53 protein-coding genes (1 of these 53 only partly in view) are annotated in these 51,934 nt (G+C 62.8%); 28 read left to right on the forward strand and 25 right to left on the reverse strand.

The window, feature by feature from the left end; all coding sequences use genetic code 11:
• The 5 genes from WBK23_RS11410 to WBK23_RS11430 form a co-directional block, all read right to left on the reverse strand.
• Positions 1-1,329: the 5' portion of a hemolysin family protein gene (locus tag WBK23_RS11410; protein ID WP_424484078.1), read on the reverse strand. The gene continues 12 nt to the left of window position 1, outside the view; the window shows 1,329 of its 1,341 coding nt (coding positions 1-1,329); the start codon lies at positions 1,327-1,329; its stop codon lies off the left edge, out of view.
• Positions 1,330-1,409: 80 nt separating this feature from the next.
• Positions 1,410-2,717: a phosphate regulon sensor histidine kinase PhoR gene (gene phoR / locus WBK23_RS11415; RefSeq protein ID WP_424484079.1), complete on the reverse strand. Its 1,308-nt coding sequence runs from the start codon at positions 2,715-2,717 to the stop codon at positions 1,410-1,412.
• Positions 2,718-2,784: 67 nt separating this feature from the next.
• Positions 2,785-3,474, reverse strand: a complete 690-nt coding sequence (phoB, locus tag WBK23_RS11420; RefSeq protein WP_160013767.1) for a phosphate regulon transcriptional regulator PhoB — start codon at positions 3,472-3,474, stop codon at positions 2,785-2,787.
• 92 nt (positions 3,475-3,566) lie between these two features.
• Positions 3,567-4,463, reverse strand: a complete 897-nt coding sequence (ubiA, locus tag WBK23_RS11425; RefSeq protein WP_424484080.1) for a 4-hydroxybenzoate octaprenyltransferase — start codon at positions 4,461-4,463, stop codon at positions 3,567-3,569.
• A 103-nt stretch (positions 4,464-4,566) separates the two neighbouring features.
• Positions 4,567-5,121 (reverse strand): chorismate--pyruvate lyase family protein, encoded by a 555-nt coding sequence (locus tag WBK23_RS11430; protein WP_424484081.1) that lies wholly within the window; start codon positions 5,119-5,121, stop codon positions 4,567-4,569.
• Between the two features lie 215 nt (positions 5,122-5,336).
• Here WBK23_RS11430 and WBK23_RS11435 point away from each other — a divergent pair, with 215 nt between their 5' ends.
• The 6 genes from WBK23_RS11435 (at position 5,337) to WBK23_RS11460 (ending at position 8,930) form a co-directional block, all read left to right on the forward strand.
• Positions 5,337-5,504 (forward strand): rubredoxin, encoded by a 168-nt coding sequence (locus WBK23_RS11435; protein WP_422582407.1) that lies wholly within the window; start codon positions 5,337-5,339, stop codon positions 5,502-5,504.
• Positions 5,505-5,745: 241 nt separating this feature from the next.
• Positions 5,746-5,913, forward strand: coding sequence for a rubredoxin (locus tag WBK23_RS11440; RefSeq protein WP_424484082.1), 168 nt, complete (start codon positions 5,746-5,748; stop codon positions 5,911-5,913).
• A gap of 61 nt (positions 5,914-5,974) precedes the next feature.
• Complete coding sequence (locus tag WBK23_RS11445; protein WP_424484083.1) at positions 5,975-7,123, forward strand: NAD(P)/FAD-dependent oxidoreductase; 1,149 nt, start codon at positions 5,975-5,977, stop codon at positions 7,121-7,123.
• A gap of 186 nt (positions 7,124-7,309) precedes the next feature.
• Entirely contained in the window at positions 7,310-7,582 is a 273-nt protein-coding gene (locus WBK23_RS11450) for an HU family DNA-binding protein (protein ID WP_090250753.1), read from the forward strand.
• Between the two features lie 138 nt (positions 7,583-7,720).
• Complete coding sequence (locus WBK23_RS11455; protein ID WP_424484084.1) at positions 7,721-8,113, forward strand: helicase; 393 nt, start codon at positions 7,721-7,723, stop codon at positions 8,111-8,113.
• A gap of 79 nt (positions 8,114-8,192) precedes the next feature.
• Positions 8,193-8,930: a hypothetical protein gene (locus WBK23_RS11460; protein ID WP_424484085.1), complete on the forward strand. Its 738-nt coding sequence runs from the start codon at positions 8,193-8,195 to the stop codon at positions 8,928-8,930.
• 55 nt (positions 8,931-8,985) lie between these two features.
• On the opposite strand, the gene WBK23_RS11465 is transcribed toward WBK23_RS11460, so the two are convergent.
• The 3 genes from WBK23_RS11465 to WBK23_RS11475 all read right to left on the reverse strand — a co-directional run bounded on the left by WBK23_RS11465 (position 8,986) and on the right by WBK23_RS11475 (position 13,494).
• Entirely contained in the window at positions 8,986-10,392 is a 1,407-nt protein-coding gene (locus tag WBK23_RS11465) for an HDOD domain-containing protein (RefSeq protein ID WP_424484086.1), read from the reverse strand.
• 90 nt (positions 10,393-10,482) lie between these two features.
• Positions 10,483-12,558 (reverse strand): ATP-dependent DNA helicase RecG, encoded by a 2,076-nt coding sequence (gene recG, locus WBK23_RS11470; protein WP_424484087.1) that lies wholly within the window; start codon positions 12,556-12,558, stop codon positions 10,483-10,485.
• Between the two features lie 9 nt (positions 12,559-12,567).
• Positions 12,568-13,494, reverse strand: a complete 927-nt coding sequence (locus WBK23_RS11475; RefSeq protein ID WP_424484088.1) for a hydrogen peroxide-inducible genes activator — start codon at positions 13,492-13,494, stop codon at positions 12,568-12,570.
• A 263-nt stretch (positions 13,495-13,757) separates the two neighbouring features.
• Here WBK23_RS11475 and WBK23_RS11480 point away from each other — a divergent pair, with 263 nt between their 5' ends.
• The 13 genes from WBK23_RS11480 to nuoN all read left to right on the forward strand — a co-directional run bounded on the left by WBK23_RS11480 (position 13,758) and on the right by nuoN (position 28,710).
• Positions 13,758-14,171: an NADH-quinone oxidoreductase subunit A gene (locus tag WBK23_RS11480; protein WP_424484089.1), complete on the forward strand. Its 414-nt coding sequence runs from the start codon at positions 13,758-13,760 to the stop codon at positions 14,169-14,171.
• 10 nt (positions 14,172-14,181) lie between these two features.
• The gene (locus tag WBK23_RS11485; protein ID WP_424484090.1) at positions 14,182-14,859 is read left to right on the forward strand and encodes an NADH-quinone oxidoreductase subunit B; all 678 of its coding nucleotides are present in this window, start codon (positions 14,182-14,184) and stop codon (positions 14,857-14,859) included.
• A 57-nt stretch (positions 14,860-14,916) separates the two neighbouring features.
• A complete protein-coding gene (gene nuoC / locus WBK23_RS11490) occupies positions 14,917-16,698 on the forward strand; it encodes an NADH-quinone oxidoreductase subunit C/D (RefSeq protein WP_424484091.1) in 1,782 nt (593 codons plus the stop codon).
• A 1-nt stretch (position 16,699) separates the two neighbouring features.
• The gene (nuoE, locus tag WBK23_RS11495) at positions 16,700-17,212 is read left to right on the forward strand and encodes an NADH-quinone oxidoreductase subunit NuoE (RefSeq protein WP_424484092.1); all 513 of its coding nucleotides are present in this window, start codon (positions 16,700-16,702) and stop codon (positions 17,210-17,212) included.
• Positions 17,209-18,555, forward strand: a complete 1,347-nt coding sequence (nuoF, locus tag WBK23_RS11500; RefSeq protein WP_424484093.1) for an NADH-quinone oxidoreductase subunit NuoF — start codon at positions 17,209-17,211, stop codon at positions 18,553-18,555. Before nuoE ends, nuoF begins: the two co-directional genes overlap by 4 nt.
• A gap of 170 nt (positions 18,556-18,725) precedes the next feature.
• Positions 18,726-21,464, forward strand: a complete 2,739-nt coding sequence (gene nuoG / locus WBK23_RS11505) for an NADH-quinone oxidoreductase subunit NuoG (protein WP_424484094.1) — start codon at positions 18,726-18,728, stop codon at positions 21,462-21,464.
• Positions 21,464-22,456: an NADH-quinone oxidoreductase subunit NuoH gene (gene nuoH, locus WBK23_RS11510; protein WP_424484122.1), complete on the forward strand. Its 993-nt coding sequence runs from the start codon at positions 21,464-21,466 to the stop codon at positions 22,454-22,456. The genes nuoG and nuoH overlap by 1 nt, the downstream gene beginning before the upstream one ends.
• A gap of 12 nt (positions 22,457-22,468) precedes the next feature.
• Positions 22,469-23,017: an NADH-quinone oxidoreductase subunit NuoI gene (nuoI, locus tag WBK23_RS11515; RefSeq protein WP_424484095.1), complete on the forward strand. Its 549-nt coding sequence runs from the start codon at positions 22,469-22,471 to the stop codon at positions 23,015-23,017.
• 9 nt (positions 23,018-23,026) lie between these two features.
• On the forward strand, positions 23,027-23,536 hold the full coding sequence (gene nuoJ, locus WBK23_RS11520; protein WP_424484096.1) for an NADH-quinone oxidoreductase subunit J: 510 nt from the start codon (positions 23,027-23,029) through the stop codon (positions 23,534-23,536).
• The gene (gene nuoK, locus WBK23_RS11525; RefSeq protein ID WP_424484097.1) at positions 23,533-23,841 is read left to right on the forward strand and encodes an NADH-quinone oxidoreductase subunit NuoK; all 309 of its coding nucleotides are present in this window, start codon (positions 23,533-23,535) and stop codon (positions 23,839-23,841) included. The genes nuoJ and nuoK overlap by 4 nt, the downstream gene beginning before the upstream one ends.
• Positions 23,838-25,688: an NADH-quinone oxidoreductase subunit L gene (gene nuoL / locus WBK23_RS11530; protein ID WP_424484098.1), complete on the forward strand. Its 1,851-nt coding sequence runs from the start codon at positions 23,838-23,840 to the stop codon at positions 25,686-25,688. The genes nuoK and nuoL overlap by 4 nt, the downstream gene beginning before the upstream one ends.
• 15 nt (positions 25,689-25,703) lie before the next feature.
• On the forward strand, positions 25,704-27,233 hold the full coding sequence (gene nuoM / locus WBK23_RS11535) for an NADH-quinone oxidoreductase subunit M (protein ID WP_424484099.1): 1,530 nt from the start codon (positions 25,704-25,706) through the stop codon (positions 27,231-27,233).
• Between the two features lie 7 nt (positions 27,234-27,240).
• Positions 27,241-28,710 (forward strand): NADH-quinone oxidoreductase subunit NuoN, encoded by a 1,470-nt coding sequence (gene nuoN, locus WBK23_RS11540; RefSeq protein ID WP_424484100.1) that lies wholly within the window; start codon positions 27,241-27,243, stop codon positions 28,708-28,710.
• A gap of 318 nt (positions 28,711-29,028) precedes the next feature.
• Here nuoN and WBK23_RS11545 read toward each other — a convergent pair whose 3' ends face one another.
• The 3 genes from WBK23_RS11545 to exbB are packed head-to-tail and all read right to left on the reverse strand — an operon-like array spanning position 29,029 to position 31,290.
• A complete protein-coding gene (locus tag WBK23_RS11545; protein ID WP_424484101.1) occupies positions 29,029-29,757 on the reverse strand; it encodes a TonB family protein in 729 nt (242 codons plus the stop codon).
• Positions 29,754-30,179, reverse strand: coding sequence for a TonB system transport protein ExbD (gene exbD / locus WBK23_RS11550; RefSeq protein WP_424484102.1), 426 nt, complete (start codon positions 30,177-30,179; stop codon positions 29,754-29,756). Before exbD ends, WBK23_RS11545 begins: the two co-directional genes overlap by 4 nt.
• Positions 30,180-30,183: 4 nt before the next feature.
• On the reverse strand, positions 30,184-31,290 hold the full coding sequence (exbB, locus tag WBK23_RS11555) for a tonB-system energizer ExbB (RefSeq protein WP_424484103.1): 1,107 nt from the start codon (positions 31,288-31,290) through the stop codon (positions 30,184-30,186).
• Between the two features lie 158 nt (positions 31,291-31,448).
• Between exbB and WBK23_RS11560 the strand changes: the two genes are divergently transcribed.
• Positions 31,449-32,309, forward strand: coding sequence for an NAD-dependent epimerase/dehydratase family protein (locus WBK23_RS11560; protein ID WP_424484104.1), 861 nt, complete (start codon positions 31,449-31,451; stop codon positions 32,307-32,309).
• 15 nt (positions 32,310-32,324) lie between these two features.
• Here the strand turns inward: WBK23_RS11560 and WBK23_RS11565 are convergent, their stop codons facing one another.
• The 6 genes from WBK23_RS11565 to WBK23_RS11590 all read right to left on the reverse strand — a co-directional run bounded on the left by WBK23_RS11565 (position 32,325) and on the right by WBK23_RS11590 (position 37,613).
• Positions 32,325-33,056, reverse strand: a complete 732-nt coding sequence (locus tag WBK23_RS11565) for a hypothetical protein (protein WP_424484105.1) — start codon at positions 33,054-33,056, stop codon at positions 32,325-32,327.
• Positions 33,057-33,105: 49 nt separating this feature from the next.
• Complete coding sequence (locus WBK23_RS11570) at positions 33,106-33,486, reverse strand: RidA family protein (RefSeq protein ID WP_090250570.1); 381 nt, start codon at positions 33,484-33,486, stop codon at positions 33,106-33,108.
• 57 nt (positions 33,487-33,543) lie between these two features.
• Positions 33,544-35,652 (reverse strand): bifunctional GTP diphosphokinase/guanosine-3',5'-bis pyrophosphate 3'-pyrophosphohydrolase, encoded by a 2,109-nt coding sequence (gene spoT / locus WBK23_RS11575; RefSeq protein WP_424484106.1) that lies wholly within the window; start codon positions 35,650-35,652, stop codon positions 33,544-33,546.
• A gap of 60 nt (positions 35,653-35,712) precedes the next feature.
• Positions 35,713-35,976, reverse strand: coding sequence for a DNA-directed RNA polymerase subunit omega (gene rpoZ, locus WBK23_RS11580; RefSeq protein WP_305621687.1), 264 nt, complete (start codon positions 35,974-35,976; stop codon positions 35,713-35,715).
• 114 nt (positions 35,977-36,090) lie between these two features.
• Positions 36,091-36,708 carry a guanylate kinase gene (gmk, locus tag WBK23_RS11585; RefSeq protein ID WP_424484107.1) on the reverse strand — a complete coding sequence of 206 codons (618 nt, stop codon included), beginning with the start codon at positions 36,706-36,708 and terminating at the stop codon, positions 36,091-36,093.
• Positions 36,709-36,749: 41 nt separating this feature from the next.
• On the reverse strand, positions 36,750-37,613 hold the full coding sequence (locus tag WBK23_RS11590; RefSeq protein WP_424484108.1) for a YicC/YloC family endoribonuclease: 864 nt from the start codon (positions 37,611-37,613) through the stop codon (positions 36,750-36,752).
• Positions 37,614-37,754: 141 nt separating this feature from the next.
• Here WBK23_RS11590 and rph point away from each other — a divergent pair, with 141 nt between their 5' ends.
• Both rph and WBK23_RS11600 read left to right on the forward strand, forming a co-directional pair.
• Positions 37,755-38,477: a ribonuclease PH gene (gene rph / locus WBK23_RS11595; protein WP_275960216.1), complete on the forward strand. Its 723-nt coding sequence runs from the start codon at positions 37,755-37,757 to the stop codon at positions 38,475-38,477.
• Between the two features lie 43 nt (positions 38,478-38,520).
• Positions 38,521-38,892 carry a DUF4870 domain-containing protein gene (locus tag WBK23_RS11600; protein ID WP_424484109.1) on the forward strand — a complete coding sequence of 124 codons (372 nt, stop codon included), beginning with the start codon at positions 38,521-38,523 and terminating at the stop codon, positions 38,890-38,892.
• 60 nt (positions 38,893-38,952) lie between these two features.
• Here the strand turns inward: WBK23_RS11600 and WBK23_RS11605 are convergent, their stop codons facing one another.
• A complete protein-coding gene (locus WBK23_RS11605; RefSeq protein WP_424484110.1) occupies positions 38,953-39,732 on the reverse strand; it encodes an exodeoxyribonuclease III in 780 nt (259 codons plus the stop codon).
• Positions 39,733-39,825: 93 nt separating this feature from the next.
• On the opposite strand from WBK23_RS11605, the gene pyrE reads away from it, so the two are divergent.
• Positions 39,826-40,467 (forward strand): orotate phosphoribosyltransferase, encoded by a 642-nt coding sequence (pyrE, locus tag WBK23_RS11610; protein WP_424484111.1) that lies wholly within the window; start codon positions 39,826-39,828, stop codon positions 40,465-40,467.
• A gap of 23 nt (positions 40,468-40,490) precedes the next feature.
• Complete coding sequence (locus tag WBK23_RS11615) at positions 40,491-41,084, forward strand: DUF4124 domain-containing protein (RefSeq protein ID WP_424484112.1); 594 nt, start codon at positions 40,491-40,493, stop codon at positions 41,082-41,084.
• 1 nt (position 41,085) lies between these two features.
• Here WBK23_RS11615 and WBK23_RS11620 read toward each other — a convergent pair whose 3' ends face one another.
• From WBK23_RS11620 to coaBC, 5 genes are all read right to left on the reverse strand, one after another.
• On the reverse strand, positions 41,086-41,532 hold the full coding sequence (locus WBK23_RS11620) for an acyl-CoA thioesterase (protein ID WP_424484113.1): 447 nt from the start codon (positions 41,530-41,532) through the stop codon (positions 41,086-41,088).
• Between the two features lie 272 nt (positions 41,533-41,804).
• Complete coding sequence (gene argB, locus WBK23_RS11625) at positions 41,805-42,710, reverse strand: acetylglutamate kinase (protein WP_424484114.1); 906 nt, start codon at positions 42,708-42,710, stop codon at positions 41,805-41,807.
• Positions 42,711-42,741: 31 nt separating this feature from the next.
• Positions 42,742-45,327: a phosphomannomutase/phosphoglucomutase gene (locus WBK23_RS11630; protein WP_424484115.1), complete on the reverse strand. Its 2,586-nt coding sequence runs from the start codon at positions 45,325-45,327 to the stop codon at positions 42,742-42,744.
• A 43-nt stretch (positions 45,328-45,370) separates the two neighbouring features.
• Positions 45,371-45,826: a dUTP diphosphatase gene (dut, locus tag WBK23_RS11635; RefSeq protein ID WP_397492156.1), complete on the reverse strand. Its 456-nt coding sequence runs from the start codon at positions 45,824-45,826 to the stop codon at positions 45,371-45,373.
• Between the two features lie 29 nt (positions 45,827-45,855).
• On the reverse strand, positions 45,856-47,064 hold the full coding sequence (gene coaBC, locus WBK23_RS11640; RefSeq protein ID WP_424484116.1) for a bifunctional phosphopantothenoylcysteine decarboxylase/phosphopantothenate--cysteine ligase CoaBC: 1,209 nt from the start codon (positions 47,062-47,064) through the stop codon (positions 45,856-45,858).
• Between the two features lie 285 nt (positions 47,065-47,349).
• On the opposite strand from coaBC, the gene radC reads away from it, so the two are divergent.
• Complete coding sequence (radC, locus tag WBK23_RS11645; protein ID WP_424484117.1) at positions 47,350-48,024, forward strand: RadC family protein; 675 nt, start codon at positions 47,350-47,352, stop codon at positions 48,022-48,024.
• A gap of 60 nt (positions 48,025-48,084) precedes the next feature.
• Here radC and WBK23_RS11650 read toward each other — a convergent pair whose 3' ends face one another.
• The gene (locus WBK23_RS11650) at positions 48,085-49,674 is read right to left on the reverse strand and encodes an ABC transporter substrate-binding protein (RefSeq protein WP_424484118.1); all 1,590 of its coding nucleotides are present in this window, start codon (positions 49,672-49,674) and stop codon (positions 48,085-48,087) included.
• A gap of 360 nt (positions 49,675-50,034) precedes the next feature.
• Between WBK23_RS11650 and rpmB the strand changes: the two genes are divergently transcribed.
• Together rpmB and rpmG are read left to right on the forward strand one after the other, a co-directional pair.
• Positions 50,035-50,271 (forward strand): 50S ribosomal protein L28, encoded by a 237-nt coding sequence (rpmB, locus tag WBK23_RS11655; protein WP_090240685.1) that lies wholly within the window; start codon positions 50,035-50,037, stop codon positions 50,269-50,271.
• 10 nt (positions 50,272-50,281) lie between these two features.
• Positions 50,282-50,437 (forward strand): 50S ribosomal protein L33, encoded by a 156-nt coding sequence (gene rpmG, locus WBK23_RS11660; RefSeq protein ID WP_007894709.1) that lies wholly within the window; start codon positions 50,282-50,284, stop codon positions 50,435-50,437.
• A 206-nt stretch (positions 50,438-50,643) separates the two neighbouring features.
• Here the strand turns inward: rpmG and WBK23_RS11665 are convergent, their stop codons facing one another.
• Positions 50,644-51,009: a cupin domain-containing protein gene (locus tag WBK23_RS11665; RefSeq protein ID WP_424484119.1), complete on the reverse strand. Its 366-nt coding sequence runs from the start codon at positions 51,007-51,009 to the stop codon at positions 50,644-50,646.
• 251 nt (positions 51,010-51,260) lie between these two features.
• On the opposite strand from WBK23_RS11665, the gene WBK23_RS11670 reads away from it, so the two are divergent.
• On the forward strand, positions 51,261-51,934 hold a 674-nt coding region (locus WBK23_RS11670), incomplete at its 3' end, for an aldehyde dehydrogenase family protein (RefSeq protein WP_424484120.1).

A 51,934-nucleotide genomic window follows, 5' to 3' on the forward strand; every position in this document is an offset into this window, starting at 1 on the left:
AAGCACCTTGGCCAGGACGATCTTCGGGCCTTTCATCTTCTTGACGATGATGCGCAGGCCGTCGACTTCCAGTGCTTCTTCTTCCTCGGGCATGCGCTTGAGGGTTTCGTAGATCAGCCCGGCGAGGGTTTCCGCCTCGACATGATCGAGGTCGACGCCGAGCAGGCGCTCGACCTTGAACAGCGGCGTGTCGCCACGCACCAGCAGCTTGCCTGGCTGGTAGGCGAGGATGCCGCGCTCGGCCTTGCGGTGTTCGTCCTGGATATCGCCGACCAGCGCTTCCAGCACGTCTTCCATGGTCAGGTAGCCGATCACCTTGCCGTCGGCTTCTTCGACCAGGGCGAAGTGCGAGCCGCCCTGGCGGAACTGCTCCAGCAGGTTGGACAGCGGCATATGCCGGCCGACCCGTTCGATCGGGTGCATCAGCTCGGCCAGCTTGAGCGCCGAAGGCAGCATCTCCAGCAGTGACAGGTGCAGCAACAGATCCTTGATATGCAGCACGCCGACAAATTCGCCGCTGTTTTCGTCGTAGATCGGGTAACGGCTGTATTTGTGCCGGCGGAACGTGGCGAACACTTCATCCAGGCTGGCGCTCAGCGGCAGATAGACCAGATCCTCGCGGGAGTTGGCCCAGTCGACCACCTCCAGTTCACCCAGCTCCACGGCTGAGGCCAGTACGCGCATGTCCTGGTCACTGGGGTCGCTGGCACGGCTGGAGTGGAGGATCAGCTTGAGCTCGTCGCGGCTGTAATGATGGTCGTGATGCGGCCCTGGCTCGCCCTGGCCGGCGATGCGCAGGATGGCATTGGCGCTGGCGTTGAGCAGGAAGATCGCCGGGTACATGGCCCAGTAGAACAGGTACAGCGGCGCGGCCGTCCACAGCGACAGCAGCTCGGGCTTGCGGATCGCCCAGGACTTGGGGGCCAGCTCGCCGACCACGATATGCAGGTAGGAAATGATAAAGAAGGCGATGAAGAAGGCGATGCCATGCACCAGCTTCGGCGAGTCGACGCCGATGGCTCCGAGCAGCGGGGTGAGCAGATGGGCGAAGGCCGGTTCGCCGACCCAGCCGAGGCCGAGGGAGGCCAGGGTGATGCCCAGCTGGCAGGCGGAGAGGTAAGCATCCAGCTGGTTGTGCACGGTGCGCAGGATATGCCCGCGCCAGCCGTTCTGCTCGGCCAGGGCTTCGACCTTGGTCGAGCGCAGCTTGACCATGGCGAACTCGGCGGCCACGAAAAAGCCGTTGAGCAGGACTAGAAAGAGGGCGAATAGAACGAGGCCGAAATCGGCGAAATAGGTCGTAGCGGTGTAACTCGTGGAGGGGTCCATACAGGGTTCGGGTAGTGAATAAGCGCTAAAGGGTGGCGGCCGCTGGCGGATTTTGCAAGTACAGGGCCGCTTAGAGCCGCTTATTGGCCGCGGCGTACAACCTGCTGGTTGGGGAAGTGGCAGGTAAAGGTGCTGCCCTTGCCCAGGCTGCTGACGATGTCCAGGCGTGCGCGGTGGCGCAGCAGCACATGCTTGACGATGGCCAGGCCGAGACCGGTGCCGCCGGTGTTGCTGGCGCGGCTGGAGTCGACCCGATAGAAGCGTTCCGTCAGGCGTGGCAGGTGTTTAGCCTCAATGCCCAGGCCACTGTCCTGCACGCTCAGGTGTGCACCCTGTTCGTCGCTCCACCAGCGGATCTGGATTTCGCCTTCGTCCGGGGTGTATTTCACGGCGTTGAACACCAGGTTGGAGAAGGCGCTGCGCAGTTCCGTCTCGCTGCCCTTGAGCTTGAGGTGGGGGTCGGCTTGCAGGCTGATGCGATGGTGGCGCTCGCCAGACAGCGCCTGGGCGTCATTCTTGATGCTCAGCAGGAGCAGGTCGACCGCCACTGGTTGGTTGTCCGAGGGGTAGTCGGTGGCTTCCAGCTTGGCCAGCAACAGCAGGTCATTCAGCAGGTTCTGCATGCGCCCGCCTTGCTGCTGCATCTGTTGCAGCGCCCGCAGCCAGCGCGGGTTCACTTCGTCGACGTTGTCCAGCAGGGTTTCCAGGTAGCCGGCAATCACCGTCAGTGGGGTGCGCAGCTCGTGGGAGACGTTGGCGACGAAGTCCTTGCGCATCTGTTCCAGCTGGAACAGCCGGGTGATGTCGCGCACCAGCATCAGGTGCTCGCGGTTGCCGTACTGGGTGATATGGAACTGCAGGCGCAGGCGGTCGCTGACCGGCGAGGGCAGCTCCAGCGGCTCGTTGTAGTTGTGGCCTTCGAAGTACTCGATAAAGCGCGGGTCGCGCACCAGGTTGGTGATCTGCTGGCCGCTGTCCTGCGGGGTTTTCAGGCCCAGGAGTTTTTCCGCGGCGAGGTTCCACCACTCCAGATTGCCGTCGCGGTCGAGCATGATCACCGCGTCTTTCAGGGCGGCGGTGGACTCTTGCACGCGGTCGATCACCGCCTGCAGGCGGCCGCGGACTTTCTGGTCGCGGCGCTGCAGGTGATAGATGCTGTCGAACACCTCGCCCCACAGGCCGTAGCCATCCGGCGGCGCGTCATCACCCTGGCGGGTGCGCAGCCATTTGTGCAGGCGCAGCAGTTGTTGCAGATGCCAGCCGAGGTAGCCGGCCAGGCCGAGGACCAGGACCCAGGCATATTCGCCGGTGATCAGCCCGAGCAGCAGGCAGGCACCGACCAGCAGCAACAAGCGACGTATCAGGGGGCCGCGCCAGTCTTGATTCAATTCGAACTCATCCGCCAATCAATCCTTATGCTGGCCGGAGACGGCCTGCTGGCCATCCTAAACCGTCTTAGCTCTTGGTGGAAAAACGATAGCCGGTGCCGCGCACGGTCTGCACCAGGTTTTCGTACACCTCACCGAGGGCTTTGCGCAGGCGGCGGATATGCACGTCGACGGTGCGCTCCTCGACATACACATTGCCGCCCCAGACCTGATCGAGCAGCTGGCCACGGGTGTAGGCGCGCTCCTGGTGAGTCATAAAGAACTGCAGCAGGCGGTATTCGGTCGGGCCCATTTCGGCCGGCTTGCCGTCGATGGTGACGCGGTGGCTGATCGGGTCGAGCAGCAGGCCGCCGACTTCGATCGGCCCTTCGCTGTCGGTCGGGCCGGCGCGGCGCAGCACGGCTTTCAGGCGGGCGACCAGTTCACGCGGGGAGAACGGCTTGGTGATGTAGTCGTCGGCACCGACTTCCAGGCCCTGGATCTTGTTGTCCTCTTCGCCCTTGGCGGTGAGCATGATGATCGGGATATCGCCGGTCAGCTCATCGCGCTTGAGGCGGCGCGCCAGTTCGATGCCGCTGGTGCCGGGGAGCATCCAGTCGAGCAGGATCAGGTCGGGTTTGCGGTCGACGATGATGGCGTGGGCCTGCTGGGTATTCTCCGCTTCCAGGCACTCGTAGCCGGCCATTTCCAGGGCTACGGCGATCATTTCACGGATCGGTGCTTCGTCATCGACGATCAGGATGTTCTTGCCAACCATGGTCAAGCCTCGGGGGTCATCTCGCTGTAATGGGCTGCATTAGATAACGGAATTATTGCAGCGATATGACAGGTGCGCGGCAAAGCTTCTTTCTAGCCGCGCAAGGCGTAGTCGAGCACCAGGCCGATAAAGATCGCCAAGCCGGCCCAATGGTTGTGCAGGAAGGCATTGAAACAGGCCATCGGCTTGCGGTTGCGCGTCTTGTGGTATTCCCAGGCGAAACAGCCAGCGGCTACCGCCAGGCCGAGGTGGAAGGACAGGCCCAGCTCGAAGCGCGCCGCCGCCAGCAGCAGGCACAGCAAGGCCAGGCCCTGCAGGATGATGATGATCAGGCGGTCGGCGTCGCCAAACAGGATGGCGGTGGATTTCACCCCAATTTTCAGATCGTCCTCGCGGTCTGCCATGGCGTAGTAGGTGTCGTAGGCCACCGTCCACAGCAGGTTGGCGATATACAGCAGCCAGGCTTCCGGTGGCGGCATCTCTCCCGTCACCGCGCTGAAGGCCATCGGCATGCCCCAGGAGAACGCCGCGCCCAGCACCACCTGCGGATAGAAGGTGTAGCGCTTCATAAAGGGGTAGCAGGCGGCTAAGGCTAGGCCGCCGAACGATAGCCAGATGGTGCTGGCATTGGTAAACAGCACCAGTACGAAGCTGGCCGCCACCAGTACGGCGAACAGAATCAGCGCCTCGCGCGGTTTGATCTTGCCACTGGCCAGCGGACGGGCTTTGGTGCGGTTGACGTGGCCGTCGAAGTTACGATCGGCGTAGTCGTTGATCACACAGCCGGCGGCGCGCATCAGCAACACGCCGACCACGAAGATAAACAGGTTTTTCGCGCTCGGTACGCCCTCGGCCGCCACCCATAAGGCCCACAGCGTTGGCCACAGCAGCAGGTAGATGCCGATAGGCTTGTCCAGGCGCATCAGCTGGATAAAGTCCCAGGCGCGTGGGTGCAGGCGGTTGAGTGAGTGCAGCAGGCGGGTATACATCGAGCGCGTCTCCATGCGAGTTGCGGCTGATTATACGGGCGATGACGGGGTAGGGTGGATGGTGGTGCCGGGACGAGTGGGAAGCCCGGCACGGTTTTTCACTTTAAGGATTGTCGATGGCGGCCGCCGCCCAGAATTCGGGGAGGAATACCTCAGCCACCAACACGCCCAGCGCGCCACGGCTAAAGCACGAGCGGCGCGCCCACAGGCGCTCGCTATAAGCCTCCGGTGGTAGCCACTGGGCCGGGTAGCGACATACCTGCAACTCGCCGCGGTCGAAGGCGCGGTCGCTAAACAGCAACTCACCCAGCGAACGACTGCCGAGTTGATCCAGCGCCAGGCCGGAGCCTTCCAGCACGCTGCGCGCCGCTACGCTGCGGGCGAACACCCAGGGCTGGCCATGGCCGCGTAGGTACACCTCGCGCACCCAGCCCTGGCTGCCGTTGACCACGCCCAGTGCGCTGCATTCATCGCTGCGCAGGCGCTGCCAGCCTTCATGCAGCGGGGTGACGCTGAAGCCATCGGCCGACAGGGCGGTCAGCCGCCGCGTCAGCGAATCCCCATTAAACAGCCAGTCGCGCACCGCGGTAGTGGGCGCAGGGTGCAGTTGGCTGGCAGTCAGCCAGCGCGGCGGATGAGCGAGGGTGGCGTGGGGCACGAGCAGGTTTCACCGTAGGCAGAGGCGCGCGAGTCTAGCATGGCCCCTGCGCCCGGACAGGTGGCGCAAGGCGCGCCGAGTGGCCGCTGCGCTGGGCAGAACCCGACTTTGGTTGGCCGCTACGACCGGCTATTCATCGCCCGGCGGCTTGGCGCACCTGCGCATATACGGTAGTTTGCCCGGCGCAATAGCCGTGAGATCCACCTGAGGTAGTTATGAAGAAGTGGCAATGTGTGGTCTGTGGACTGATTTACGACGAGAGCCAAGGCTGGCCTGATGAGGGTATCGCCGCCGGTACACCGTGGCAGGACGTCCCGGAAGACTGGCTGTGCCCCGACTGCGGCGTGGGCAAGCTGGATTTCGAAATGATCGAAATCGGCTAAGAACCTGCTCAGATCTGCTGCGCGTCGGCGATACGGCGTTAGAAATGGCCTCGGGCTGCTCATTTACAACCCGTAAACTCCGCGCCCTCGGCCATTTCTGCCTTGTCTCGCTCTAGCTCGCGAGATCTGAAGCAAGTTCTAAGTCCAGGCTGCTCTAGGCGGCGACCTAAGGGTCGCCGTTTTGTTTAGCGAGTGCGCATACTAAAGACCTCGAACGAACTGGATAAGCAGCGAGGTGGCTATGCGCAAGTGGCAGTGTGTGGTGTGTGGCTTTATCTATGACGAGGCCCTTGGCCTGCCCGAAGAGGGCATCGCCCCCGGTACGGCCTGGGAAGACATTCCCGCCGATTGGCTATGCCCAGATTGCGGCGTCGGCAAGCTGGATTTCGAGATGATCGCAATCGCCTGAACGCCTATCCCCCGAATAATTGACCCGGCCGCGCCAGCGCGCCCCGTGTGAGGAATGCAGCATGAGTGCTCCCGTAGTGATCGTCGGTACCGGCCTGGCCGGCTACAACCTGGCCCGCGAGTTTCGCAAGCTGGACAGCGAAACCCCGCTGCTGCTGATCACCGCCGATGACGGGCGCTCTTATTCCAAGCCGATGTTGTCCACCGGCTTCGCCAAGAACAAGGACGCCGACGGCCTGAGCATGGCCGAGCCGGGCACCATGGCCGAGCAACTCAAGGCGGAAATCCGCACCCATACCCGCATCAGCGGTATCGATCCCGGCCATAACCAGCTGTGGATCGGTGAAGAGGCCGTGCCCTATCGCGACCTGGTGCTGGCCTGGGGCGCGGAGGTGATTCGCGTGCCGGTGGAAGGCGATGCCGACGATGCGATCTTCTCGATCAATGATCTGGAAGACTACGCGCGCTTTCGCAGCGCCGCCGCCGGCAAACAGCGCGTCCTGCTACTGGGCGCTGGGCTGATCGGCTGTGAGTTCGCCAATGACCTGAGCCTGGGCGGATATCAGGTCGAACTGGTCGCTCCCTGCGAGCAGGTGATGCCAGGGCTGCTGCATCCGGCTGCTGCTGCCGCCGTACAAGCGGGGCTGGAAGGTCTCGGCGCGCGTTTTCACCTCGGTCCGGTGCTGGCCAGCCTGAATCACAAAGGCGATGCGTTGGAAGCCCACTTGTCCGACGGCGCACTGATCGAGTGCGATCTGGTGCTCTCGGCCGTGGGCCTGCGTCCGCGTACCGAGCTGGCCGCCGCCGCCGGTCTGGCGGTCAATCGCGGGGTGGTGGTCGACCGCCAGCTGCGCACCTCTCACGCCAATATCTACGCCCTGGGCGATTGCGCCGAGGTCGACGGCATCAACCTGCTCTACGTCATGCCGCTGATGACCAGTGCCCGCGCCCTGGCGCAAACCCTGGCCGGCAGCCCGACGGCGGTGAACTACGGCCCTATGCCGGTGACGGTGAAAACCCCAGTCTGCCCGCTGGTGGTATCGCCACCACCGCGCGGCCTGCAAGGCGAGTGGAGCGTGGAAGGCGGCGGTGGCGATATCAAGGCGCTGTGTCATGACAGCCGCGGCGCGTTACTGGGTTATGCGCTGACCGGTACGGCCGTGCAGGAAAAATTGGCCTTGAATAAGCTCTTGCCTGCGCTTTTGGCCTGAATGGCGCTTGTTCTGTCGGATATGCCACAAAATTGCCTGGTTTAACTGTCGGACAAGACTGGCGCAGGGCCCGATGGCATGCCATTCTCCCTCAGTCTGCCGCAGCCTAGAGCTGTTGCGGCGCCTTGGTATCTGCTCGCGCAGAGCAGCCCGGACACAACAACAAAAAACCGTAAAGAGGCATTTATGCGTAAACCGGAACTCGCCGCCGCTATCGCCGATAAGGCAGATCTGACTAAAGATCAGGCAAACCGTGTACTTAACGCGGTACTCGAAGAAATCACCAACGCACTGAACCGCAAGGACAGCGTCACCCTGGTGGGCTTCGGTACTTTCGTGCAACGCCACCGCGGTGCTCGCACCGGTAAAAACCCGCAAACCGGTGAGCCGGTAAAGATCAAGGCCAGCAACACCGTCGCCTTCAAGCCGGGCAAGTCCCTGAAAGACGCGGTTAACTGAGTCCCCAGCCCGGGGCCTTCGGCTCCGGGTTGCTCCCCTCCGGCTGGCGTGTTCGCGCCCTTCTTTCAGCCGGATGTAGTCCCCGCCGCAAACCGCTACAATGCGCCGCCTTTTCCTTCCCTTTGCGAGGCCTCGCGCATGAAATTCCGTTTTCTTCTGTGGATGCTGGGCCGCCTGATGACCAAGGCCAGCCGTGAAAACCCGGCGTTCCAGCAACAGCTGGTGGACCGCGACATGGTTTTCCAGCTGCACACCCTGGACGGCAAAGTCGCCCGTCACTTCATCGTTAAAGACCAGCGCATCACCAGCAAGCGCGGCCCGGCCAGCGAGCCGGCATTTGCCCTCGGCTTCAAGGATGCGGCTTATGGCTTCGCCACCATGAATGCGAAGAACAAGCAGCTGGCGTTTATGCAGGGCATTCAGAACAAGGACATCCAGATCCAGGGCAACCCGGCGCTGGTGATCTGGTTTCAGGGCCTGACCAAATACCTGATGCCAAAGAAGAAATCCGCAGTGAAAAAAGCGGCCTGAGCCTCACCGCCGCGCGCCAGCACTGGCCGGCGCGCAAGGCTTTCGCTAGGCTGGAGATAGCCACTGTGAGAGCTTGCCCATGCGTCTGCTGCTGATTGCCCTGCTGTTTTCCTCCTCCCTTGCTCAGGCTGCGCCGCCGAAAGCCGAAGCCTTTGCGCCGGTCTTCGAGTTGGCCGGCATTCGTTTGCTCTGCGAGCAGAGCGCGCCACTGGTGCAGCGCGGGTTGAATGACCAGCAGCAGGCCAAGCTGGCCAAGGTGTTTGCTGCCGAGGCCTTGTGCCTGGATCTGGCCAAACAACTGGCCGGCCGGCTGGATCAAGCGCAGTTGCAGCAAGCCCTGAACCTACTGGAGAGCCCGCTGGCGAAGGGCTTTACCGCCGCCGAGCGAGCGGTTGGCGAAAGTGGTGCCGAGGGGTTGGCGGCCTATCGCAAGCAACTGACGGAGCGCCCGCCGCGTGAGGAGCGTTTGCAGCTGGTGCGGCGTCTGGATGCGGCGGCGCACACCACGGCGCTGGCGACCCTGCTGCGCTATGAGGTCGGCAAGACCCAGGCGTTTCTGGCGTTGCAGGGGCGCGGCGAAAGCATCGACGAGAAAGCCCTGAACAGTCAGACCAAGGCCCAGGAAGATGCGCTGCGGGCCTCCAGTGCCGAGGCGGTGGAGTCCTTTATGCTTTACGCCTACCGGCAGATGCCCAGTGAAAAGCTGGCCGAATACGCCGCCCTGTATGAGCAGCCAGCCGTTGCCCAGTTGCTCGATGGCAGCGTGCAGGTACTGCCAGAGCTGTTTGCCGCGCGGCGTGCGCAGCTGAAGAAGTAGTCACCCGACTGCAACGAAAAAGGGGCCCGAAGGCCCCTTTGTACGTTCTGCCGTTTTAGTGCGCAGGGTGGAATTGCGCCGCCAGTTCGCGCAGCGCGACTTCGGCGGCCAGCACTTTGCTCACGGCCTCTTCGGCCTTGTCACGGCTGATGCCGAGGTTGTCGAACAGGCTTTGCGGGATCTCGCTCTGCGGACCGGCCCCGATGCCGCGGTTGCGCAGCAGGCTGACTGACAGGCACACCAGGTTCGGGTAGGTGGCGTGAGGGCCGCTGTAGTCGGGGTCGTGCTGGAAGCGCAGGGCGCTGGCCAATTCTTCCGGCATATCCCAGTAGCGCATCAGCCAGGCACCAATCTGCTCGCGGCTGATGCCGAGCAAGTGTTGCTCGATATAGCTGTGCGACAGGTGCGGGTTGACCTCCAGATGCCGGCAGATCAACGAGAAGTGCGGCGGAAACACATGCGCCAGCACCAGGTAGCCGAAGTTGTGCAGCAGCCCGGCCAGGTAGGTCAGGCCGGCTTCTGGGCGCTGGGCGCGGGGGATAGCGCGGGTCAGGCCTTCGATCACTGCGGCGCTGTAGATCGCCTGCTGCCAGTACGGCGTGGCGTGTTGCGGGTGGTCCTTGGGCAGGCTCAGGGTCTTGCCCAGGGCCAGGCCGAGAGCCAGGTTGATCACCAGGTCGAAGCCCAGCACACGGACGATGGCGTCTTCCACCGAGCGGATCTTGCCCGGCGCGGCGTAGTAGGGCGAGGCGGCCCAGCTGACCACCTGGGCGGCCAGCGCCGGATCGGTCTCGACCACGCCGGTGATGTCATCGACGGTGGCGTCCGGGTCGACGCGCAGCTTGATGATCTTCTGCGCGGTTTCCGGCAGCGGCGGAATCTCGATGGTCTCTTCCAGGCGCTGCTGGATGCGCCGGGCGGTGAAGGCCTGCACGGCCTGGGTGATTTCGGCGCGGTCATCGTCCGGGCGATCGAGGTTCAGGCGGATATTGCTCAGCGGCTCGCCGAAACGCGCGGCGCTGGCCTTGCTCAGCAGGGTCTTGAAGGCCTCGGTGCTCAGCTCCAGCAGCACGCCGCGTTGACCGGACTCTATATACAGGCTGGGCACCTGCAGCAGGCGCTCGTCGTACAGGCACGGCGAACTGGTCAGCGGCGGCAGGCCGGGCAGCACTTTCAGGTTGTGTTTGCCGAGCATGCGCTCCAGGCGTTCCGGTTTGACCGCGACCAGCTGGCGGCCGGTCAATTCGGTCAGGCGGTTGAGGTCGAGCAGCTGGCTCTGTGGGTAGAGCACCAGCAGCGCGCCCACGGCGTCATCCAGCAGTACCGCTTGCAGGCGTTGTGCGGCCGGCAGGCCGGGTTGATCACGGCAGACCTGGTAGGCCAGGCCGAGCTTTTCCAGCAACTGCAGAATCACCGCTGGCGGGCGCGGAGCGGTGTCGGTGGCAAGGGCAAGTTCGGTCATGGCGATATCCGGCTGAGGCAGCAATTTCACGAGTATAAACAGCGGGCTGGCGGATCGGCGGCGCAGGCGACGGGTGCCCTGTGCGCTGGATCACACTTGACCGTATTGTTGGCCATGGCGTAGCCAGCGTTCAAGTAGCGGGCTGACATGCTGCGGCCAGTGTTCCAGCAGCGCCTGCGCGGCGTCGCGTACTGCCGGCAGCAGGTCGGCGTCGCGCATCAGGTCGGCGACCTTGAATTGCAGCAAGCCGGTCTGGCGGGTACCGAGCATTTCTCCCGGCCCTCTGAGTTCAAGATCTTTTTCGGCGATAACGAAACCATCGCAGGTCTCGCGCATGATGGCCAGGCGCTCGCGGCCCAGTTGCGACAAGGGTGGGTGGTAGAGCAGCACACAGTGGCTGGCGGCACTGCCACGCCCGACCCTCCCGCGCAGCTGGTGCAGTTGCGCCAAGCCCAGGCGCTCGGGGTTTTCGATAATCATCAGGCTGGCGTTGGGCACGTCGACGCCGACCTCGATCACGGTGGTGGCGACCAGCAGCTGCAATTGGCCCTGCTTGAACTGGTCCATCACCGCGGCTTTTTCCGCTGGCTTCATGCGCCCGTGGATCAAGCCGACATTCAGCCCGCCGAGCGCCGCCGATAAATCCGCGAAGGTGGTTTCGGCGGCCTGGCAGGTCAGCTCCTCGGACTCCTCGATCAGGGTGCAGACCCAATAGGCCTGGCGGCCTTCATTACAGGCCAAGCGCACCCGTTCGACCACTTCCAGGCGGCGGTTGTCGGCGATCACCAGGGTATTGACCGGGGTTCGGCCGGGCGGCAGTTCGTCGAGGATCGAGGTGTCGAGGTCGGCGTAGGCGCTCATCGCTAGGGTTCGTGGGATTGGCGTGGCGGTCATGATCAGCTGGTGCGGGCACATGCGCCCGCCGATGCCTTTCTGGCGCAGGGCCAGGCGTTGCTGTACGCCGAAGCGGTGCTGCTCATCGATGATCACCAGGGCCAGGTTGGCGAAGCGCACTTCATCCTGAAACAGCGCGTGGGTGCCAACCACCATGGGCGCGCCCGCAGCGATCTGCTCCAGAGCGCTGGCGCGGGCCTTGCCCTTGAGCTTGCCGGCCAGCCAGGCGACTTCCAGGCCCAGCGGTGCCAGCCACTTGCTGAAGTTGATGAAATGCTGCTCGGCAAGAATCTCGGTGGGTGCCATCAGCGCCACCTGATAACCGGCTTCCAGCGCCTGCAATGCGGCAAAGGCGGCGACCACTGTCTTGCCTGCACCGACATCGCCTTGCACCAGGCGCAGCATCGGCTCGCTCTGGCTGAGGTCGTAGGCGATTTCCGCGCCGACCCGCTGTTGCGCGCCGGTGGGGGTAAAGCCCAGATTGGCCAGGTATTGCTGCGGCAGGCTTTTCGCCAGGGGCAACGCTGGAGCCTGCTGCGCGCGCACGCTTTCGCGCAGACGCTGTAGCGACAGTTGATGGGTCAGCAGTTCCTCGAAAGCCAGGCGGTGCTGGGCCCAGTGGCGGCCTTCGGCAAGTTCTTCCAGATCGGCATCCGGCGGTGGCCGATGCAAATAGCGAATCGCCTGGTCGAGCGGGCTGAGCTGGTAATCGTCGGCCAGCTCGCGCGGCAGCCAATCCGGCAGGCTGTGTGGGCCGAGGCGGGCCAGGGCCTGCTCGCTGAGCTGGCGCAGGCGCTGTTGGGTCAGGCCTTCGGTGGTCGGGTAGATCGGCGTCAGGGTCTGTTCCACGGCAATCGGCTCGCTGCCGGACAGTGCGCGGTATTCCGGGTGATAGATCTCCAGGCCTGAGGAGCCGGGCCGCACTTCACCGTAGCAGCGCACCTGAGTGCCGCGCTTGAGGCCTTCCTTCTGCGCCTGGCTGAAGTGGTAGAAGCGCAAGGAGAGGGTGCCGCTACCGTCCTGCAGGCGTACCAGCAGGCTACGACGGCGACCCATGACCACATCCGCGCCGGCGACTATGCCTTCCACCACCGCATCCTGGCCGGGGCGCAGTGCGCCAATCGGCACGATGCGGGTGCGGTCTTGATAACGCAGCGGCAGGTGGAACAGCACGTCCTGCAGGGTTTCCAGGCCAACCTTGGCGAGCTTTTCGGCCAAGGCCGCACCCACGCCTTTCAGCGCGGTAACGGATACCGCGGCCAGCTCGGTCATCGTCGGGCCTTAGGCGCTTGGCGCTTGCGGGCGAGCCACCGAGCACAGGCGGATCGAGTCGGTCAGCACTTCGATGGCATTCGGCCGTGGGAAGCTGGCGCGCCAGGCGATGGCCACGGTGCGGAAGGGGGCTGGCGGGCTGAGCGGACGCACTTCGATCACGCCGGGGGCGTAGTGGTGACTGTCCACTGCGGAGAACGGCAGGATCGATACGCCGAGGCCGGAGGCGACCATATGGCGGATGGTTTCCAGCGAGCTGGACTCCACCGTGGTGTGCTTGGCGCTGTCTTCACCGCCCTTACGCAGCGTCGGGCAGGCTTCCAGCACCTGGTCGCGGAAGCAGTGGCCTTCGCCGAGCAGCAGCAGGCTCTTGTCGTTGAGCAGCTTGGTGTCGATGGTTTCCATCGCGGCCCAGGGGTGGCCGGCGGGCAGCAGGGCGTAGAAGGGTTCGTCGTACAGCGGCTTGGTCAGCACATCGGCTTCGTGGAACGGCAGGGCGATGATGATCGCGTCCAGTTCGCCGTTGCGCAGCTTGTCGCGTAGCACGTGGGTGAAGTTTTCTTCGATATACAGCGGCATCTGCGGCGCGACGCGGTGCAGTTGCGGAATCAGGTGAGGAAACAGGTAAGGCCCGACGGTATAGATAGCACCGATTTTCAGCGGGGCGGCCATCTGATTCTTGCCGGCCTGGGCCAGCTCGCGAATGCCCTGGGCCTGTTCCAGCACCTTCTGCGCCTGGGTGACGATGCCCTCGCCGACCGGGGTCAGGCGTACCGCGCTTTTGCTGCGTTCGAAGATCAGTACACCGAGTTCATCTTCGAGCTTCTTCACCCCAACCGACAGCGTAGGCTGGCTGACATGGCAACGCTCGGCTGCGCGCCCGAAATGCTGCTCCTGTGCGAGGGTGACGATGTAGCGCAGTTCAGTCAGGGTCATAGTCTTAATCCATTGAGATGCAGCCAAGCATAGCGGCTGTATTGAATGGAACCAACTGCTGATCCCGCGCGACTGGCCGGTCGGATAACGGCGAGTCTGTGCCCGAAATCGGGCATCTTGCGCTGGGCGTTGAAAAAAATTTACCAAGTTCGGCCGTGCGCGAATAGAATTGCGCCCATACTTTGTGCGGCGACCTGACGCAGGTGCGCTCTTCACAACAAAAAAATTAAAGAAGCCGTTCCTTTTACCCAAGGAGAACCGGCATGCCTGATGCGGTAACGACCATGTCCCATAACTGGGCTTTTGCCATATTCTTGCTCGGAGTTTTCGGGCTCATTGCGTTCATGCTCGGCCTGTCCAGTCTGCTGGGTAGCAAGGCCTGGGGACGCAGCAAGAACGAACCCTTCGAATCCGGCATGCTGCCCGTCGGCAGTGCCCGTCTGCGCCTCTCGGCAAAGTTCTATCTGGTCGCGATGCTCTTCGTGATCTTCGACGTTGAAGCCCTCTTTCTCTTCGCTTGGGCGGTATCGGTGCGCGAAAGCGGCTGGGCCGGGCTGATCGAAGCTACAGTCTTTATAGCAATTCTGTTGGCAGGTCTTGTCTACCTTTGGCGTATCGGTGCGCTCGATTGGGCACCCGAAGGCCGTCGTAATCGGCAGGCGAAGCTAAAACAATGAGGCTTTGGCGATGCAATACAAACTTACTCGGGTCGATCCGGATGCGCCTAATGAGCAGTATCCGATTGGCGAGCGGGAGACTGTCTCCGACCCGCTGCTAAGCGATGAGGTCCACAAGAACATCTACATGGGCAAGCTCTCGGATGTTCTTAACGGTGCGGTGAACTGGGGGCGCAAGAACTCCCTGTGGCCGTACAACTTCGGCCTGTCCTGCTGCTACGTGGAAATGACCACTGCCTTCACCGCACCGCACGATATCGCGCGCTTCGGTGCGGAAGTCATTCGTGCGTCTCCGCGTCAGGCCGACTTCATGGTTATCGCCGGCACCTGCTTTATCAAGATGGCACCGGTCATCCAGCGCCTCTACGAGCAGATGCTGGAGCCCAAGTGGGTGATCTCCATGGGTGCCTGCGCCAACTCCGGCGGCATGTACGACATCTACTCGGTGGTGCAGGGCGTCGACAAGTTCCTCCCGGTCGACGTCTACATCCCCGGCTGCCCGCCCCGTCCCGAAGCATTTCTGCAAGGCTTGATGCTGTTGCAGGAATCCATCGGCCAGGAGCGCCGGCCGTTGTCCTGGGTCGTCGGCGATCAAGGGGTTTACCGTGCCGACATGCCTTCGCAGAAAGAACAGCGCCGCGAACAGCGCATCGCTGTGACCAACCTGCGCAGCCCCGACGAAGTGTGAGCCTGGGCTCCTGTCGAGCCCGCCTACTGACGCCGTTGACCGATAGCGACCGAGACCATGACTGCAGACAGCATTCTGTCCATACCGCCGTACAAGGCTGACGACCAAGATGTGGTCGTCGAACTGAATTCCCGTTTTGGTGCCGAGACCTTTACCGTCCAGAGCACCCGTACCGGCATGCCGGTGCTGTGGGTTTCCCGCGACCGCCTGATCAATGTTCTGACCTTCCTGCGCAACCTGCCGCGCCCCTACGTCATGCTGTATGACCTGCATGGCGTCGACGAGCGCCTGCGCACCCAGCGCCGTGGCCTGCCGGGTGCCGACTTCACGGTGTTCTACCACCTGATGTCGCTGGAACGTAACAGCGACATCATGATCAAGGTGCCGCTCGCCGAGCACGACCTCAATGTGCCCAGCGTCACCAGTATCTGGCCCAACGCCAACTGGTACGAGCGTGAAGTCTGGGACATGTACGGCATCCATTTCAGCGGCCACCCGCACCTGACCCGGATCATGATGCCGCCGACCTGGGAAGGTCACCCGCTGCGCAAGGATTACCCGGCGCGCGCCACCGAATTCGATCCGTACAGCCTGACCCTGGCCAAGCAGCAGCTTGAGGAAGAGGCAGCACGCTTCAAGCCGGAAGACTGGGGCATGAAGCGTGGCAGCGAGCACGAGGACTATATGTTCCTCAACCTCGGCCCTAACCACCCGTCTGCCCACGGTGCGTTCCGTATCATCCTGCAGCTCGATGGCGAAGAGATCGTCGACTGTGTGCCGGAAGTCGGCTACCACCACCGTGGTGCCGAGAAGATGGCCGAGCGCCAGTCCTGGCACAGCTTTATCCCCTACACCGACCGCATCGACTACCTCGGTGGGGTGATGAACAACCTGCCGTACGTGCTCGCCGTGGAGAAGCTGGCCGGGATCAAGGTGCCGCAGAAGGTCGACGTGATTCGCATCATGATGGCCGAGTTCTTCCGTATCACCAGCCACCTGCTGTTCCTCGGTACCTATATCCAGGACGTCGGGGCCATGACCCCGGTGTTCTTCACCTTTACCGACCGCCAGCGCGCTTACAAGGTGATCGAAGCCATCACCGGTTTCCGCCTGCACCCGGCCTGGTACCGCATCGGTGGCGTTGCTCACGACCTGCCGCGCGGCTGGGAGGGATTGGTCAAAGAGTTCGTCGACTGGCTGCCTAAGCGCCTCGACGAGTACACCAAGGCCGCGCTGAAAAACAGCATCCTGATCGGCCGTACCAAGGGCGTGGCGCAGTACAACACCAAGGAAGCCCTCGAGTGGGGCGTTACCGGTGCCGGCCTGCGTTCCACCGGCCTCGACTTCGACCTGCGCAAGGCGCGGCCGTATTCGGGCTATGAGAACTTCGAGTTCGAAGTGCCGCTGGCCGTTAACGGCGATGCCTATGATCGCTGCATGGTGCGTGTCGAGGAGATGCGCCAGAGCATCAAGATCATCGACCAGTGCATGCGCAACATGCCGGCCGGCGCGTACAAGGCGGATCACCCGCTGACCACGCCGCCGCCGAAAGAGCGCACGCTGCAGCACATCGAGACCCTGATCACCCACTTCCTGCAAGTCTCGTGGGGCCCGGTGATGCCGGCCAACGAAAGCTTCCAGATGATCGAGGCGACCAAGGGCATCAACAGCTACTACCTGACGAGCGACGGCAGCACCATGAGCTACCGTACCCGGATTCGCACGCCGAGCTTCCCGCACCTGCAACAGATCCCTTCGGTGATCCGCGGCAGCATGGTGGCGGACCTGATTGCGTACCTGGGCAGTATCGACTTCGTTATGGCCGACGTGGACCGCTGACATGAGCCTGACAATCAATAGCAACACGCTTATTCAATCTGATCGTTTCACTCTCAGCGAAACCGAGCGCTCGGCCATCGAGCACGAGATGCATCACTACGAAGACCCGCGCGCGGCGTCCATCGAAGCGTTGAAGATCGTGCAGAAAGCCCGTGGCTGGGTGCCGGACGGCGCCGCCGATGCGATTGGCGAGATCCTCGGTATTCCGGCCAGCGATGTCGAAGGCGTGGCGACCTTCTATAGTCAGATTTTCCGTCAGCCGGTGGGTCGCCACATCATCCGTGTCTGCGACAGCATGACCTGCTTTATCGGCGGCCATGAAAACGTACTGGGCAGCATCAAAACTGAGCTGGGCATCGACCCAGGTCAGACTACTGCTGATGGCCGCTTTACCCTGCTGCCCGTGTGCTGCTTGGGTAACTGCGACAAAGCCCCAGCGGTCATGATTGATGACGACACTTTTGGCAATATCCAGCCTGATGGCGTCGCCAAACTACTGGAGCCTTACGTATGACGCTTACGTCCATCGGACCGGCCAACACTATTGCCCGCAGCGAGGAAACCCATCCGCTGACCTGGCGTTTGCGTGACGACGCGCAGCCGGTCTGGCTCGAGGAATACCAGGCGAAGAATGGCTACGCCGCGGCGCGCAAGGCTCTGGGCGAGATGGCCCAGGCCGATATCGTGCAGACGGTCAAAGACTCCGGCCTCAAGGGGCGCGGTGGTGCGGGCTTCCCCACTGGCGTGAAGTGGGGCCTGATGCCGGCCGACGAATCCATGAACATCCGCTACCTGCTGTGCAACGCGGATGAGATGGAACCCAACACCTGGAAAGACCGCATGCTCATGGAGCAGCTGCCACACCTGTTGGTGGAAGGCATGCTGATCTCCGCGCGCGCGCTCAAGGCTTATCGCGGCTATATCTTCCTGCGCGGCGAATACGTCGACGCGGCCACCAACCTCAATCGCGCCATCGAGGAAGCCAAGGCTGCCGGCCTGCTGGGCAAGAACATCCTCGGCAGCGGTTTCGACTTCGAGCTGTTCGTCCACACCGGCGCCGGCCGCTACATCTGCGGTGAAGAAACCGCGCTGATCAACTCCCTCGAAGGTCGCCGCGCCAACCCGCGCTCCAAGCCGCCGTTCCCCGCCGCCGTTGGCGTGTGGGGCAAGCCGACGTGCGTAAACAACGTCGAAACCCTGTGTAACGTGCCGGCAATCGTTGCCAACGGCGTCGACTGGTACAAGACCCTGGCGCGGCCGGGCAGCGAAGACATGGGCACCAAGCTGATGGGTTTCTCCGGCAAGGTGAAGAATCCTGGCCTGTGGGAACTGCCTTTTGGCTTGCCCGCCCGCGAGCTGTTCGAGGACTACGCCGGCGGCATGCGCGACGGCTATAAATTGAAGTGCTGGCAGCCTGGTGGGGCCGGTACCGGCTTTCTGTTGCCCGAGCACCTGGATGCGCTGATGTATGCCGGTGGTATCGGCAAGGTCGGTACTCGTATGGGTACTGGCCTGGCCTTGGCTGTGGACGACAGCGTCAATATGGTTTCGCTGCTGCGCAATATGGAAGAGTTCTTCGCCCGTGAGTCGTGTGGCTGGTGTACGCCGTGCCGTGACGGCCTGCCGTGGAGCGTGAAAATTCTCCGTGCTCTGGAGCGTGGCCAAGGCACTCAGCAGGACATTGATACCCTGCTTGGCCTGGTCAACTTCCTCGGTCCTGGCAAGACCTTCTGCGCCCATGCACCGGGTGCGGTCGAGCCGTTGGGCAGTGCGATCAAGTATTTCCGTGGCGAGTTCGAGGCCGGCGTTGCCAGCCAGGGCGCGCCGCTAACGACGGGGCAATTCGCTCCCGCGTAAAAAATGGCCGGGAGCCATTTTAAACGTCGCGTAGCGACGGCCCGAAGGGTGGCCGCCATGGATGGCAGGCCATAAAAATTTGCGTTACGGCGGCCACTGACCTGGCCCCGCGACACCGCGTGATTCCATTAGCCAAGCCTGCTTCGGCGGGCAAAGAAGAAACCTGAACCATGGCCACTATCCACGTAGACGGCAAAGATTTTGAAGTCGATGGGGCGGACAACCTGCTACAGGCCTGTCTGTCCCTAGGACTCGACATCCCTTACTTCTGCTGGCACCCGGCGCTCGGTAGCGTCGGGGCTTGCCGCCAGTGCGCAGTCAAGCAGTACAGCGACGAGAACGACACCCGTGGTCGCATCGTCATGTCGTGCATGACCCCTGCCACTGATAACACCTGGATCTCCATCGACGATGAAGAATCCAAGGCGTTCCGCGCCAGCGTCGTCGAGTGGCTGATGACCAACCACCCGCACGACTGTCCGGTGTGCGAGGAAGGCGGTCACTGCCACCTGCAAGACATGACGGTGATGACCGGCCACAACGAGCGCCGCTACCGCTTCACCAAGCGCACCCACCAGAACCAGCAGCTCGGCCCGTTTATCTCCCATGAGATGAACCGTTGCATCGCCTGCTACCGCTGCGTGCGCTACTACAAGGACTACGCCGGCGGCACCGACCTGGGTGTTTACGGCGCGCATGACAACGTCTACTTCGGCCGCGTCGAAGACGGCGTGCTGGAGAGCGAGTTCTCCGGCAACCTGGTCGAGGTCTGCCCGACCGGCGTGTTCACCGACAAGACCCACTCCGAGCGCTACAACCGCAAGTGGGACATGCAGTTTGCCCCGAGCATCTGCCATGGCTGCTCCAGCGGCTGCAACACCAGCCCGGGCGAGCGCTATGGCGAGATCCGCCGCATCGAGAACCGCTTCAACGGCGATGTGAACCAGTATTTCCTCTGTGACCGCGGCCGCTTTGGCTACGGCTACGTCAACCGCGACGACCGTCCGCGCCAACCGCTGCTCCTCAATAAAGACGGCGGTGGCGAGAAGCTCGGCCTGGATGCCGCGCTGGACAAGGCTGCCGAACTGCTCAAGGGCAAGCGCGTAATCGGCATCGGTTCGCCGCGCGCTAGCCTGGAAGGCAACTTCGCCCTGCGCGAACTGGTTGGTGCCAGCAACTACTACAGCGGCATCGCCGCTGCCGAGCTGGACAACCTGCGCCTGATCCGCGACATCCTGCAGAACGGCCCGCTGCCGGTGCCGACCCTGCGCGAGGTGGAAAGCCACGACGCGGTGTTCATCCTCGGTGAAGACCTGACCCAGACCGCCGCGCGCCTGGCCCTGGCCCTGCGCCAGACGGTCAAGGGCAAGGCCACTGAAATTGCCGCCTCGATGAAGATCCAGGATTGGCACATGGCGGCCGTGCAGAACGTCGCTCAGGACGAACTGCACCCGCTGTTTATCGCCAGCGTCGCCGCTACTCGCCTCGACGATATCGCCGAAGCCTGTGTGCACGCCGCACCGGCTGACCTGGCGCGTATCGGTTTCGCCGTGGCCCACGCCATCGACCCGAGCGCTCCGGCCGTCACCGGCCTGGACGACGAAGCCGCCGAGCTGGTGCAGCTGATCGCTGAGGCTCTGCTTAACGCCAAGCGTCCGCTGATCGTCTCCGGTGCCTCGTTGGGCAGCAAGGAGCTGATCGAAGCCGCGGCCAACATCGCCAGCGCGCTGAAGAATCGCGAGAAGAACGCCTCCATCAGCCTGGTGGTGCCGGAAGCCAACAGCATGGGCCTGGCCCTATTCCTGGGTGAAGAGATCGGCGGGAAGTCGCTGGACGCCGCGCTGGACGCCCTGACTGCCGGCCAGGCCGACGCCGTGATCGTGCTGGAAAACGACCTGTACCGTCGCGCCGATGCCGCCAAGGTCGATGCCGCCCTGGCCGCCGCCAAGCTGGTGATCGTTGCCGACCATCAACAAACCGCGACCAGCGCCAAGGCCCACCTGCTGCTGCCGGCAGCCAGCTTCGCCGAAGGCGACGGTACTCTGGTCAGCCTGGAAGGCCGCGCCCAGCGCTTCTTCCAGGTGTACGAGCCGAGCTACTACGACAGCAATATCCTGGTGCGTGAAGGCTGGCGCTGGCTGCACGCGTTGCACAGCACCCTGCAGGGCAAGGCCGTCGACTGGAGCCAGCTTGATCAAGTGACGGCCGCCTGCGCCGCCAGCAGCAGTGTCTTGGCCGGCATCACCGGGGCCGCCCCGAGCGCCTCGTTCCGCATCAAGGGCATGAAGCTGGCGCGCGAACCGCTGCGCTACAGCGGCCGTACCTCCATGCGCGCCAATATCAGCGTGCATGAGCCGCGTCAGCCGCAGGATCAGGACTCGGCCTTCGCCTTCTCCATGGAAGGTTATTCGGGCAGCAAGGAAGACCGTCAGCAGATTCCATTCGCCTGGTCGCCAGGCTGGAACTCGCCGCAGGCCTGGAACAAGTTCCAGGACGAAGTCGGTGGCCATCTGCGCGCCGGTGATCCGGGCGTGCGCCTGATCGAAGCCAAAGGCGTCAGCCTGCCGTGGTTCAGCGTGGCCGCCGCGTTCAACCCGGCGCAAGGCACCCTGCAGGCCGTACCACTGCACCATTTGTTCGGCAGTGAGGAGACTTCTGCCCGTGCCGCGCCGCTGCAGGAACGCATCCCGCAGCCGTACGTGGCGCTGGCCAAGGCCGAAGCCGATCGCTTGGGCGTGAATGACGGCGCGCTGCTCAGCCTGACCGTGGGCGGCCAGACCCTGCGTCTGCCGTTGCAGGTGCATGAAGAGTTCGCCATCGGCATGGTCGGTCTGCCGGTTGGTCTGCCAGGCATCCCGGTATTGATCGCCGGTGCCGTGGTCAGCAACGTGCAGGAGGCCGCGCAATGATGAGCTGGTTCACTCCGGAAGTGATGGACGTGATCATCGCGGTGTTCAAGGCCATCGTCATCCTGCTCGCCGTGGTGATCTGCGGCGCGCTGCTGAGCTTCGTCGAGCGCCGTCTGCTCGGCTGGTGGCAGGACCGCTACGGTCCGAACCGCGTCGGCCCGTTCGGCATGTTCCAGATCGTCGCCGATATGCTGAAGATGTTCTTCAAGGAAGACTGGACGCCGCCGTTCGCCGACAAGACGATCTTTATCCTCGCGCCGATGATCGCCTTCGCCGCCATGCTGATGGCCTTCGCGATCATCCCGATCACCCCGACCTGGGGTGTGGCGGACCTGAACATCGGCATCCTGTTCTTCTTCGCCATGGCCGGCCTGTCGGTGTATGCGGTGCTGTTCGCCGGCTGGTCGAGCAACAACAAGTTCGCCCTGCTCGGTGCCCTGCGTGCCTCGGCGCAGACCGTGTCCTACGAGGTGTTCCTGGCGCTGGCGCTGATGGGCATCGTCGCTCAGGTTGGCTCGTTCAACATGCGCGATATCGTCGATTATCAGGCCGAGCATCTGTGGTTCATCATTCCGCAGTTCTTCGGCTTCTGTACCTTCTTTATCGCCGGCGTCGCGGTGACTCACCGTCACCCGTTCGACCAGCCGGAAGCGGAGCAGGAGCTGGCCGACGGTTATCACATCGAATATGCCGGGATGAAATGGGGCATGTTCTTCGTCGGTGAATACATCGGCATCGTGACCATTTCGGCGCTGCTGGTGACCCTGTTCTTCGGCGGCTGGCACGGGCCGTTCGGCATCCTGCCGCAGATTCCGTTTATCTGGTTCGCCCTGAAAACCTGCTTCTTCATCATGATCTTCATCCTGCTGCGCGCCTCGATTCCGCGCCCACGGTATGACCAGGTCATGGCCTTCAGCTGGAAGTTCTGTCTGCCGCTGACCCTGATCAACCTGCTGGTGACCGGCGCAGTTGTGCTGGCTACGGCCCAGTAAGGAGTAATAGCGATGATCAAATACATCTGGGATGTGGTGCATGGCACCTACACCCAACTGCGCAGCCTGGTGATGGTATTCAGTCACGGCTTCCGCAAACGCGACACCCTGCAATACCCGGAAGAGGCCGTGTACCTGCCGCCGCGCTACCGCGGCCGCATCGTGCTGACCCGCGACCCCGACGGCGAAGAGCGCTGCGTGGCCTGCAACCTGTGCGCCGTGGCTTGCCCGGTCGGTTGCATCTCGCTGCAGAAGGCCGAGACCCCGGACGGCCGCTGGTACCCGGATTTCTTCCGCATCAACTTCTCCCGTTGCATCTTCTGCGGCCTGTGTGAAGAGGCCTGCCCGACCACCGCAATCCAGCTCACCCCGGATTTCGAGATGGGCGAGTTCAAGCGCCAGGACCTGGTGTACGAGAAGGAAGACCTGCTGATCAGCGGCCCGGGCAAGAACCCGGACTACAACTTCTACCGCGTTGCCGGTATGGCCATCGCTGGCAAGCCGAAAGGCGCTGCGCAGAATGAAGCCGAGCCGATCAACGTTAAAAGCCTGTTGCCCTAAGGAGAGGACATGGAATTCGCTTTCTACCTCGCTGCGGGCGTTGCCGTGGCGTCCACGTTCAGGGTCATCACCGCGAGCAATCCGGTGCACGCCCTGTTGTACCTGATTCTCTCGTTGCTGGCCGTGGCCATGACCTTCTTCGCCCTCGGCGCACCCTTTGCCGGCGCGCTGGAGATCATCGTCTACGCCGGCGCGATCATGGTGCTGTTCGTCTTCGTGGTGATGATGCTCAACCTCGGCCCGGCTGCCGCCGAGCAGGAAAAGAAATGGCTGACCCCGGGTATCTGGACCGGGCCGGCGATTCTGGCGGCCTTGCTGCTTGGCCAACTGCTGTATGTGCTGTTCCAGGCCCCGAGCGGTGCCTCCATCGGTCTGGTGACCGTGGATGCCAAGGCCGTCGGTATCGCCCTGTACGGTCCTTACCTGCTGGCCGTCGAACTGGCTTCGATGCTGCTGCTGGCTGCCCTGGTCGCTGCCTACCACCTGGGCCGCCATGACGCCAAGGAGCCTACCGTATGAGTGCGATTCCCATGGAGCACGGCCTGGCCCTGGCCGCCGTGCTGTTCAGCCTCGGCCTGATCGGCCTGATGGTGCGCCGTAACATCCTGTTTATCCTGATGAGCCTGGAAGTGATGATGAACGCCACCGCCCTGGCCTTCGTCGTCGCCGGTAGCCGCTGGGTGCAGGCTGACGGGCAGGTCATGTTTATTCTGGTGATCACCCTGGCCGCCGCCGAGGCCAGTATCGGCCTGGCGATCCTGCTGCAGCTGTATCGCCGTTTCCACACCCTCGATGTCGACGCTGCCAGCGAGATGCACGGATGAACCTTCTATTTTTGACGTGCCTGTTCCCGTTGCTGGGCTGGTTTCTGCTGGCCTTCTCCCGTGGTCGCTGGTCCGAGAACCTGTCCGCCCTGATCGGCGTTGGCTCGGTCGGCCTGTCGGCGCTGACCGCCGCCTGGATCATCGTCCAGTTCAACGTTGCACCACCCGAGGGTGGCGTGTTTACCCAGGTGCTGTGGCAGTGGATGAGCGTTGGCAGCTTCGCGCCGAGCTTCACCCTGTATCTGGATGGCCTGTCGCTGACCATGCTCGGCGTGGTTACCGGCGTTGGCTTCCTGATTCACCTGTTCGCCAGTTGGTACATGCGCGGGGAGGAGGGTTACTCACGCTTCTTCGCCTACACCAACCTGTTTATCTTCAGCATGCTGATGCTGGTGCTGGGCGATAACCTGCTGGTGCTGTACTTCGGCTGGGAAGGCGTAGGCCTGTGCTCGTACCTGCTGATCGGCTTCTACTTCAAGCACACGCCGAACGGCAATGCGGCGCTGAAGGCCTTTATCGTCACTCGCGTCGGCGACGTGTTTATGGCCATCGGCCTGTTTATCCTGTTCCTCCATCTCGGCACCCTGAATATCCAGGAGCTGATGGTGCTGGCACCGCAGAAGTACGTGGCAGGCGACAGCTGGTTGTGGATCGCCACCCTGATGCTGCTCGGTGGCGCGGTCGGTAAATCCGCCCAGCTGCCGCTGCAGACCTGGCTGGCCGACGCCATGGCCGGTCCGACTCCGGTTTCCGCTCTGATCCACGCGGCGACCATGGTCACCGCCGGTGTCTACCTGATCGCGCGGACCCATGGCCTGTTCCTGCTGACCCCGGAGATTCTCGAGCTGGTCGGCATAGTCGGCGGCGTGACCCTGGTGCTGGCCGGTTTCGCCGCGCTGGTGCAGACCGATATCAAGCGCATCCTCGCCTACTCGACCATGAGCCAGATCGGCTACATGTTCCTCGCCCTCGGCGTGGGTGCCTGGGACGCGGCGATCTTCCATCTGATGACCCACGCCTTCTTCAAGGCCCTGCTGTTCCTCGCCTCCGGTGCGGTGATCAACGCCTGCCACCACGAGCAGAACATCTTCAAGATGGGCGGTCTGTGGAAGAAACTGCCACTGGCCTACGCCAGCTTTATCGTCGGTGGCTCGGCCCTGGCGGCGTTGCCGCTGATCACCGCCGGTTTCTACTCCAAGGACGAGATCCTCTGGGAAGCCTTCGCCAGTGGTCACCAGTGGCTGCTGTACGCCGGCCTGGTCGGTGCCTTCCTGACCTCGATCTACACCTTCCGCCTGATCTTTATCGCCTTCCACGGCGAGCAGCAGACCGAGGCCCATGCCGGCCACGGCATCGCCCACTGGCTGCCGCTGAGCGTACTGATCGTGCTGTCGACCTTTATCGGTGCGCTGATCAGCCCGCCGCTGGCTGGCGTACTGCCGCAGAGCGTCGGCCATGCCGGCGGCGAAGCGCAGCACAGCCTGGAAATCGCCTCGGGCCTTATCGCCCTGAGCGGTATCGTGCTGGCGGCCTTGCTGTTCCTCGGCAAGCGGCGCTTTGCCACGGCCGTGGCGCAGAGCGCGCCGGGGCGTTTCCTGTCGGCCTGGTGGTTCGCCGCCTGGGGCTTCGACTGGCTCTATGACAAGTTGTTCGTGCAGCCGTACCTGCTGATCTGCCGACTGCTCGGGCGTGACCCGATCGACCGCAGCATCGGCCTGATCCCGCGTCTGGCCCGAGGCGGCAACGCCTTGCTGGCTCGCAGCGAGACCGGCCAGGTGCGCTGGTACGCCACATCGATTGCCGGGGGTGCCGTACTGGTGCTCGGCCTGCTGCTGATTCTGAATTAAGGAAAACCAACCGTCATGATTCTGCCCTGGCTAATCCTGATCCCCTTTATCGGCGGCCTGCTGTGCTGGCAGTTCGAGCGTTTCGGCAATACCCTGCCGCGCTGGATCGCCCTGCTGACCATGGGCCTGCTGTTCGGCCTGGGCCTGTGGCTGTGGTCCACCGGTGATTTCAGCCTGGCCCCCGCGCCAGGCGGCGATCCGGTCTGGGCCTCCGAGTTCAAGCTGCAGTGGATCGAGCGCTTCGGCATCAGCGTGCACCTGGCGCTGGACGGCCTGTCGGTACTGATGATCAGCCTCACCGGTCTGCTCGGTGTGCTCTCGGTGCTCTGCTCGTGGAACGAGATCCAGAACCGCGTCGGCTTCTTCCACCTCAACCTGATGTGGATTCTCGGCGGCGTGGTCGGTGTGTTCCTCGCCGTCGACCTGTTCCTGTTCTTCTTCTTCTGGGAAATGATGCTGGTGCCGATGTTCTTCCTCATCGCGCTCTGGGGTCACAGCGGCAGCGACGGCAAGACGCGCATCTACGCCGCCACCAAGTTCTTTATCTTCACCCAGGCCAGCGGCCTGATCATGCTGGTGGCGATTCTCGGCCTGGTGTTCGTGCACTTCGACCAGACCGGCGTGTTGACCTTCAACTACGCCGATTTGCTGAAAACCAAGATGAGCGCCGGCACCGAGTACGTCCTGATGCTCGGCTTCTTTATCGCCTTCGCGGTGAAGTTCCCGGTGGTGCCGTTTCACTCCTGGCTGCCGGACGCCCACGCTCAGGCCCCTACCGCCGGTTCCGTGGACCTGGCCGGTATCCTGTTGAAAACCGCCGCTTATGGCTTGATGCGCTTCGCTTTGCCACTGTTCCCCAATGCCTCGGCCGAATTCGCGCCGATCGCGCAGTGGCTCGGCGTGTTCGCCATCATCTACGGCGCGCTGCTGTCGTTCGCGCAGACCGATATCAAGCGCCTGGTGGCTTACTCCAGCGTGTCGCACATGGGCTTTGTGCTGATCGCCATCTACTCCGCCAGCGAAATCGCCCTGCAGGGCGCGGTGGTGCAGATGATGGCGCACGGTCTGTCTGCCGCGGCGCTGTTTATCCTCTGCGGCCAGCTCTACGAGCGTGTGCACACCCGTGACATGCGCGAGATGGGCGGGATCTGGGCGCGTATGCCCTGGTTGCCGGCTGTCAGCCTGTTCTTTGCGGCCGCTGCACTGGGCCTGCCGGGTACCGGCAACTTCGTCGGCGAGTTCCTGATTCTGATCGGCAGCTTCCAGAGCGCGCCGTGGGTCACCATCGTGGCCGCCACCGGCCTGGTGTTCGGTTCGGTGTACTCGCTGATCATGATCCACCGTGCCTACTTCGGTCCGGCCAAGGCGGATACCGCGCTGCCCGGCCTGAAACCACGCGAATTGAGTATGGTGCTGGGCCTGGCCGTGCTGCTGATCCTGCTTGGCGTCTACCCGCAGCCGGTGCTCGACACCTCGGCCGCCAGCATGCACGGCGTGCAGCAGTGGCTGGGTAGCGCTCTCAATCAACCTGTTTTGGCCCGGTAAGTAGCGTATGGAATTCACGACTCAACACTTTATCGCGCTGCTGCCGCTACTGATCACCAGCGCCACCGTCGTGGTGGTGATGCTGGCAATCGCCTGGAAGCGCAACCACGCCATGACCTTCGGGTTGTCGGTGCTGGGCCTTAACCTGGCGCTGCTGTCGCTGATCCCGGCGCTCGAGGTGACACCGCTGCAAGTGACGCCGCTGCTGCTGATCGACAACTTCGCCTGCTATTACATGGGCCTGGTGCTGGCTGCAACGCTGGCTTGCGTGACGCTGACCCACGCCTACCTGGGCGGCGAATCGGGCAAAGGCTACCCAGGCAACCGCGAAGAGCTGTACCTGCTGATGCTGCTGTCCGCTGCCGGCGGTCTGGTACTTGTTAGCGCGCAGCACCTGGCTGGGCTGTTTATTGGCCTGGAACTGCTGTCGGTGCCGACCTACGGCATGATTGCCTACGCCTTCTTCAACAAGCGTTCGCTGGAAGCCGGCATCAAGTACATGGTGCTGTCGGCCGCAGGTTCGGCCTTCCTGCTGTTCGGCATGGCCTTGCTCTACGCCGAATCCGGCAGCCTGAGCTTTGCCGGCATCGGTGCCAAGCTGGCGGCTGATGGCCTGCCGAGCATGCTCGCGCAGCTTGGTATCGGCATGATGCTGATCGGCCTGGCCTTCAAGCTGTCGCTGGTGCCGTTCCACCTGTGGACCCCGGACGTCTACGAAGGCGCGCCGGCGCCGGTCGCCGCCTTCCTCGCTACCGCCAGCAAGGTCGCGGTGTTTGCCGTACTGCTGCGTCTGTATCAGATCTCGCCGGTGACCGCTGGCGGCTGGCTGAGCGAGCTGCTGACGGTGATCGCCATCGCCTCGATCCTCTTCGGGAACCTGCTGGCGCTGCTGCAGAGCAACCTCAAGCGCCTGCTCGGTTACTCGTCGATCGCCCACTTCGGCTACCTGCTGGTGGCGCTGATCGCCAGCAAGGGCCTGGCCGTGGAAGCGGTCGGCGTATACCTGGCCACCTACGTGCTGACCAGCCTCGGTGCGTTCGGCGTGATCACCCTGATGTCGACGCCGTACAGTGGTCGTGACTGCGATGCTCTGTACGAATACCGTGGGCTGTTCTGGCGGCGGCCGTACCTGACCGCTGTGCTGACCGTGATGATGCTGTCGCTGGCCGGCATTCCGCTGACCGCCGGCTTTATCGGCAAGTTCTACGTGGTCGCTGCCGGTGTGCAATCGCAGCAGTGGTGGCTGCTTGGCGCGCTGGTCATCGGCAGCGCTGTCGGCGTGTTCTACTACCTGCGGGTGATGGTCACTCTGTACATGGTCGAACCCAACCTGCGTCGCCACGACGCAGACATGCACTGGGCCCAACGCGCCGGCGGCATCATGCTGGTGTTCGTCTCGCTGCTGGCGTTCTTCCTCGGCGTTTATCCGCAGCCGTTGCTGGAGCTGGTGCAGCAGGCCGGCTTGATGCCGCTGTAAGCCAGGCCGCTTTTACAGGCACGGTCTACGCGGCCGTGCCTGCGCCGCGATCCCAATATCTCAGCACCACTGCCCGGCAGCCCTTGTCGCGCTGCGGTGCTGATGCTGTTCCTCTTCTAGTCCACGCATGATGTTCTCGCAGATGTTTTGTCCGCTGTCGGCTTATCGCAGCCGTATCTAAGCATTTCTGGTATCAGCCGCTGTCTTGTTCAGCCGCTGAACCTGTCTGTTGCTACTCCTCCCACGTGGATAAACGGGCAAGAAAAAGGCCGCGTCCTTGCGGAGGCGGCCTTGGCGTGTTGCGGCTCTAGCGCCGGTTCAGTTGCGTTCCAGGGCGTAGATAAAGGAGGTGACGATCACCACGCTGCCGTTCTTCAGCACTTCGGCGGGCGGCAGCGGCAGCGGCTGGGCGCGGCGGATCATCTGCAGGGTGGCATGATCCAGCGATGAGCTGCCGGAGCGGCCGACCAGCGAATGCGAGACGACCTTGCCCTTGGCATCTACGACGAAACGCAGCCGGGTTGCGCCTTCGATGCCGCGACGACGGGCGTCATCCGGGTAGCGCTTGTGCTTGGCCAGGTGGCTGAGCAAGCGGCTCTGCCAGCTGACTTCGGCTGCGCTAGGCGCGCTGCTGGCGGCGGGTTGCGGTGCCGCTGGCTTGTCTTCGGCCTTGCTGACCAACTCGGCCGGCGCGTCATTCGGCGCTTCTTCGGCGGGCTTGACCACCGGCTCGACCGGTTTGGGCGGCTGTGGCCGTGGTTTCGGCTTGGGTTTTGGCTTGGGCGGGGTAAGCGCCAGACGCGGCTTGGGCGCTTCTACCAGCTTGGGCAGTGGCTCGGGTTCTTCCGGTTGCACCACTTGCGGTGCAACCGGCTTGGCGGCGGCCGGCACCGGCAGTGGTGCCAGCTCGACCAGCATGGCCGCCGGTGGAACTTCCTCGATAACCGGCGGCTGCCAGTAGAGTGCCCAGAAGAACAGCGCGGCATGCAGGCCTACGACCAGCGCCAAACTGATAGCCCAGAAGGGCAGGCGACGCGATGCGGTCATTGCGCGCTAACCGATTCTAGGCCCACCAGGCCGATCTTCAGGTAGCCGGCGCTGCGCAGGTTATCCATCACTTCCATCAGCGAGGCGTAATCGACGGTTTTATCGCCACGGACGAAGATGGTCTTCTCCTTGTCGCCGTTGGTGCGTTTGTCCAGGGCGCCGCCGAGCTGGGCCTGAGCAACCGGATCGTTGTCCAGGTGCAGGCTCTTGTCTTCCTTGATGCTCAGGTAGATCGGCTTGTCCGGGCGCGGTGCTGGCTTGGCACTGGAGGCAGGCAGGTCGATCTTGATATCGACGGTGGACAGCGGTGCGGCGACCATAAAGATGATCAGCAGCACCAGCATCACGTCGATAAAGGGGGTGACGTTGATCTCATGACTCTCTTGCAGGTCATCGCCACCGTCGTTCAGATGCAGGCCCATGTTCTCAGACCACCTTGACCACGTGGGGTTGCTGTGACTGGCGCTCGTTGCTCGGCACTTGGTCGAGATCGCGGCTGACCAGCAGCAGTACGTGGGCGGAAGCGTCCGCCACCTGGGCGCGGTAGCCGGTGATGGAGCGGGCGAAGACGTTGTAGATGATCACGGCCGGAATCGCCGCAACCAGGCCCAGTGCAGTGGCCAGCAGGGCTTCGGCGATGCCTGGGGCGACCACGGCGAGGTTGGTGGTCTGCGATTTGGCGATGCCGATAAAGCTGTTCATGATGCCCCATACGGTGCCGAACAGGCCGACGAATGGCGCGGTAGAGCCGATGCTGGCGAGTACGCCGGTACCGTGGCTCATCTGCCGGCCAGTGGCAGCAACCAGACGCTCCAGGCGGAAGCTGACGCGTTCCTTGATGCCGTCTTTTTCCCGGCAGCCGCTGGACAGTGCCAGTTCTTCGCGGGCGTCTTCGATCAGGTGGGTGCTCAGGCTGTTAGTGCCGCGGGTTTGCTCGGCGGCCTGGCGCAGGGTGCGTGCGGTCTTCAGTGCAGGCAGTTCGCGTTGCAGGCGACGACGGGCGCTGATCAGCTCGATGCTCTTGGCCAGCCAGATGGTCCAGGTCAGGATCGAAGCCAGGACCAGACCGATCATCACGCTCTTCACCACGATATCGGCGTTCTGGTACATGCCCCAGGGCGACAGGTCATGCATCAGATCGCTTTCTGCAGCGAGCTCTGGCGCTGCCGGGGCTTGCAGGGCGCTGATAAGCTTTTGTGCGTCTTCAGCGTTGATGTTGTTTTCGGTCATGTACTGCTGCTGAGTCGCGCTGATCTGCTCAGGCGTGGCTTGCTCGCCGAGGGCGGCCATTTTCGCGCGCAGGGCAACCAGCTCAGGTGCTTCGGCAACCGGCGCGGTAGACTGTTCGGCAACAGCCGGGGCGGTCTGCAGCGAGGCTGCTGTGGCAGCGGGCGGAGTCGCAGGAGGCGTTGCGGGTTCATTGGCGAAGCTGCTGACCGGCAGCAGCAGGCTGAGAACAAGGGTACCGAGCGCGGCGAAGGCACGGGCTCGTGACGCTGGAGTTGGCTGAGCGCTGGAGGCGATAGAGTGCATGCTGGCGGACCTGAAATGGGAAGAGCTTGACCACGGCTTGCTCGGCCATGGCATCGAAGATACAAATATTATTGCAAATAATTCTTGTTTGGCACAATGCCAATGTAACTTTATTGCATTTGGCCGCCCTGGCCGCGACTGTTCGTGAGGTGTTGCTGATGTCTGTTGCTCGTACGTTGTTGGTCGCCGGCTGCGGTGATGTGGGTGGTCGCCTGGCCACGCAAATGCTCGCGGTGGGCTGGCGCACCTATGGCCTGCGGCGCACGGTCGCAGAGCTGCCGGTCGGTGTACTGGCGGTTGCTGGTGATTTGCAGCAGTCGATCTGTCCGCCGCAATGGCCGCAGGAGCCACTGGATTACCTGGTGTACTGCGCCGCCGCGACGAGCCATGACGAGGCCGGCTACCGGGCTGCCTATGTCGATGGCCTGCGCAACGTGCTGGCCTGGCTGGCGCAGCACGGGCAAACACCCAAGCGTCTGCTGTTTGTCTCCAGCAGCGGGGTGTATGGCCAGCAGGGTGGCGAGTGGATCGACGAAACCTCTGCCGCCGAGGCCACGGGTTATTCCGGGCGCATCATGCTCGAAGCCGAGCAACTGGCGCTGAACAGTGGGGTTGCCGCCAGCGTGGTGCGTCTGACCGGAATTTACGGGCCAGGCCGCGAGTGGCTGCTGACCCAGGTGCGCCAGGGATATCGGGTGGTCAGTGAGCCGCCGCTCTACGGCAACCGCATCCATGCCGACGATGCCGCGGGGTTGCTGGCGTTTCTGCTACAGGCTGATGCGCGTGGGGTGGCGCTGGATGACTGCTATATCGGTGTGGATGACCAGCCGGCGGCGCTGCATGAGGTGGTGGCCTGGCTGCGTGAGCAGCTGGGCGTCAGTCATTGGAGCGAGCAGTCGACGGTGCGCCGTTCCGGCAGCAAGCGTTGCAGCAATGCGCGGGCGCGTGCAATGGGCTGGCAGCCGCAGTATCCGAGCTACCGTGAGGGCTATGCCGCGATCTTGGCTGGAGATGCCTAGCGGGCTGCTGAATGGCTACTTTCGTTCTAGCAACCAGCGTTGCTGGCCTTTGCTGTAGTCGGGCATCTCGTCGATCTGCGCGCGGTTGAGTGCTTCGAAAATGCGCATCTGCTCGCCTTCACGCTCAAACAGCCAGGTCTGCCCCTGTTCGCCCAGTTGCAGCCAGATGCTGTCGAATTCACCGCTCATGGCCGCACAGTCGCCGGCCAGGCACAGCGCATAGCGTTCGGCGCCTGGCATACCTTGCAGTGTGCCGTCGGGCTGGAACAGCACCAGGCCACCTTCGCCAAGCCCTTCCTTGATCAGCCAGGTGCCGCCTAGGTAGGCGCTGTAAAGTGCATGCTCGAAACTGCTGCCGGGTGGCGGCGGCGTGCTGATTGCGGCCGCGCGAGTAAAGCGCTGCTCCGGCCAGGTGTCGCTCTGCGCCTGGATCAGTTCGGCTTTACTGAGGCTCAGCCATTCCTGATAGTCGCCGTAGAAGTGCACGCGGTAGCGGCCGTCCTGTGCTTGCGTCAGGTTGCCTTCGCCACGCTCGAAGCCATTGCTGAAACTGGCCAGCTGGCGTTGGCTATCGATCTGCCATTCAAGGTTGGGGCCGTAGGCGAGCAAAGCCTCACGCAGGTTGCCGCCCTCGACTGCGGCGTCGATGGCCGCCTGGTTGATCCAGGTGCCGGCCGGGTCTTGCACTGGGCTGGCGCAGCCGCTGAGCAGGCCGGTGGTGATCAGGACAGCGAGCAGGCGACGCATGGGCGTTTCCTTGAGAGGCGAGGGCGGGGCGCAGGCCCCGCCGAGAGGCTTATTCGAGAACCAGAATAGCGTCCATTTCGACCTGCGAGCCGCGTGGCAGGGCGGCTACGCCGATGGCGGCGCGGGCTGGGTAAGGCTGCTCGAAGTAACGGCCCATGACTTCATTGACCTTGGCGAAGTGCGACAGGTCGGTGAGGAAGATGTTCAGTTTGACGATGTCCTTGAACGAACCGCCAGCCGCTTCGGCCACGGCCTTGAGGTTCTCGAACACCTGCACGGTCTGCGCTTCGAAACCTTCCACCAGCTCCATGGTTTTCGGATCCAAAGGGATCTGCCCGGACATGTAGACGGTGTTGCCAGCCTTGATCGCCTGGGAGTAGGTGCCGATGGCGGCCGGGGCTTTGTCGCTAGTGATGACGCTCTTGCTCATGATGAGCTCCTTGTTATTGATCGGGTTGCGCGGCAGGGCTGCCGCGGCATAAAGGCTTCAGGCGCGTGCGCGGGTGATGCGGATCACTCCGGTGAGGGCGCGCAGCTTCTTGATCACGCGGGCCAGGTGCACGCGGTCATGCACGCTGACCACCAGTTGGACCACGCTGATACGGCCGTCGCGTTCGTCCATGCTGATCTTCTCGATATTGCCATCGGCGGCATTCACGCTGCCGGCGAGCAGGGCGATCAGGCCGCGCTGGTGTTCCAGCTCGACGCGCAGTTCAACATTGAACTCGCCGGTAACGTCCTTGGCCCAGGACAGCTGGATGCATTTTTCCGGGTTGTGGCGGATTTCGCCGATGTTCTTACAGCTGTCCAGGTGCACCACCATGCCCTTACCGGCGGACAGGTGACCGACAATCGGGTCGCCGGGAATCGGTGTGCAGCACTTGGCGTAGCTCAGCACCAGGCCTTCGGTGCCGCGAATCGCCAGCGGGCCTTCGCTGCTCGGCAGGGCTTCGCCGCTGTCGCTGAGCAGGCGGCGCGCCACCACATAGGCCATGCGGTTGCCCAGGCCGATGTCTTCGAGCAGGTCTTCCAGCAGCTCCAGGCGGTATTCGGCGAGTACGGCTTGCACGCGCTCGGGAGCGAGCTTGTCGACGCGGCTACTGAACCCAGCCAATACCTTGTTCAGCAGGCGTTCGCCGAGGCTGATGGATTCCGAGCGACGCTGCAGTTTCAGCGCGTGGCGAATGTGCGTGCGCGCCTTGCCGGTGACCACGAAGTTGAGCCAGGCAGGATTCGGCCGTGCGCCGGGAGCGGTGACGATTTCTACCGTCGAGCCACTTTCCAGGGCTTGCGACAGCGGGGCCAGGCGGCGATTGATGCGGCAGGCGATACAGGTGTTGCCGACGTCGGTGTGCACCGCATAGGCAAAGTCGACCGCCGTGGAGCCTTTCGGCAGCTCCATGATGCGGCCCTTGGGCGTGAACACGTAGACCTCGTCGGGGAACAGGTCGATCTTCACGCTCTCGATAAACTCCAGCGAGTTGCCGGCGCGTTGCTGCATTTCCAGCACGCCCTTGACCCACTGGCGTGCGCGGGCGTGGCTGCCCTTGGGCTGGTCTTCTTCGTTGGATTTGTACAGCCAGTGCGCGGCAATGCCGTTGTTGGCCAGCTCTTCCATCTCGCGGGTACGGATCTGAATCTCGATCGGTACGCCGTGCATGCCGAACAATGTGGTGTGCAGCGACTGGTAGCCGTTGGCCTTGGGGATCGCGATGTAATCCTTGAAACGGCCGGGCAGGGGCTTGTACAGGTTGTGCACGGCACCGAGCACGCGGTAGCAGGTGTCGACCTTGTCGACGATGATGCGGAAGGCGTAGACGTCCATGATCTCGTTGAACGCCCGGCGCTTGCCGCGCATCTTCTGATAGATGCCGTAGAGGTGCTTTTCGCGGCCCATCACCTCGCCTTCCATGCCCTCGCGAGCCAGGCAATGGCTGATCGACTCCTCGATCTTGTTGACGATTTCCTTGCGGTTGCCGCGGGCGCGCTTGACTGCAGTGCGGATGCGCTCGGAGCGCATCGGGTGCATGGCCTTGAAGCCCAGGTCCTCGAACTCGATGCGCATGCTGTGCATGCCCAGGCGGTTGGCGATCGGGGCGTAGATTTCCAGGGTTTCCTTGGCGATGCGCCGGCGCTTTTCGCCGGACAGCACTTCCAGGGTGCGCATGTTGTGCAGGCGGTCGGCCAGTTTGACCAGAATCACGCGGATATCGCGGGCCATGGCCATGGCCATCTTCTGGAAGTTCTCGGCCTGGGCCTCGGCCTTGGTCTCGAAGTTCATCTGGGTCAGTTTGCTGACCCCATCGACTAACTCGGCCACGGATTCGCCGAACTGCGCGTCCAGAGCTTCCTTGGCAATACCGGTGTCTTCGATCACGTCATGCAGCATCGCGGCCATCAGGCTCTGATGGTCCATGTGCATGTCCGCCAGGATGCTCGCCACCGCCAGGGGATGGGTGACGTAGGCTTCGCCGCTGCGGCGGCGTTGGCCGTCGTGGGCTTGTTCGGCGTAGAAGTAAGCGCGGCGAACCAGATTGACCTGGTCGCCGTCGAGGTAGGTCGAAAGTCTGTCGGCGAGGGCGTCTATGCTCGGCATGGGCGCTCCCCTTGCCGATTCAGATGACCTTGCGCCTGACGACGTCGACCCGGCATAGGCTTACAGAGGCTCGTTAGCCTCTTCCTCGAATGCTGCAAACAGTGGCTCTTCTTCGACGATTTCGTCTTGGGCGATGACGTCGTAGCTCATCAGGCCAGCGGCGATTTCACGCAGCGCGACTACGGTCGGCTTGTCATTTTCCCAAGCCAGCTTCGGCTCTTTGCCACCGGTAGCCAGTTGGCGCGAGCGCTTGGTAGCGAGCATGACCAGCTCAAAGCGGTTATCAACGTGATCCAGGCAATCTTCGACGGTAACGCGGGCCATGGTGTTCCTCGTAGCAAATGCGTAGTAGAGCTGGGCCCAAATGGGCGAGCGGACTGGATAGTCTAAAAAATCACCAGCATTAAGGGAAGCTTTGATTTGCCGCCGGGCGATAAGTCAGACCAGTAACTCGCTGAGCAAACCGCTGTGGCGTTGCTGTTGTGGGCCTTGTAGCAGCTGATTGGCGCGGAAAATCGCCTTCAGATCGCTCAAGGCGTGCGAGAAGTCATCGTTGATCAGCAAGTAGTCGTATTCGACGTAGTGGCTCATCTCGCTGACGGCTTCACGCATGCGCCGCTCGATGATCTCGCCGCTGTCCTGGCCGCGGTTGGTCAGGCGGTGGCGCAGGGCTTCCAGGGTCGGCGGCAGGATAAAGATCGATTTTGACTGCGGCATCAGGCGGCGCACCTGCTGAGCGCCTTGCCAGTCGATCTCCAGAATCAGGTCGATGCCTTCAGCCAGGGTTTTCTCTAGCGAGCGCTGCGAGGTGCCGTAATAGTTGTCAAACACCTGGGCGTGTTCAAGGAACTCGCTCTGTTCAAGCATGGCGGTGAACTGCGAGTGATCGACGAAGTGGTAGTGCACACCGTCCACCTCACCCGGGCGCATGGCGCGCGTGGTGTGTGACACCGACACGCGGATGTGTGCTTCGCTGTCGATCAGCGCTTTGACCAGGCTGCTTTTGCCTGCGCCCGAGGGGGCGGAAATAATGTAGAGCGTGCCGCTGGTGGCCATGTGCGTGTCCTGTATTTCCGTGGGTAAAGCCTAGCAGTGGCTTACTCGATGTTCTGCACTTGTTCGCGCATCTGCTCGATCAAGACTTTCAAGTTGACGGCGGCTTGGGTGCTACGGGTGTCGAAGGCCTTGGAACCGAGGGTGTTGGCTTCGCGGTTGAGTTCCTGCATCAGGAAGTCCAGGCGGCGGCCTGCCTGTCCGCCGGTTTTCAGCACGCGACGCACTTCGCTGACATGGGTGCTGAGGCGATCCAGCTCTTCGGCGACATCGCTTTTCTGCGCGAGGATTACCAGCTCTTGCTCCAGGCGCTGCGGGTCGAGTTCGGCCTGCATCTCGGCGCAGCGGTCGAGAATCTTTTGCCGCTGGCCGGCAAGCATCTGCGGCACCAGTTCGCGCAGGGCGACTACTTGTTCGAGGATGCTGTCCAGACGCTCATTGAGCAGTTTGGCCAGTTCGCTACCTTCGCGTTCGCGGCCGTTTTTCAGTTCGTTCAGCGCCTCGGTGAACAGGCTCAGAGCGCTCTGATTCAATGCTTGAGGGTCAGCGGCATCGGCCACCAGTACCCCGGGCCAGCCGAGCACTTCCAGCGGGTTGAGTGCGGCGGGCTGTTTGATCAGGCCAGCCACGCTTTCGGCGGCGGCGACCAGTTGTGCGGCGCGCTCCAGATCGACTTGCAGAGCTTTGCCGGCATTGTCGTCGCTAAAGCGCAGGGTGCATTCGACTTTGCCGCGCGACAGGCCGTTGCGCAGCGCTTCGCGCACTGCGCCTTCGAGGTCGCGGAAGCTTTCTGGCAGGCGCAGGTGAGGTTCCAGGTAGCGATGGTTGACCGAGCGCAGCTCCCAGCTCAGGGTGCTGTTGGCACCGGCCTGCTCGGCGCGGGCGAAGGCAGTCATGCTGTGAATCATGGGGCAAACCTCGCGAAAAATCGGAACGAAAGGCGCAGGATTGTAGCGCAGTGCGTCGGGCGCTCCCAATTCGGCATACCGCCACGGGCTTACGGCCCTATAATGCCGAGCAGATTTTTTATTCAGAGCAGGTATTCCTAAATGAAACGTCCCAGTGGCCGCGCCGCCGATCAGTTGCGCTCGATTCGCATCACCCGCAACTACACCAAGCATGCCGAGGGTTCGGTGCTGGTGGAGTTTGGCGATACCAAAGTGATTTGCACGGTCAGTGTCGAGTCGGGCGTACCGCGTTTTCTCAAAGGCCAGGGCCAGGGTTGGCTGACCGCCGAGTACGGCATGCTGCCGCGCGCCACCGGCGACCGTAACCAGCGTGAAGCCAGTCGTGGCAAGCAGGGCGGCCGCACCCTGGAAATCCAGCGCCTGATCGGCCGTTCGCTGCGCGCCGCGCTGGATATGTCCAAGCTGGGCGAGAACACCCTGTACGTCGACTGCGATGTGATCCAGGCTGACGGCGGCACCCGCACCGCGTCCATCACTGGTGCCATGGTGGCGCTGGTCGATGCGCTAAAAGTGATCAAGAAGCGTGGCGGCCTGAAAGGCGGCGACCCGCTCAAGCAGATGATCGCTGCGGTATCGGTAGGCATGTACCAGGGCGAGCCGGTGCTGGATCTGGATTACCTGGAAGATTCCGCCGCCGAGACCGACCTCAACGTGGTGATGACCAGCACCGGTGGCTTTATCGAGGTGCAGGGCACCGCCGAAGGCGCGCCGTTCCAGCCGGCTGAGCTGAATGCCATGCTGGCGTTGGCGCAGAAAGGCATGACTGAGCTGTTCGAGCTGCAACAAGCGGCTCTGGCTGACTGATTGAGCTTTACTAAAAGAAGCCCATCACGCAAGGAGAAGCACCATGAGCGACGAGTCCCAAGCGCCACAGCCGGTTCCCGGTCCTGAAGCCCGCCAGTGGGCCATGTTCTGCCACTTCGCCGCCTTTCTCGGGCTGGTGATTCCCTTCGGCAACCTGCTTGGGCCGTTGATCGTCTGGCAGATCAAGAAGGACCTCGATCCGTTCGTCGATGCTCAGGGCAAGGAAGCGCTGAACTTCCAGATCAGCGTGGCCCTGGCCGCGCTGCTGTGCTTCCTGTTGATGGTCGTCGTGGTGGGCTTCCCGCTGCTGGTGCTGGTCAGCATCGCAGCGCTGGTGCTGACTATTATTGGCGGGATCAAGGCTAATGAAGGCCAGGCCTATCGTTATCCCTTCGCCTGGCGCTTGGTGAAGTAAGCGTTTCGCAGATGTAAAAAAGCCGGCAGATCGCCGGCTTTTTTCTGCCTGTTGTTCAGGCTATACGCTGAGAATCCAGTCGTAATCGACGATCAGCGGCGCGTGCTGCGAGAAGCGCGGCTGACGCGGCAGGCGGGCGCTGCGGATGCTGCGGCGCATGCCGGGCGTCAGCAGTTGGTAGTCGAAGCGATAGCCGAGGTTGAGCTGTTCGGCCTGCTCGCTGTCCGGCCACCAGCTGAACTGGTCGCCTTCGCGGCTGACTTCGCGCAGTGCATCGACATAGCCCATGGTGCCGATCACTTCGTCCAGCCAGGCACGTTCCGGTGCAAGGAAACCAGGTGATTGCTGGCAGTCGCGCCAGTTTTTCACGTCGAGCTTCTGGTGCGCCACGTAGAACGAGCCGCAATAGATGTACTCGCGGCGCTTGCGGCGCTGCTTGTCCAAATAATGGGTGAAGTCGTCCATAAACTTGAATTTTTGATTCAAGCTCTCATCACCCTGCTGCCCCGAAGGCATCAGCATGGTGGCAATACTTACTTTGTCGAAATCGGCCTGCAGGTAGCGCCCATAGCGATCGGCCATTTCAAAGCCGAGGCCGCTGATTACCGCCTTGGGTTGCAACCGCGAATACAGCGCCACGCCACCTTGGCTGGGCACTTCTGCATCGCAGGCATAGAGGAAATAGCCATCCAGTTGGAGGGCTTGGTCGTCCAGTTCAAAGGCGGAGGCGCGGGTGTCCTGCAGGCAGATGACGTCGGCATTCTGTGCTTGCAGCCAACTGAGCAAACCGCGCTCGACTGCCGCATGAATACCATTCACGTTCACACTGATGATCCGCATAAATGGCCCCCAAAATCACGTGCGTGTATGATACCCGAGCTCACCTCTATTAGCTAAATTACCTAGTAAATCCGTGCCGTCCGGGACTTTTCCATGCAAGCGTATCAACGCGATTTCATCCGTTTTGCCATCGAGCGTGGGGTTCTGCGCTTTGGCCAGTTCACCCTCAAATCCGGGCGTATCAGTCCTTATTTCTTCAATGCCGGGCTGTTTGACAGCGGTTTGGCCCTGGCTCAGCTCGGGCGTTTCTATGCGGCGGCGATAGTCGACAGCGGCATCGACTTCGATGTGCTGTTTGGCCCTGCCTACAAAGGCATTCCGCTGGCGGCGACCAGCGCCGTGGCGTTGGCTGAGCATCATCAGCGCGACATGCCCTGGTGTTTCAACCGTAAGGAAGCCAAGGATCACGGCGAGGGCGGCACCCTGGTCGGCGCGCCGCTGGCGGGCAAGGTGTTGATCATCGATGACGTGATCACCGCCGGTACGGCGATCCGTGAAGTGATGCAGATCATCCAGGCCCAGGGTGCGCAGGCCGCGGGCGTGCTGATCGCGTTGAACCGTCAGGAGCGCGGCAAGGGCGAGCTTTCGGCGATCCAGGAAGTCGAGCGCGACTACGGCATGCCGGTGGTGAGCATTGTGTCACTCGAGCAGGTGCTGGAATATCTGGCAGAGGATGCTGAACTCAAGCAGTATCTGCCAGCGGTAGAAGCCTACCGCGCCGAATACGGAATCTAACCTGCCGATAAGGTGCTGTATCGATGCGTAGACCTGCCTTGACCTGCTGTTCGCTGTTGCTTGGCCTATTGCTGCCGGTTGTGGCGGGTGCGGCTGAGCTGTACCGCTATGTCGATGACAAGGGCACCACGGTGCTCAGCCGTCAGGGCGTGCCGCCGGAATTCATCGCCAAGGGCTATGAAGTGCTCAACGACCAGGGCCGGGTGGTCAAGGTCATTCCGCCGGCCCCGAGTGCCGAGGAGATGAAGCGCCTGCTGGCCGACAAGGCCCGCGCCAGCACCGATGCGCAGTTGTTGCGCCTGTACAGCACGCCGGAAGACGTTGACCGCGCGCGTGAGCGCAAGCTGAGTGAATTGGATGGTCTGATTGGTGTGGCGCGCGGTAACTTGCAGTCGGTGCGTACGCAGCAGGCTAACCTGCAGAGCCAGGCCGCCGATCACGAGCGTGCAGGGCGTGCGGTGCCGGCGCACCTGCTGGCGCAGATCGACAACCAGAAGGCCGAGCAGGAGCGCCTGAATAGCGATATTGAACGCTATCAGGCGGCCCGCAAAGAAGCCGATAGCAGCTTCGATGCGGATCGTGATCGGCTTGCCGAGCTGTTGAACCGGCGTCAGTGAGTCATTGCTGCGGCGCGCAGCGCTCATAACCCTGAATCTTCAAACGTAGCCATTCGGGCAGCGGGCTGCTGGTGCGGCTGGCGCTGTCGGCATGCACGTACACCACTTCGCCACTGGTCAACGGCTGTTCGCCGCGCCAGATACCCAAGGCAAATGTCAGGCTGGAACGCCCCAGGCGGGCGACCCGGATGCCAATCTGCAGCTCATCATCGAAGCGCGCCGGGGCCAGGTATTCGAGCAGCGTCTTGATCGCGAAGAAATCCCCGCCATCACGGCTCAGGTCGCCCGGATAGCGGATGCCCAGCGCGCGAAAGTATTCGGTGATGGCGACATCGGCATAGGTCAGGTAATGCCCATTGAAGACGATGCTCTGCGGATCGACCTCGGCCCAGCGCACGCGCAGGCTGTGGAAAAAGCGGAAGGCTTCGCGCGACGGTGCGGTTGGCATGGGATAAGCCTCTGGTTGGCCGTGTGGGAGGCCTGAGCATCAGGGCTGACGCGTTGCACGGCAAGGCGTTGAGCGGTCGATCAGGCACCTGAATCAGCCAGGATTACCCGGCTGATTTGCTTATGGATGCTTAGAACCTATTTAGGATCTTGCGAGCTAGAGGCCTACAAGGCGAAAACAGGCGAGGAAGCGGAGTTTACTGATGTAAATGAGCATTCCGAGCCTGTTTTTAACGCAGTAGGGTCGACGCGCAGCAGATCGTAAACAGGTTCTTAGTGACGTTTGCGGTTGCAGATCAGGGTGCCGACGCCGCTGTCGGTGAAGATTTCCAGCAGCACCGCGTTTGGCACCCGGCCATCGATGATGTGCGCGCTGGTCACGCCGCCTTGCACGGCTTCCAGGGCGCAGCGGATCTTCGGCAGCATGCCGCCGTAGATGGTGCCATCGGCGATCAGGCCGTCGACCTGTTCGGTGGTCAGGCCGGTGAGTACCTGGCCTTGTTTGTCCATCAGGCCGGCGATATTGGTCAGTAGCATCAGCTTTTCGGCTTTCAGCGCTTCGGCGACCTTGCCGGCGACTAGGTCGGCGTTGATGTTGTAGGACTCGCCATCCGGGCCGACACCAATCGGCGCGATCACTGGAATAAAGTCGCCTTTGACCAGCATGTTCAGCAGGTCGGTGTTGACCCCGGTGACTTCACCGACATGGCCGATATCGATGATTTCCGGCTGAGTCATTTCCGGCGTCTGCCGAGTAACCTGCAGCTTCTTCGCGCGGATCAGTTGCGCATCCTTGCCGGTCAGGCCGATGGCGCTGCCGCCGTGCTGGTTGATCAGGTTGACGATGCTCTTGTTGACCTGGCCGCCGAGAACCATTTCCACCACGTCCATGGTGGCGGTGTCGGTGACGCGCATGCCGTCGACAAAGTGGCTTTCGATGGAGAGGCGCTTGAGCAGGTCGCCGATTTGCGGGCCGCCGCCGTGCACAACCACCGGGTTGATGCCGACGGCCTTCATCAGCACGATGTCGCGGGCGAAGCCTTGCTTGAGCTCTTCGCTTTCCATGGCGTTGCCGCCGTACTTGATCACCAGGGTCTTGCCGACAAACCGGCGGATATACGGCAGTGCTTCGGACAGTACCTTGGCGACATTGGTGGCGGCATCACGTTCGAGGGTCATGCAGGGCTCCAGTAGAAAATTCGCGATTCAATCAAAACGGCAGGTCGAGATCAGGTACGACGCTGTACAGCTGGGCGCGGAACACTTCCTTGATCCGTTCGAGTTCCTGTTCGGTTTCCGCCTCGAAGCGCAGCACCAGCACCGGCGTGGTGTTGGAGGCGCGTACCAGGCCCCAGCCTTTGGGGTAGTCGACGCGCACGCCATCGAGGTTGGTGATATTGCCTTCGCCCCACACGCCGTCGCGTTGCAGGCGTTCGATGATGCTGAACTTGCTCTGCTCGGTGACTTCGATATTGATCTCCGGGGTGGAGATATCGTTGGGGAAGGCGCTGAACACATGCTCGGCGTCGCGGCGGTCCTGGCTGAGAATTTCCAGCAGGCGGGCGGCGGCGTAGATGCCGTCGTCGAAGCCGAACCAGCGCTCCTTGAAGAAGATATGCCCGCTCATTTCGCCGGCCAGCAGCGCGCCGGTTTCCTTCATCTTCTTCTTGATCAGCGAGTGGCCGGTCTTCCACATCACCGGGCGGCCGCCGTAGCCGCTGATCAGTGGGGTCAGGCGGCGGGTGCATTTGACGTCGAAGATGATGTCGGCACCAGGGTTGCGCGATACCACATCCTTGGCGAACAGCATCAACAGGCGGTCCGGGTAGACGATGGTGCCGGTGTTGGTCACCACGCCGACACGGTCGCCGTCACCGTCGAAGGCCAGGCCGATATCGGCTTTCTCGCTTTTTACCTTGGCGATCAGGTCGGCCAGATTCTCTGGCTTGCCGGGGTCGGGGTGGTGGTTGGGGAAGTTGCCGTCGACTTCGCAGTACAGCGGAATCACCGAGCAACCCAGCGCCTCGATCAGCTGTGGGGCGATAACTCCGGCCACACCGTTGCCGCAATCGACCACCACGCGCATGGGCTTGGCCATGGCGATGTCGTCGCGGATTTGCTTGAAGTAGCGCTCCAGCACATCAACCTGCTCGACCGTGCCGACACCAGTGGCCAGGTCGTTGCTGTCGATGCGGGTTTTCAGCGCCTGGATCTGTTCGTTGGCCAGGGTGTCGCCGGCGATGACGATCTTGAAGCCGTTGTAGTCCGCCGGGTTATGGCTGCCGGTGAGCATCACCGCCGATTTGCCGGTGAGAATATGTCCGGCGTAATACACCACTGGGGTCGGCACCATGCCGACATCGCTGACCGTGCAGCCGCAGTCGAGCAGGCCCTGGATCAGTTGTTGTGCCAGCTCCGGGCCGGACAGGCGGCCATCGCGGCCCACGGCAACGTTCGGTTCACCCTGGGCCAGGCTCTGCGAGCCGATGGCGCGGCCGATCCAGTAGGCGGTTTCGCCATTCAGGGTGCGACCGACCACGCCGCGAATATCGTAGGCGCGGAAGATGTCGGCCGGCAGCTGGGGCACGCTCGGCTTCACCGGCGCGGGGGCGGGCTCATCGAGGCCGAGCAGGTCCTGGTCTTCGTCGAGGATGTCGATATCGAGGATATCGGTGTCCTGGAACAGCGGGTCGACCATGGATGCCGCCTGGGCCTGCATGGCGCTGGCCCGCTCGGGGCTGTCGGCGGGTGCCACAGCGACCTGTTCGGTGGCCCTGCGCGGCAGGCGGGCGAGGGTCTGGGCGAGGATGTCGAGGGCTGGTAGGCGCAGGCTGAAGGCTTTTACCGCCTTGCCGGCGGAGAGTTCCTTGACCAGCTGGCCGAGTTGCAGCACGTCATCGCGCAGCTGGTGTTGCAGGGTGCTGTTGAGCAGGTACAGACCGACCAGGGCCCCGGCCAGGGCAATCAGCCCAGCGATGGCCAGCAACAGCGGCGAGAACACCGAGTCGGTCAGCGATGGGCCGGGGGTGAAGCTCAGCGACCAGTTGGGGTTGCCGGTGGCAAATGCCTGTGCGGGACCTTTGGCCTGGCCGCGTTGGGCGAGCACCTGGGCGGCGGTGTTGTTGAACTGCTGGATCAGCTGGACCTGGCCGATTTCCGCCGGCATCACGGGCAGGCTGGCTAGCAGGCGCTCGAGATCGACCACCAGCAACAGGGTGCCATGCAGCGGCTCGCCGGCGCTCAGGCGCAGTGGCGCGGCGCTATAGACCAACCAGCGTTGGCCGACCTTGTAAGCCTCGGGTGCGGCGGCTTGGCCGTTTTCCACGCGGCGCAGCATGTCCAGTGCAGCAAAGTTCATCGGCGCGCTGCGGCCCATGTCCTGCACGGCCTGGCCGCGCGGGTTGAGGTGAGCGTCGACCACCGCGTGCCAGTAACTGAGGTTGCGTTCGGCGGCGCGGATCTGGTTGATGTCCTGGCTCTGCAGCGCCTGCAGCAGCTGCGGGTTGCGCGCCGCTGCCTGGGTGTCGGCAGCCAGTTGTTCGAGGGCTTTTTGCAGCACGGTGGCTTGGCCGCCGCCCCACGCCTGGCTGAGCTGCTGCATCTGTTGCTGGTTGGCGGTATTCAGCGGGCCGAACCAGAGCAGGGCTCCGGCCAGGACGATGCCGATAACGGCCGGCAGCAGGCCTGGCAGCAAGGCACCGAGGCTGGACTTGGCGCGGCCAGTTGCGGCGCTTGCACCCTTGGCGTCGGGCGCGTCGGCGCTGGCGTCCTTGGCAGTGCGCTTGAAGAGTTTCATGCAGCGTCTCCTCGGCAATTCATCCTGGAATAGATTGGGGTAATCAGTGGCTGCCGGAGTGACCGAAGCCGCCTGCGCCGCGCTGGCTTTCATCGAACTGCTCGACCAGCTCGAAATGCGCCTGCACCACCGGCACCAGGATCAGCTGCGCGATGCGCTCGCCGATAGCAATGGTGAAGGCGCTCTGGCCGCGGTTCCAGCAGGACACCATCAGCTCGCCCTGGTAGTCCGAGTCGATCAGGCCGACCAGGTTGCCGAGCACGATGCCGTGCTTATGGCCCAGCCCCGAGCGCGGCAGGATCATCGCCGCCAGGCCAGGGTCGCCGATGTAGATCGACAGGCCCGTGGGGATCAACACGGTTTGCCCAGGCTCAAGCACCAGCTCCTGCTTGAGCATGGCGCGCAGGTCGAGGCCGGCGGAGCCTGGTGTGGCGTAATGCGGCAGGGGGAATTCGTTGCCCAGGCGCGGGTCGAGGATCTTGGCTTGTAAGGCGTGCATATCAGGCTCTGTGGTCGGTGAGTAAGGCGTCAGCTGCGTGCCAGGCGCTCGGCAATAAAGCTCACCAATTGGCGGGCGATCTTGCTTTTGCTGGTCTGGGCGAAGCTGCTCTGCTGGAGCTCACGGTCGATAATGGTGATGGCGTTTTCTTCGCTGTTGAAGCCGATGCTCGGGTTGGCCACGTCGTTGGCCACGATCAGGTCGAGATTCTTGTCCTTGAGCTTGCGCGAGGCATATTCCAGCAGGTTCTCGGTTTCGGCGGCGAAACCGACGCTGAACGGCCGGTCAGTGCGCGTGGCCAGGGTGGCGAGAATATCCGGGTTGCGCACCATTTGCAGGAGCAGACCGTCGCCACTGCTCGGGTCTTTCTTCAATTTGTGCTGGGCGACCACTTCCGGGCGGTAATCGGCCACCGCAGCGGCGGCGATCAGCAGGTCGCAGGGCATGGCGGCTTCGCAGGCGGCGAGCATGTCGCGGGCGCTGGTGACATCGATGCGGGTGACCCGGTCGGGTGTCGGCAGGTGCACCGGGCCGCTGATCAGGGTGACCTTGGCCCCTGCTTCGGCGGCCGCTTCGGCGAGGGCGAAGCCCATCTTGCCGGAGCTGTGGTTGGTGATATAGCGCACCGGGTCGATGTTTTCCTGGGTCGGGCCGGCGGTGATCAGCACGTGCTTGCCGGTCAGCGCCTGATGCTGGAAACAGTCGGCGGCGCATTGCACCAGTTGCTCGGCTTCGAGCATGCGGCCCAGGCCGAGATCGCCACAGGCCTGGCTGCCGGCCGCCGGGCCGAACAGGTGCAGGCCGCGCTGGGTCAGCAGCTGGGCATTGGCCTGGGTCGCCGGGTCGCGCCACATGGCCTGGTTCATCGCCGGTGCCAGCGCGACGGGGGCGTCGGTGGCCAGCACCAGGGTGCTCAGCAGATCATCGGCCACGCCTTGTGCCAGGCGCGCCATCAGGTCGGCGGTGGCGGGGGCGATCAGTACCAGGTCGGCCCAGCGCGCCAGTTCGATATGGCCCATGGCGGCTTCGGCCTCAGGGTCGAGCAGGTCGAGGTGCACCGGGTGTCCGGACAGTGCCTGCAGGGTCAGCGGGGTGATGAACTCACGGCCGCCCTTGGTCATCACCACGCGAACGTCGGCGTCCTGATCCTTGAGGCGGCGAACCAGTTCAGCACTTTTATAAGCGGCAATACCGCCGCCCACGCCAACAATGATGCGTTTCCGATACAGCCGCTGCATAAGCCTGCCTTTATAAGAGGTTCAGTACGAAAGCTGCCGAGGCATTGCGGGTGTGGCGTTTAAAGCAGGCTCGGCAGTTTGGATGGCACGCATTGCGTGCACTGCTCGCCCGTTTTATGAGGCCTGACCTTCGCGTGGCAGACGTTCTGTGCCGAACCTGATGAATGTGCGCCGCGGCGGTGACGCCTCCCCAGGCCAGTCGCCGCGCAAAGTTGGGCTACGATATCACAGCGGCCGCAGGGGAACAGCGGCGTCAGGAGCCGCTCAGGCTCACATGGAGGTGCTATGAGTATTCGCGATTGGCCCGCGGCCGAACGCCCGCGTGAGAAGCTTCTGGGGCAGGGCGCGGCGAGCCTGACCGATGCCGAATTGCTGGCGATTTTCCTACGGACCGGCGTGCCAGGGCAGAGCGCGGTGGATCTGGCGCGCCACCTGTTGGGCGATTTCGGCAGTCTGCGCGCTTTATTGCAGGCCGATCTGGCCTCGTTCAGCCAGCGCCTGGGCCTAGGCCCAGCCAAGTTCGCCCAATTGCAGGCGGTGCTGGAGATGGCGCGGCGGCACCTGGCCGAGCAACTGCGCCGTGATTCGGCGCTGGAAAGCCCGCAAGCCGTGCGTGATTACCTGAAAGCGCTGTTACGCCATGAGCCGCATGAGGTGTTTGGCTGCCTGTTTCTCGATGCCAAACACCGGGTGCTGGCGTTTGAGGCGCTGTTTCATGGCTCCATCGACAGCACCAGTGTCTACCCGCGCCAGGTGGTCAAGCGTGCGTTGGCGCATAACGCGGCGGCGTTGATCCTGACCCACAACCATCCGTCTGGCGTCGCCGAACCGAGTCAGGCGGATCGGGTGCTGACCCGTCGGCTGAAAGAAGCCCTGGAGCTGGTGGATGTACGCGTACTCGACCACTTTATCGTCGGCGACGGTGAGCCGTTGTCGCTGGCCGAGTACGGCTGGCTGTAGGTCGGCTGATGGGGCGGGGCTGTCGCGGCTAAAGCCCCTCCCACGAAATCGGGGTGAGCGTCAGGGGGCCAGGCGCACCTTGGCAAAGTCCTGGCGGCCGAACGGGCTGACCCGATAACCCTCGACTTCCTTGCGCATCAGCGCGTAGGCAGTCGGGTGTGCCAGCGGTAACCACAGCGCCTGTTGCTGGATGATTGTTTGCGCTTCTTTATAAAACTGGCTGCGCTGCGCGGGGTCGCTGCTGGTTTTGCCCGCGCTGATCAGCTTGTCCAGTTGTGGGTCGCAGTAGCGGGCGAAATTCAGTCCGGATTCGACCGAGGCGCAGGCAAATTGCGGGGTGAGGAAGTTGTCCGGGTCGCCGTTGTCGCCCGCCCAGCCCATAAATAGCAGGTCGTGCTCGCCAGCCTTGGCGCGGCGAATCAGTTCGCCCCACTCGATTACGCGGATTTCTGCCTGGATACCGACTTTGCCCAGATCGGCCTGCAGCAACTGCGCGCCCAGGCTCGGGTTGGGGTTGAGCAGGCTGCCGTTGGGGCGGGTCCAAATGGTGGTTTTAAAACCGTCGGCCAGGCCGGCTTCTTTCAGCAGGGCGCGGGCCTTCTGCGGGTCGTGGGCATAGCCCGGCAGCTCGGCGGCATAGCTCCAGGTATTGGGCGGGTAGGGGCCGTTGGCCGGTGTGGCGCTGTTCTCGAACGCCGCCTTGAGGTAGCTGGCTTTATCGAAGGCCAGGTTGATCGCCTGGCGCACGGCGGGCTTATCCAGCGGCGCGTGCTGGCTGTTGATGCCGACGAAGGCGGTCATAAAGGCGGCGGTGTGGGTGCTTTTCAGCGTGCTGTCCGCGCCGATCGCCTGCACGTCCTGTGGCTTGGGCGATAAGGCGATATGGCATTCGCCGCGGCGTAGCTTCTGCAGGCGCACGTTGGCATCCGGGGTGATGGCGAACACCAGGTTATCCACCGCCGGCTTGCCGGCGAAGTACTCCGGGTTGGCGCTGTAGCGCACGCTGGCGTCTTTCTGGAAGCGCTTGAAGATAAACGGGCCGCTGCCGACCGGCTGTTTGTTGAGCTCTTCTGGGGTGCCAGCAGCCAGTAGCTGCGCCGCGTATTCGGCCGAATAGATGGAGGTAAAGCCCATGCTCAGGGTGGCCAGGAAGGTCGCGTCAGGGCGGTTGAGGGTGAAGCGCAGGCTGTGCTCGCCGGTTTTTTCCACGCTCTTGATCAGGCTCGGTAACTGCATCGACTGGACATGTGGGTAGCCGCTTTGCGCCACCTTGTGCCACGGGTGGTTGGGGTCGAGCATGCGCTGGAAGCTGAACAGCACATCGTCGGCATTCAGTGGGCGGCTGGGGCTGAAGGTGTCGGTGCGGTGGAATTTCACCCCGGGGCGCAGGGTAAAGCTGTAGTTCAGGCCGTCGGCACTGACTTCCCAGCTTTGTGCCAGGCTGGGTTGCAAGGTGCCGCTGGATGCGTCGAACTCCACCAGGCGGTTCATCAGCATGTCGGCCGAGGCGTTGGTGGTGGTCAGCGAGTTGTACTGCACTACGTCGAAGCCATCGGGGCTGGCCTCGGTGCACACGCTAAGGGTGCTGGCATGCGCCAGCGCGGGAATCAGCAGCGGGGCGAGTAGCAGCGGAAAGGCGGCGAGGCGCATGGCAAACTCCTGAGCAATGCGGTGCGCGCTATGCTGTGCACCGGCGAAAGGCTAACCCTAGGCCATTAGGCAGCCGCAGGGCAAACGATCTTGGCGACGAGTGGTCTGTGCGCCGCGCCGCCCTTGGCTGCTGGCCTGAGCGCGGTCTGCAGGGGCTAGCGCCGCAGTGAGGAAAGTACGTTTAGCCTTGTTGCGCTTTAGGCTTTCTGGTATAAAGCAGCGCTCTTTTGTAGGGGCCCGGTTCTTGCGCTTTCAGGTACGGCCGGTAAGACCCTCGAGATACGCGGCGCTGAGCGCCAAGATTGAATATTAGCGGCCAACCCATGCCGGGTTGGGCATGTGGTTTTAGAGGGCTGAGGCATGTCGAGAGTCTGTCAAGTTACCGGTAAGGGTCCGGTAACCGGGAATAACATTTCCCACGCAAACAACAAAACCCGTCGTCGTTTCCTGCCGAACCTGCAGCATCACCGCTTCTGGGTCGAGTCTGAGAACCGTTTCGTGCGTCTGCGCGTTTCTGCCAAAGGCATGCGTTGCATCGACAAGCGTGGTATTGACGTCGTTCTGTCCGAGCTGCGCGCTCGCGGCGAAAAGGTTTAAGGAGAAAGTCATGCGTGAATTGATCCGTTTGATCTCGAGTGCCGGTACTGGTCACTTCTACACTACCGACAAAAACAAGCGCACCACTCCGGACAAAATCGAAATCAAAAAATTCGATCCGGTTGTGCGTAAGCACGTGATCTACAAGGAAGGCAAGATCAAGTAATTGATCTGGCACCTTGCCGAAAAAGCCCGCTTCTAGCGGGTTTTTTCTTGCCTGCGATTTGGCCTCATTAGGAGCAGGCCATAAAAAATGGCTGGGAGCCATTTTTAACGTTGCGTAGCAACGGCCCGCAGGGTGGCCGCCAGGGATGGCAGGCCATAAAAAGCCCGCACGTGGCGGGCTAAAGGGTGACGCGTGAAAGCGATGAATCAGCTCGCGGCTTGCTCGAACATCACATAGACCTTGCGGCAGGGCTCCAGTACTTCCCAGGTGCCGGAGAAGCCGGCCGGGATAACGAAGCGGTCGCCGGCGCGCAGGGTCTTGGCGTTGCCGTCCTTGTCGCGCAGCACCGAGACGCCCTGGAGAATTTCGCAGTACTCGTGTTCGGTGTAGTTGACCGTCCAGTGGCCCACTGCGCCTTCCCAGATGCCCGCGTTGAACTGCCCGCAAGGGCTGCCGTAGTGGTTACGCACGCTTTGCTCGGGGTCGCCCTTGAGGACTTTTTCCGCGGCCGGGCGGTAATGCTCGGGCGTGGTGGTGACGGTGGCGAAGTCGACGATCTTTTCGATGTTCATAAGCGGTCCGCTATGGATTGAGCGCCTGCTATCGCCAGGCTTATGGGTGGTTGGGTGAAGATTTTTGCAGTCTATGTTTAATAAAGCGCACATAACAAGGCTGATTGACGCTCATCTGTAAAAAATATTGGAACTGTGCAGGCCGCTGGTTTAGTGTTGCCGGCAGGATCGGGCTTGCCTAAAGCCTGCCGTATTTTTGACAGCGCGTGCGGCCAACCTGCCGCGCTCTACTAGCGATAGAGGATGTACGAATGACTAGCCTGACTCGTGCCGACTGGGAGCAGCGCGCCAAGAATCTGAAGATCGAAGGCCGCGCCTTCGTCCATGGCGAATACCGCGCCGCTGTTTCGGGGGCGACGTTCGAGTGCGTCAGCCCGGTCGACGGCCGTCTGCTCGGCCTGGTGGCCAGCTGTGACCTGGCTGACGCGGAACTGGCGGTGAGTGACGCCCGCGCCACCTTCGAGTCGGGTGTGTGGTCGCGTCTGGCCCCGGTCAAGCGCAAGCAGGCGATGATTCGCTTCGCCGACCTGATGGATCAGCACGCTGAAGAGTTGGCGCTGCTGGAAACCCTCGACATGGGCAAGCCGATCGGCGATGCGCTGAGCGTTGATGTGCCGGGTGCTTCGCGCGCGATCCGCTGGAGCGGCGAGGCGATCGACAAGATTTACGACGAAGTGGCGGCCACTCCGCACAACGAACTGGGCCTGGTCACCCGTGAGCCGGTTGGCGTGGTCGCGGCCATCGTGCCGTGGAACTTCCCGCTGATCATGACTTGCTGGAAGCTCGGCCCAGCCCTGGCTACCGGTAACTCGGTAATCGTCAAACCCTCGGAAAAATCGCCGCTGACCGCCATTCGCCTGGCTCAGCTAGCGCTTGAAGCGGGCATTCCAGCCGGCGTGCTGAATATCCTGCCGGGCTATGGCCA

Origin of the sequence: Pseudomonas sp. (assembly GCF_049653025.1) — a bacterium.
Classification (GTDB): Bacteria; Pseudomonadota; Gammaproteobacteria; order Pseudomonadales; family Pseudomonadaceae; genus Aquipseudomonas.

What these genes read in the sequence shown, in the direction of transcription:
- rph (WP_275960216.1), top strand. Translation starts at nt 37,755, where the DNA reads ATGAAACGTCCCAGTGGCCGCGCCGCCGATCAGTTGCGCTCGATTCGC.
- nuoC (WP_424484091.1), top strand. Translation starts at nt 14,917, where the DNA reads ATGACTGCAGACAGCATTCTGTCCATACCGCCGTACAAGGCTGACGAC.
- nuoL (WP_424484098.1), top strand. Translation starts at nt 23,838, where the DNA reads ATGAACCTTCTATTTTTGACGTGCCTGTTCCCGTTGCTGGGCTGGTTT.
- nuoN (WP_424484100.1), top strand. Translation starts at nt 27,241, where the DNA reads ATGGAATTCACGACTCAACACTTTATCGCGCTGCTGCCGCTACTGATC.
- nuoG (WP_424484094.1), top strand. Translation starts at nt 18,726, where the DNA reads ATGGCCACTATCCACGTAGACGGCAAAGATTTTGAAGTCGATGGGGCG.
- WBK23_RS11570 (WP_090250570.1), bottom strand. Translation starts at nt 33,486, where the DNA reads ATGAGCAAGAGCGTCATCACTAGCGACAAAGCCCCGGCCGCCATCGGC.
- WBK23_RS11455 (WP_424484084.1), top strand. Translation starts at nt 7,721, where the DNA reads ATGAAATTCCGTTTTCTTCTGTGGATGCTGGGCCGCCTGATGACCAAG.
- recG (WP_424484087.1), bottom strand. Translation starts at nt 12,558, where the DNA reads ATGACCGAGCTGGCCGCGGTATCCGTTACCGCGCTGAAAGGCGTGGGT.
- WBK23_RS11440 (WP_424484082.1), top strand. Translation starts at nt 5,746, where the DNA reads ATGCGCAAGTGGCAGTGTGTGGTGTGTGGCTTTATCTATGACGAGGCC.
- WBK23_RS11605 (WP_424484110.1), bottom strand. Translation starts at nt 39,732, where the DNA reads ATGCGGATCATCAGTGTGAACGTGAATGGTATTCATGCGGCAGTCGAG.
- WBK23_RS11650 (WP_424484118.1), bottom strand. Translation starts at nt 49,674, where the DNA reads ATGCGCCTCGCCGCCTTTCCGCTGCTACTCGCCCCGCTGCTGATTCCC.
- nuoJ (WP_424484096.1), top strand. Translation starts at nt 23,027, where the DNA reads ATGGAATTCGCTTTCTACCTCGCTGCGGGCGTTGCCGTGGCGTCCACG.
- WBK23_RS11485 (WP_424484090.1), top strand. Translation starts at nt 14,182, where the DNA reads ATGCAATACAAACTTACTCGGGTCGATCCGGATGCGCCTAATGAGCAG.
- WBK23_RS11480 (WP_424484089.1), top strand. Translation starts at nt 13,758, where the DNA reads ATGCCTGATGCGGTAACGACCATGTCCCATAACTGGGCTTTTGCCATA.
- WBK23_RS11545 (WP_424484101.1), bottom strand. Translation starts at nt 29,757, where the DNA reads ATGACCGCATCGCGTCGCCTGCCCTTCTGGGCTATCAGTTTGGCGCTG.
- WBK23_RS11465 (WP_424484086.1), bottom strand. Translation starts at nt 10,392, where the DNA reads ATGACCGAACTTGCCCTTGCCACCGACACCGCTCCGCGCCCGCCAGCG.
- nuoK (WP_424484097.1), top strand. Translation starts at nt 23,533, where the DNA reads ATGAGTGCGATTCCCATGGAGCACGGCCTGGCCCTGGCCGCCGTGCTG.
- WBK23_RS11475 (WP_424484088.1), bottom strand. Translation starts at nt 13,494, where the DNA reads ATGACCCTGACTGAACTGCGCTACATCGTCACCCTCGCACAGGAGCAG.
- rpmG (WP_007894709.1), top strand. Translation starts at nt 50,282, where the DNA reads ATGCGTGAATTGATCCGTTTGATCTCGAGTGCCGGTACTGGTCACTTC.
- WBK23_RS11460 (WP_424484085.1), top strand. Translation starts at nt 8,193, where the DNA reads ATGCGTCTGCTGCTGATTGCCCTGCTGTTTTCCTCCTCCCTTGCTCAG.
- argB (WP_424484114.1), bottom strand. Translation starts at nt 42,710, where the DNA reads ATGACCCTCGAACGTGATGCCGCCACCAATGTCGCCAAGGTACTGTCC.
- gmk (WP_424484107.1), bottom strand. Translation starts at nt 36,708, where the DNA reads ATGGCCACCAGCGGCACGCTCTACATTATTTCCGCCCCCTCGGGCGCA.
- pyrE (WP_424484111.1), top strand. Translation starts at nt 39,826, where the DNA reads ATGCAAGCGTATCAACGCGATTTCATCCGTTTTGCCATCGAGCGTGGG.
- WBK23_RS11615 (WP_424484112.1), top strand. Translation starts at nt 40,491, where the DNA reads ATGCGTAGACCTGCCTTGACCTGCTGTTCGCTGTTGCTTGGCCTATTG.
- dut (WP_397492156.1), bottom strand. Translation starts at nt 45,826, where the DNA reads ATGCACGCCTTACAAGCCAAGATCCTCGACCCGCGCCTGGGCAACGAA.
- rpoZ (WP_305621687.1), bottom strand. Translation starts at nt 35,976, where the DNA reads ATGGCCCGCGTTACCGTCGAAGATTGCCTGGATCACGTTGATAACCGC.
- WBK23_RS11630 (WP_424484115.1), bottom strand. Translation starts at nt 45,327, where the DNA reads ATGAAACTCTTCAAGCGCACTGCCAAGGACGCCAGCGCCGACGCGCCC.
- WBK23_RS11560 (WP_424484104.1), top strand. Translation starts at nt 31,449, where the DNA reads ATGTCTGTTGCTCGTACGTTGTTGGTCGCCGGCTGCGGTGATGTGGGT.
- nuoM (WP_424484099.1), top strand. Translation starts at nt 25,704, where the DNA reads ATGATTCTGCCCTGGCTAATCCTGATCCCCTTTATCGGCGGCCTGCTG.
- nuoH (WP_424484122.1), top strand. Translation starts at nt 21,464, where the DNA reads ATGAGCTGGTTCACTCCGGAAGTGATGGACGTGATCATCGCGGTGTTC.
- WBK23_RS11665 (WP_424484119.1), bottom strand. Translation starts at nt 51,009, where the DNA reads ATGAACATCGAAAAGATCGTCGACTTCGCCACCGTCACCACCACGCCC.
- WBK23_RS11450 (WP_090250753.1), top strand. Translation starts at nt 7,310, where the DNA reads ATGCGTAAACCGGAACTCGCCGCCGCTATCGCCGATAAGGCAGATCTG.
- WBK23_RS11445 (WP_424484083.1), top strand. Translation starts at nt 5,975, where the DNA reads ATGAGTGCTCCCGTAGTGATCGTCGGTACCGGCCTGGCCGGCTACAAC.
- coaBC (WP_424484116.1), bottom strand. Translation starts at nt 47,064, where the DNA reads ATGCAGCGGCTGTATCGGAAACGCATCATTGTTGGCGTGGGCGGCGGT.
- rpmB (WP_090240685.1), top strand. Translation starts at nt 50,035, where the DNA reads ATGTCGAGAGTCTGTCAAGTTACCGGTAAGGGTCCGGTAACCGGGAAT.
- exbD (WP_424484102.1), bottom strand. Translation starts at nt 30,179, where the DNA reads ATGGGCCTGCATCTGAACGACGGTGGCGATGACCTGCAAGAGAGTCAT.
- phoB (WP_160013767.1), bottom strand. Translation starts at nt 3,474, where the DNA reads ATGGTTGGCAAGAACATCCTGATCGTCGATGACGAAGCACCGATCCGT.
- WBK23_RS11600 (WP_424484109.1), top strand. Translation starts at nt 38,521, where the DNA reads ATGAGCGACGAGTCCCAAGCGCCACAGCCGGTTCCCGGTCCTGAAGCC.
- WBK23_RS11435 (WP_422582407.1), top strand. Translation starts at nt 5,337, where the DNA reads ATGAAGAAGTGGCAATGTGTGGTCTGTGGACTGATTTACGACGAGAGC.
- WBK23_RS11620 (WP_424484113.1), bottom strand. Translation starts at nt 41,532, where the DNA reads ATGCCAACCGCACCGTCGCGCGAAGCCTTCCGCTTTTTCCACAGCCTG.
- nuoI (WP_424484095.1), top strand. Translation starts at nt 22,469, where the DNA reads ATGATCAAATACATCTGGGATGTGGTGCATGGCACCTACACCCAACTG.
- WBK23_RS11590 (WP_424484108.1), bottom strand. Translation starts at nt 37,613, where the DNA reads ATGATTCACAGCATGACTGCCTTCGCCCGCGCCGAGCAGGCCGGTGCC.
- exbB (WP_424484103.1), bottom strand. Translation starts at nt 31,290, where the DNA reads ATGCACTCTATCGCCTCCAGCGCTCAGCCAACTCCAGCGTCACGAGCC.
- radC (WP_424484117.1), top strand. Translation starts at nt 47,350, where the DNA reads ATGAGTATTCGCGATTGGCCCGCGGCCGAACGCCCGCGTGAGAAGCTT.
- WBK23_RS11565 (WP_424484105.1), bottom strand. Translation starts at nt 33,056, where the DNA reads ATGCGTCGCCTGCTCGCTGTCCTGATCACCACCGGCCTGCTCAGCGGC.
- ubiA (WP_424484080.1), bottom strand. Translation starts at nt 4,463, where the DNA reads ATGTATACCCGCCTGCTGCACTCACTCAACCGCCTGCACCCACGCGCC.
- nuoF (WP_424484093.1), top strand. Translation starts at nt 17,209, where the DNA reads ATGACGCTTACGTCCATCGGACCGGCCAACACTATTGCCCGCAGCGAG.
- nuoE (WP_424484092.1), top strand. Translation starts at nt 16,700, where the DNA reads ATGAGCCTGACAATCAATAGCAACACGCTTATTCAATCTGATCGTTTC.
- spoT (WP_424484106.1), bottom strand. Translation starts at nt 35,652, where the DNA reads ATGCCGAGCATAGACGCCCTCGCCGACAGACTTTCGACCTACCTCGAC.